We start from the raw sequence: 57,671 nt of genomic DNA on the forward strand, positions 1-57,671 counted from the left end.
GGTGTCACCGGAGAGCTGTATCTGGGCGGTGTGCAGTTGGCTGACGGCTACCTCGCCCGCCCCGGCCTGACCGCTGAGCGGTTCATCGCCGACGACCGTGGTGAACGGCTGTACCGCACTGGAGACTTGGTCGCCTGGAACAGCCGGGGACAGCTGGAGTTTCTTGGCCGGGCCGATGAGCAGGTGAAGATCCGTGGGTTCCGGATCGAGCTCGACGAGATTCGCAACGTCCTGGAAAACCACGAAGACGTCTCGGCCGCCGCCGTCGTCGCCCTCGACCACCCCGCCGGTGGAAAGTACCTCGCCGCTTATGTGATCACATCCGTGTCAGAAGAGGCGTTGCGCGCCCACGCCGAAGCGCGGCTGCCCGAGTACATGGTGCCCACCACCTTCACCCACCTCGACACGCTGCCGGTCACCGCCAACGGCAAACTCGACCGTAGAGCCCTGCCCACCCCGAACCTCGGGAACACAGCCGGACGGGCACCGCAGTCCCGGACCGAGCGGGTCCTGGCCGAGGTGTTCGGTGAGGTCCTCCAGGTGCCATCGGTGTCGGTGGACGACGACTTCTTCCGCCTCGGCGGGCACTCACTGCTGGCCACCCGCGCCATCACCCGCGCCAACGCACGCCTCAACGCCTCCTTCACCCTTCGCAACCTCTTCGACCACCCCACCATCGCCCGACTCGCCGCACTGCCGGAAGCGTCGTCAGCCATGGCCCTGCGCTTCACCGGGGTCACCCGGCCCGAGGTGCTCCCCGCCTCGTACGGGCAGCAGTCGTTGTGGTTGATCGAGCAGCTGGGCGGACCCGGTTCCCGCTACGTGGTTCCGCTGGTGCTGCGGTTGACCGGCACGCTGGACGAAGCCGCCCTGGGTACCGCTCTGCGGGACGTGGTGGCCCGGCATGAGGCCCTGCGAACGCTCATCACCGAGCAGGACGGACAACTGCGGCAGTTCGTCGTTCCCGCAGAGGACGCGATCTCCCGGCTCCCGCTGATCGTGGATACCTTCACCGACGCGCGGATCGCCGAAATCCTACGGGGCGGGTTCGAGTTGGGGGTGGATCTTCCGGTTCGTGCGGCGTTGCTCCGCGTTGCCGACGCCGAGTGGGTGTTCGTGCTGGCGATACATCACCACGCGGTGGACGAGTGGTCGTTTCCGCTGCTGCTGGGCGACCTGTCGACCGCTTACCAGGCCAGGACCCAGGGTAAGCGGCCCGTGTGGGAGCCGTTGCCGGTGCACTACGCCGACTACGCGATCTGGCAGCGTGAGGCGCTGGGCGATTCCACCGACCCGGACTCTGAGCTGGCCCGGCTTCTCGGCTATTGGCGTGAGGTGCTGGATGACGCACCGCCGGAGTCGACGATCGCGCTGGATCGGCCCCGGCCGACCGAGCCGACCCACCAGGGCATCGACGTCGAGCTGACCATCCCCGCCGACACCGTGGCGGGCCTGCGGGCGGTCGCCGATGAACTGGGCGTCACCATGTTCATGATCGTCCACGCGGCCACAGCGCTCACCGTGTCAGTGCTCGGCGGCGGCGACGATCTCGTGATCGGATCACCCGTCGCCGGTCGCACCGAGCACGAGTTGGAAGGTGTGGTCGGCTACTTCGTCAACACGCTGCCGGTGCGGCACCGGCTGAACCCCTCCGACACGATCACTGACCTCCTTCTGCGTACCCGGCAAACTGTGCTCGACGGGTTCGCTCACCAGGCCGCGCCCTTCGAGGAAGTAACGCGGGTAGCGGGAGTCGAACGGGCACAAAGCCGCAACCCCCTCTTCCAGGTCATGCTCACCCACCACGCCGACCCGCAAACCGACGACGTCGTGCTCGAAGGTCTCACCGTCGAAAACATCCCGGCCACCCTCGCCGCCGCCAAAACCGACCTCGAACTCGACCTGGTCGAAACCGGAACCGGACTCGACGGACACCTCACCTACGCCACCGACATCCTCGACCCCACCACCATCGACCGCTTCATCACAACGTTCAAACACGCCCTGACAGCGATCGCCACAACCCCGACCACGCGAGTGGCAGAGCTGGCGTTGCTGCCGGCCGGTGATGCGGTCGAGATGACAGGCACGCCCTTGGAGGTGTGGCCGCTCACTCTGGACGGGTTGATCCGGCAGCAGGTGGCCGCGACCCCGGGCGGAGTCGCGGTGATCGACGACAACGGCGTCCAGATGACCTACGCGCAGTTCGACACCCGGGTGAACGCGGCGGCGCGGATCCTGCTGGACCAGGGCGTACGGATCGGTGACCGGGTGGCGGTCGTGTTGCCCCGGTCGGTGGATCTCGTGGTGATGTTGGCCGCGGTGGTGCGGGTGGGTGCGGCGTTCGTGCCGATCGACACCTCGTATCCGGCGGGTCGGATCCAGACCATCCTGGAGGACGCCGCCCCGGCTCTGGTGGTGACCGACTCGGCCGGCGCGGCCGGGTTGGCGGAGGTTGCCGTGGGTCGGGTCCGGCTGGATGACCTCACGGTGGCGACGGCGCTCGATGCCAGCTCGGCCGAGCCGCCGGTGGTGTCGCGGTCGTTGTCGCCGCTGGACACCGCGTATGTGATCTTCACCTCCGGGACGACCGGTCGTCCCAAGGGGGTGGCCGTCTCCCATCAGGCGATCGTCAACCTGATCGCCTGGCGGCAGCACACCTTCCCGATCAAACAGAGCGAACGGGTCCTGCAGAAGACATCCGTCGGGTTCGATGTCGCGGTCCCCGAATTCTTCTGGCCGCTCACCGTCGGCGCCGCGGTCCGCCTGATCCGACCTGGTGGTGAACGCGACCCCGAATACCTGGCCGCCATCCTCACCGGCGAACCCATCGGGTTCGTCGAACTGGTCCCCACCATGCTCCAAGCCATGCTCGACACCGGATTCGACCCCGCCACCTCACCCCTGAGGCACCTGTCGATCGGCGGAGAGGCACTACCCGCCGCACTGGGCCACCGCCTCCAAGGCGTTCGCGGAGTGAATGTGTGGAACACCTACGGGCCCACCGAAGCAGCCGTCGACACCACCGGAATCAGTCTCGACGATGTGGATCTCACCGGTGTTCCCGTCGTCCCGATCGGCGGACCGGTCGCCAACGTGCGGGCCGTCGTGCTTGATGCCTGGCTGCGACCGACCGCACCTGGCGTCGCAGGAGAGTTGTACCTGGGTGGCGTGCAGCTCGCCGATGGGTATGTGGGACGTCCCGGCCTGACCGCTGAGCGATTCATCGCCGACGACTCCGGCGAACGGCTGTATCGCACCGGAGACCTCGTCACCTGGAACAGCCGAGGACAGCTAGAGTTCCTCGGCCGCACCGACGACCAGGTGAAGATCCGCGGGTTCCGGATCGAACTCGACGAGATCCGCAACGTCCTGGAAAACCACGAAGACGTCTCGGCCGCCGCCGTCGTCGCACTGGATCATCCCGCTGGCGGCAAATACCTCGCCGCCTACGTCATCACGTCAGTGCCAGAAGAGGCATTGCGCGCCCATGCCGAGGCACGGCTGCCGGAATACATGGTGCCCACCACCTTCACCCAGATGGACGCCCTGCCGGTCACCGCCAACGGCAAACTCGACCGACGAGCCCTGCCCACCCCGAACCTCGGGAACACCACCGGCCGGGCACCGCAAACCCGGACCGAGCGGGTCCTTGCCGAGGTGTTCCGGGAGGTCCTGCGGTTGCCGGCGGACGCCGCGCTGTCGGTGGACGACGACTTCTTCCGCCTCGGCGGGCACTCGCTGCTGGCCACCCGTGCCGTTTCTCGCGCCGGTACCCGGCTGACCACGAGCCTGACCCTGCGGGACGTCTTCGACCGCCCGACCATCGCTCGGCTGGCGGAACTCGTCGACGGCGCCGCCCTGGACACCACGCCGCCGCTCCCGCTGGTGGGTGAGGTTCCGCGGCCCGCGGAGCTGCCGGTCTCGTATGGGCAGCAGTCGTTGTGGTTGATCGAGCAGCTGGGCGGACCCGGTTCCCGCTACGTGGTCCCGCTGGTGCTGCGGTTGACCGGCACGCTGGACGAAGCCGCCCTGGGTACCGCTCTGCGGGACGTGGTGGCCCGGCATGAGGCCCTGCGAACGCTCATCACCGAGCAGGACGGACAACTGCGGCAGGTGGTCGTCCCTGCGGACGACGCGATCTCCCGGCTTCCGCTGGATGCGGAGGTGTTCAGCGACGCGCGGGTGGCCGAGGTCGTTCAGGGCGGGTTCGAGTTGGGGGTGGATCTTCCGGTTCGTGCGGCGTTGCTCCGCGTTGCCGACGCCGAGTGGGTGTTCGTGCTGGCGATACATCACCACGCGGTGGACGAGTGGTCGTTTCCGCTGCTGCTGGGCGATTTGTCGACCGCTTACCAGGCCAGGATCCAAGGTGAGCGGCCCGTGTGGGAGCCGTTGCCGGTGCAGTATGCCGACTACGCGATCTGGCAGCGTGAGGCGCTGGGCGATTCCACCGACCCGGACTCTGAGCTGGCCCGGCTTCTCGGCTATTGGCGTGAGGTGCTGGATGACGCACCGCCGGAGTCGACGATCGCACTGGATCGGCCCCGGCCGACCGAGCCGACCCACCAGGGCATCGACGTCGAGCTGACCATCCCCGCCGACACCGTGGCGGGCCTGCGGGCGGTCGCCGATGAGCTGGGCGTCACCATGTTCATGATCGTCCACGCGGCCACAGCGCTCACCGTGTCAGTGCTCGGCGGCGGCGACGACCTCGTGATCGGATCACCCGTCGCCGGTCGCACCGAGCACGAACTGGAAGGTGTCGTCGGCTACTTCGTCAACACACTGCCGGTGCGGCACCGGCTGAACCCCTCCGACACGATTACTGACCTCCTCCTGCGTACCCGGCAGACGGTGCTCGACGGGTTCGCTCACCAGGCCGCGCCCTTCGAAGAGGTGACGCGGGTAGCGGGAGTCGAACGGGCACAAAGCCGCAACCCCCTCTTCCAGGTCATGCTGACCCACCACGCCGACCCGCAAACCGACGACGTCGTGCTCGAAGGTCTCAGCGTCGAGAACATCCCGGCCACCCTCGCCGCCGCCAAAACCGACCTCGAACTCGACCTGGTGGAAACCGGAACCGGACTCGACGGACACCTCACCTACGCCACCGACATCCTCGCCCCCGCCACCATCGACCGCTTCATCACAACGTTCAAACACGCCCTGACAGCGATCGCCACAACCCCGACCACGCGAGTAGCGGAACTGACACTCCTGTCGGTCGGCAACGTCACCGCGGTGACCGGCGCGGCACTCGAGATCCCCGACTCGACCCTGGACGGGTTGATTCGGGAGCAGGTGGCCGCGACCCCGGACGGGGTCGCGGTGATCGACGACGACGGTACGGAGTTGACGTACGCGCAGTTCGACGCCCGGGTGAACGCGACAGCTCAGGCGTTGATCGACCGGGGTGTTCGGGTCGGTGACCGGGTGGCGGTGATCTTGCCTCGGTCGGTGGACCTGGTCGTGACCCTGGCCGCGATCGTCCGGGTAGGTGCGGCGTTCGTCCCGATCGACATCTCCTACCCCTCCGGCCGGATCCAGACCATCCTGGAAGACGCCAACCCCGCCCTGGTGATCGAAGAACCACTGCAAGGCCTCCCCGGAGAGCCGGTGGTGTCGCGGTCGTTGTCACCGCTCGACACCGCGTATGTGATCTTCACCTCCGGGACGACCGGCCGTCCCAAGGGGGTGGCCGTCTCCCACCAGGCGATCGTCAACCTCATCGCCTGGCGACAAGACACCTTCCCCATCACGCAGAGCGAGCGGGTCCTGCAGAAAACCTCTGTCGGGTTCGACGTCGCCGTCCCCGAGTTCTTCTGGCCGCTCACCGTCGGCGCCGCGGTCCGTCTGATCCGACCTGGCGGTGAACGCGACCCCGAGTACCTGGCCGCCATCCTCACCGCTGAGCCGATCGGGTTCGTCGAGTTGGTGCCCACCATGCTCCAAGCCATGCTCGACACCGGATTCGACCCCGCCACCTCACCCCTGAGACACCTGTCGATCGGCGGAGAAGCGCTACCCGCCGCACTGGGCCGCCGCCTGCAAGGCGTTGGTGGGGTGAATGTGTGGAACACCTACGGGCCCACCGAAGCAGCCGTGGACACCACCGGGATCAGTCTCGCTGATGTGGATCTCACCGGTGTCCCTGTCGTTCCGATCGGCGGGCCGGTCGCCAACGTGCGAGCGGTCGTCCTTGATGCCTGGCTGCGCCCCACCGCGCCCGGTGTCACCGGAGAGCTGTATCTGGGCGGTGTGCAGTTGGCTGACGGCTACCTCGCCCGCCCCGGCCTGACCGCTGAACGCTTCATCGCCGACGACTCCGGCGAACGGCTGTATCGCACCGGAGACCTCGTCACCTGGAACAATCGAGGACAGCTCGAATTCCTCGGCCGCACCGACGACCAGGTGAAGATCCGCGGGTTCCGGATCGAACTCGACGAGATCCGCAACGTCCTGGAAAACCACGAACACGTCTCAGCCGCCGCCGTCATCGCCCTCGACCACCCCGCCGGCGGCAAATACCTCGCCGCCTACGTCATCACATCCGTACCGGAAGAGGCGCTGCGCGCCCACGCCGAAGCGCGACTGCCCGAGTACATGGTGCCCACCACCTTCACCCACCTCGACACGCTGCCGGTCACCGCCAACGGCAAACTCGACCGACGAGCCCTGCCCACCCCGAACCTCGGGAACACAGCCGGACGGGCACCGCAGTCCCGGACCGAGCGAGTTCTGGCCGAGGTGTTCCAGGAAGTCCTCCAGATGCCATCGGTTTCAGTGGACGACGACTTCTTCCGCCTCGGCGGTGACAGCATCCTGTCGATCCAGGCGGTGTCGCGGGCCCGCCGGGCCGGAGTGACGGTGACGGCGGCGGAGATGTTCACCGCCCGTACGGTCAGTGCGCTGGCGCGGGCGGCCGAGCAGCACGACGCCGTGGCCGTGCGGGAGTTCACCGCCCTGGCCGAGCGGTCCGAGTCCGGTCTGTGGCCGATCGCCGCCGCCGAGGTCGATCTCCCCGGGTTCGGCGCGTTCACACAGTCGTTCACCTTCGTCACCCCGCCCGGCCTGACCGAGCCGGCCCTGCACCGGATCCTCGGGCGTGTGGTCGAGCACCATCCCGCGCTGCGCGGGCGGCTCGTACGAGGCGACGGGCAGAAACGGCGCTTCGAGATCCGGCCGTTCTCCGAGGAAGCGGCCGCCCGTCAAACCTCCACGGCGGTGTGGTCCTCACCCGAGTGGCCCCAGCAGGTCCGAACCGCCACGGCGGAGCTTTCCGAGTCGCTGGACCTGACGGCCGGAATCCTCTGGCGCGCCCGCTGGTTCACGGACGACGCCGAGTCCGGCGGCAGGCTGCTGTGGGTGATCCACCACCTGGTGGTGGACGGCGTGTCCTGGCGCATCCTCGGCGACGACCTGAAGCACGCGTGGGAGCTGGAGACCGGCCGGACCATCGAGCCCCTGTCGCCGACCGGGACGGGCGTGCCCACGTGGACGCACGCCCTCGCCGGGCGCTCAGCCGACGCCGACGTCACCGGCCAGCTCGCTTACTGGTCCAGTGTGGTCGCCGACGACGATCCACTGATCGGCTCGCGCCCGCTCGACCCGGTACGGGACACCGAGGGGACGGCCGGAACGGTCGAGGTGTCGCTGTCGGCGGAGGTCACCCGGGCGATCCTGACCGATGTGCCGCGCCTGCTGTCGGCGGAGGTCGACGACGTCCTCCTCGGGGCGCTCACGATCGCGATCGGCGCCTGGCGCGTCCGTCGCGGAGCGGACCACCGGCGCGCCGTCGTGGGGCTGGAGGGGCACGGCCGCCAGGAGTCCCTCGTCCCCGGCGCGGACCTGTCCCGAACGGTCGGGTGGTTCACCAGCTGGTACCCCGTCGCGCTGTCCAGCGACGACGTCGATCCGACACGGGCCCTGACCGACCCTCGGCTCGCCGCGGACGCGGTGCTGCGGGTCAAGGAGCAGCTCCGCCGGGTTCCCGATCGCGGTGCCGGTTACGGTCTGCTGCGCCACCTCAACCCCGCCACCGCCACGGCTCTCGCCTCGGGAGGTGTCCCGCAGTTCGGCTTCAACTATCTGGGGCAGTTCCGTGGCGACGAGTCGGAGCAGGCCGTCGCCTGGGGCGGGGCACCGGAGACCGGCGGCCTCGACGGGTATTCCCCCGGCGAGCTGCCGTTGCCGGCGGTGATCGACATCAACACCGCCGCCGTTCCCGGCGAGGGCGGCCTCGTCCTGGACGGAACGATCTCCTATGCCGCCGACGTCATCGGCGAGCAGGACGTCCGCGAACTCACCGAGTTCTGGACGGCCGCGCTGACCGCCCTGGGCCGCTACGCGGACGCGGCGGCTCATCGGCGTCGCTCGCCGTCGGACCTGACCGTCCCCGGTCTGGCCCAGGCGGACATCGACGCGTGGGAGGCGCGTTACGGGGAGCTGGCCGACGTGCAGCCGCTCACGGCCCTGCAACGGGGCATCACGTTCGAAACCCTCCTCGGCGCGGATGACGGGGCGGTGGACGTCTACGTCACCCAGACTGTCCTGCACCTCGACGGCGAGGTCGACCCCGACCGGCTGCGGGTCGCCCTGGACCGGGTGCTCGAACGGTTCCCGCACCTGAGGGCGGCGATCGCCTCCACCGGCGCCGGGGAGCTCGTCGCCGTCATTCCCTCGGCGGCGGTGACGCCGTTCGCCGCGATCGGCGCCGGAGTCCCGCTCGACGAGGTGCTCGACCGTGACCGGGCGGAGCCGTTCGACCTGCGGTCGGCGCCGCTCACCCGCGCGGTGCTGCTGACCGCCGAGCCCGGCCGGCACACCCTGGTCTGGACGACGCACCACGTCCTGGCCGACGGGTGGTCGAGCCCGAGGCTGGTCGAGGCGCTGCTGGACGCGTACCGGAATCCCGCCTCGCGGCCCGAGCCGGACCGCGTCTACCCGGCGTTCCTGTCGTGGTTGGCGGCTCGGGACGAGCGCGCCTCGCTGGCGCGGTGGGCCGAGGCGCTCGCAACGGTGGACGAGCCGACGCTCGTCGTCCCCGGGGCGCCGATCACGTCCGCGGTGTTCCCGGACGAGTTCGAGGTGGTCGTCGGCCCGGAGACCCACGCGGCGTTGCAGCGGGTCGCCCACTCCGTCGACGCCACGTTCAGCAGTTTGATGCAGGCGGCCTGGGGGGTCTTCCTCAACAGCGTCACCGGTCGGCAGACGGTCGTGTTCGGCACTGCGGTCTCCGGCCGTCCCGCGGAGATCGACGGCATCGAGGACGCGGTGGGGTTGTTCATCAACACCGTCCCGACCCCCGTCGCCGTGGCCGGGAACCCCACCCTCCGGGAGCTGGTCGCCCAGGTTCAGGAACGGAACACCGCCCTTCTCGACCACCACCACGTGCCGCTCGCGGAAGTTCAGCGAGCCACCGGGTTCACCCCGCTGTTCGACACACTCCTCGTCTACGAGAGCTACCCCGTCGACGAGGAACAGCTGGCCGAGGCACAGCAGAACGTCGGGATCGCGCTGCGGCAGGTCGATGGGCGGGATGCCACCACGCACCCGCTCGCGCTCTCGATCACGCCGGGTCCCGACTCGGCCGTCCTGGAGTTCTCGTACCGGCCGGACGTGCTGGATCGGGCCACGGTCGACCGGTTCGCCGCGATGTTCGAGCGGGTGCTGGCGGCGATGGCGACCACTCCGGATGTACGGGTGGCTGAGCTGGCGTTGCTGCCGGTCGGCGATGCGGTCGAGATGACAGGTACGCCCTTGGAGGTGCGGCCGCTCACTCTGGACGGGTTGATCCGGGAGCAGGTGGCCGCGACCCCGTCCGGGATCGCGGTGATCGACGACGACGGCGTCCAGGTGACCTACGCGCAGTTCGATGACCGGGTGAACGCGACAGCTCAGGCGTTGATCGACCGGGGTGTTCGGGTCGGTGACCGGGTGGCGGTGATCTTGCCTCGGTCGGTGGACCTGGTCGTGACCCTGGCCGCGATCGTCCGGGTAGGTGCGGCGTTCGTCCCGATCGACACCTCCTACCCCTCCGGCCGGATCCAGACCATCCTGGAAGACGCCGACCCCGCCCTGGTGGTCGAAGAACCACTGGAAAGCCTCCCGGGAGAGCCGGTGGTGTCGCGGCCGTTGTCGCCACTCGACACCGCGTATGTGATCTTCACCTCCGGGACGACCGGTCGTCCCAAGGGGGTGGCCGTCTCCCATCAGGCGATTGTCAACCTCATCGCCTGGCGGCAGGACACCTTCCCGATCACGGGAACCGAGCGGGTTCTGCAGAAAACCTCTGTCGGGTTCGATGTCGCGGTCCCGGAGTTCTTCTGGCCGCTCACCGTCGGCGCCGCGGTCCGTCTGATCCGACCTGGTGGTGAACGCGACCCCGAGTACCTGGCCGCCATCCTCACCGGTGAACCCATCGGGTTCGTCGAGTTGGTGCCCACCATGCTCCAAGCCATGCTCGACACCGGATTCGACCCCGCCACCTCACCCCTGAGACACCTGTCGATCGGCGGAGAAGCACTACCCGCCGCACTGGGCCACCGCCTCCAAGGCGTTCGCGGAGTGAACGTGTGGAACACCTACGGGCCCACCGAAGCAGCCGTCGACACCACCGGAGTCAACCTCACCGACATCGACCTCACCCACACTCCCGTCGTCCCCATCGGCGGGCCCGTCGCCAACGTACGGGCCGTCGTCCTCGACGCTTGGCTACGACCGACCGCACCCGGCGTCGCAGGAGAGCTGTACCTGGGCGGCGTACAACTCGCCGACGGGTACATCGGCCGTCCCGGCCTGACCGCTGAACGCTTCATCGCCGACGACTCCGGCCAACGCCTCTACCGAACCGGAGACCTCGTCACCTGGAACAATCGAGGACAGCTCGAATTCCTCGGCCGCGCCGACGACCAAATCAAGATCCGCGGGTTCCGGATCGAACTCGACGAGATCCGCAACGTCCTGGAAAACCACGAAGACGTCTCGGCCGCCGCCGTCGTCGCCCTCGACCACCCCGCCGGTGGAAAGTACCTCGCCGCCTACGTCATCACATTCGTACCGGAAGAGGCGTTGCGCGCCCACGCCGAGGCGCGGCTGCCCGAGTACATGGTGCCCACCACCTTCACCCACCTCGACACGCTGCCGGTCACCGCCAACGGCAAACTCGACCGTAGAGCCCTGCCCACCCCGAACCTCGGGAACACCACCGGACGGGCACCGCAGTCCCGGACCGAGCGGGTCCTGGCCGAGGTATTCCAGGAAGTCCTCCAGGTGCCATCGCTGACAGTGGACGACGACTTCTTCCGCCTCGGCGGGCACTCACTGCTGGCCACCCGCGCCATCACCCGCGCCAACGCACGCCTCAACGCCTCCTTCACCCTCCGCAACCTCTTCGACCACCCCACCATCGCCCGACTCACCGCACTGCCGCAGTCCTCGCCGACCGCGGCCTCCCCCACCCTGCGCTTCACCGAGGTCACCCGGCCCGAGGTGCTCCCCGCCTCGTACGGGCAGCAGGCGCTCTGGGTCACGGAGCAGGTCTCCGGGGAGAGCGTCTACCGCGCCGGTGACGCGTTCCAGTTCCGCGGCCGGGCCGACGCCGCCGCCCTGGAGCGGGCGATCGGCCGCCTGGTCGAACGCCACGAGGTGCTGCGCACGACGTTCGCGTTCGACGGCTCCGGCGCGCTGACCCAGGTCGTGCACCCGGCACCGGGCACCGGCCCGCTGAACGTGGAGCGGGTCCCGCCGACGGCGGTACGGGACCGGATGGCGGCCCTGCTCGACGAGCCCGTCGACATCACCTCCGCGTACGGGATGCGGTTCACGCTGCTGCGGACGGACGAGGCCGACATCCTCGCGGTGCACGGTCACCACATCGTCACCGACGAGCAGTCCAGCGCGCCGATGCTGCGGGACCTCGACGCGTTCTACACCGAGGAGACCGGCGGCGTCCGGGCCGAACTCGCTCCGCTCACCGGGCAGTACGCGGACTTCGCGGTGTGGCAGCGGCAGGTTCTCGGCGAGCGTGACGACCCGGGTTCCCTGTTCTCCGCCGAGCTGGCCCACTGGCGGGAGACGCTCGACGGCCTGCCGGCCGAGACACCGCTGCCCCTCGATCACGCGCGAGCCGACGGCGGGGCCAGGACGGTCCGCTCGGTGTCGGTCGAGCTCGCCGCCGAGGAGGTCGGTGACCTGCTCGACCTGCTGGCGGAGCGCGCGGCCACACCGTTGCACGCGCTCGTCGGGGCGCTCGCGCTCGCCCTCTGGGCCGAGGGGGCGGGACCGGCGATCCCGGTGGGCACTCCGGTGGACCTTCGCGACGATCCGGAGCTCGACGACCTGATCGGGTACTTCGTGAACACGGCCGTCGTCCGTGCGGACATCGCGGAGGACCGCGGTTTCGAACAGACCCTGCGCTCCGTCCGCGATCGCGCGATCGAGGCCGGCGAGCACAAGCTGGTGCCGTTCGAGAGCGTCGTGGAGGCGGTCAACCCGCCGCGCCTGCCGGGGGTGAGCCCGCTCTTCCAGGTGATGGCCGCCTTCTTCGACCTCACCGACGAGTCGAACGCCGTCGCGGGCCGGCATCTCGTGCCCTATACGCCCGGCGAGGCCGCGTACACCGAACTCGACGACGACAACGCCCCGCCCGCGCTGTTCGACCTGGTCTTCGCCCTCGCCCGGGAAGGCGGCGGCGGGTACCGCCTGCACCTCGACGCCGCCCGCGAGTTGATGTCCGCCGAGACGACGCGGCGCCTGCTGGCGACCGCGCGCCTCTTCCTGGTGCTCGGTGGCCGCCATCCGGCTCTGCCGGTGGTCCAGCTCGCGGAGTTGGTGCGGCTGGCCCGGGACGGTGCGGATGCCACGCCCGCCGAGGACCTCGCGCCGGCCTACCGCTACCCGATCCCGCGTTTCGACATCGCCGACGCGCCGCTGTGGCGGGCCGCCGCCGAGCACCTGACCCTGGCCGGTGTGGGGCAGGTGGCCATCGGCATCAACGACGACGGCCACGGCATGCTCACCACCTCGGGCCCGAACCCCGAGGTGCTGGACACGCTGGCCCCGCTGGCCGCCCGCCTGGTCGAGGCGTACCGGGCCGGTACCGTCCTCACCGTCGTCCCGACCACCGAGAGTCCATCTCTCGACGGCGCCGCCCTGCGCGAGGCGCTCGAAGATCCGTTCTGGGACGACCACGTCGACGCCCTCGCCGACGCCGAGCCCTGGCAGCCGTCCCCCGGGGAGCCCGGGGAGCAGGCGTCCCCCGGGGAGACGTCACGCACAACCGGGACCGCCGAGGTCACGGCGCCGGTGCGGTCCGGGACGCCTGCCGCCGTCCGCGCCCGCCTCGCGGCCGCGGTGGTGCGGGCGCTCGGTGTCACGGACGATCTCGTGATCGAGTTCGAGGAGCCGGGTCCGGCCGGATCGGTGCGACGCCTCCCGGCCGTCGTTCCGGGTGATCTCTGCGGGCGCGTCACGGCCGGTGACGAGGTGACACCGGACCTGGAGGCGGCGCTGTCGTGGGATCCTCGGCGCGCCGACGAGTACGCGGCCCTGCTGCGCGACGCCACCCTGAGCCGCTTCCTCGACGACGTCCCCGAGCCCGGTGTGCAGATCGGCCTGTTCCGTACGGACGCCGAAGGCGCGGGCCGGGGCGCACCCGTGTCCGTCACGGTGCTCGTCGGGACGGGCGGCCGGGTGTCGGTGCGCACGGAGGTGGCGCCCGGGATCGGAATCGACGCGCGGCGATTCGCCGAGACGGTCCTCGGCGACCTCGCGGCCCGGGGGGTGGTCGTCGGCGACGCCGGGCCTGACCGGCCCACGCTGCGCCGCGCCGACCGGCTGCCGCTGACGGCGGCCGAGGCCGATCGGGTACGCGCGCGTTACGGCGCCGACGCCGAGCTGATGCCGCTGTCGCCGTTGCAGAGCGGGCTGCTGTACCACATGGTCCGCTCCCGGGAGACCGACGACCACAACGCGTACGTCTCGCAGGTCACCCGGGATCTTTCCGGCGCTGTCGATCCGGACCGGATGGGCGCGGCGGTGTCCGCGGTGCTGCGGCGCCACCCCAACCTCCGCGCCGGTTTCGTCGTGCTGGGTGCGGGCGAGGTGCAGGTCGTGCCGGCCCACACGCCGCCGCCCTACCGGGTCGTCACGCGGGCCGAGTGGCAGCCGGAGGCAGACGATCCGGTGGCCTTCCTCGCCGCGGAGCGGGAGGCGCCGTTCGACCACGAGCGGCCGCCGCTGCTGCGGTTCGTGCTGCTGGAGCGTGCCCCGTCGGCGTGGACGCTCGCGATGACCTTCGAGCACATCCTGATGGACGGCTGGTCGCTGAACCTGGTCATGGCCGAGGTGCTCGCGGCCTACCACGACCCGGATCAGGCGGATCGCGTCGCGGCCGTGCCGTTCCGGGACTACCTGGACTGGCTGGCCGATCGCGACACGGAGGCCACCCACACGGCCTGGCGGGACTATCTCGCCGATCTGGCCGGCCCGTCGATCGTCTGGCCGGCCGGGGGCGACCTCGGTGACAGCCGCGTCGAGACCGCCGACCTGCACCGCGATCTCGGCCCGGCCGACGCGGCGCGCGTCTTCGCGGCCGCCCGGACCGCCGGCAGCACGGTCGGCACCCTGCTCCAGGCGGCCTGGGCCATCACGCTGGGCCGGCTCACCGGCAGCGGTGACGTGGTGTTCGGCAACACCGTCTCGGGACGCCCGCCCGAGCTCGCCGGCGCCGAGCGGATCGTGGGCCTGTTGTTCAACACGCTGCCGCTGCGGGTCGCGCTCGACCCGTTCGAGACGGTCGGCGACCTGCTGTCCCGGATGCGGACCGACCAGGCGACCGTGATCGACCACGCCTACGCCTCGCTCAGCCGGATCCAGGACGACGCGGGTCTGGGCACCCTCTTCGACACCCTGTTCGTGGTGCAGAACTTCCCGTACGAGGTGGGCGGCGACGCCGAGGCGGACACGAAGGTGACCGGTGGCGGGCTGAACGACGCGACCCACTACCCGCTGACGTTCGCGGTCAACCCGTGGGAGACCGGCGGTACGCCGGCCGTGCACGTGCGGCTCTCGTTCCGCCGCGACGCGTACGAGCAGGTGGCCGCCGAGGTGGTCCTGGACCGCTATCTGCTGGTGCTGCGGTTCCTCACCGAGCATCTCGCCGAGCCCGTCGGCCGTGTTCCCGCGCTGCTCCCCCACGAGCCGGGTTCGCCGGGCGGCGACGGCAGGGTGTGCCCCGTCGACGAGGTGACGGTCGGCGACCTGCTGGCGCGCCAGGTCTCGCTGTCGCCGGGCGAGACGGCGCTGGTCGCCGGGGACCGTCGCTACACCTTCGGCGAGTTCTCCGCGGAGGTGCACCGGTACGCCCGGATGCTGCTGGAACGGGGGGTGCGGCCCGAGCACCGGGTCGCCCTGCTGCTGCCCCGGGACGAGCGGATGGTGATCGCGATGTTCGCCGTGTTCGCCGTCGGCGCGGCGTACGTGCCGGTCGACGCCGAGCACCCCGACGACCGGATCGACTACATGCTGTCGGTCGCCCGGCCGACGGTCACCCTGGTCACCGACCGGGACGCCCACCGTCTCGGCGAATCGGCCGGCCTGATCGTCAACCTGGACACCCCCGGCGTACGGGAGCAGATCGCCCGGTTCGGCAGCGGCGCGATCACCGTGGCCGAGCGCGGCTGCCCTGTCTCGCTCGACAACCTCGCCTACATCATCTTCACCTCCGGCTCGACCGGACGCCCGAAGGGTGTGGCGGTCGGATATCGGGGGTTGACGAACATGTACGCCAACCACGTGGAGGAGATCTTCGACCGGGTCGTCGCGCACCAGGACGGCCGGCGGATGAAGATCGCGCACACCACGTCGTTCTCCTTCGACGCCTCCTGGGAGCAACTGTTCTGGCTGCTCAACGGGCACGAGGTGCACGTGATCGACGAGGAGTTGCGCCGCGAGCCGGCCCGTCTGCTGGCCTACTACGACGAGGCGCGGATCGACGGTTTCGACGTCACCCCGTCGTACGGTCAACTGCTCGTCGACGACGGCCTGCTGGAGCGGGACCGGCCGGCGGGCCGGTCGGTGTCGGCCGACGCGCCCGGTGTGGTGTTCGTGTCGCTGGGCGGGGAGGCGGTGCCGGAACGGCTGTGGCAGCAGCTGCGCGACGCGCCGGGCGTCGAGGCCTACAACCTGTACGGGCCCACCGAGTACACGATCAACGCGCTCGGCGCCGACCTGGCCGACAGCCCCACCTCAAGCGTGGGCAGGCCGATCTTCAACACCCGTGCCTACATCCTCGACGAGAACCTGCAGCCGACGTTGGAGGGCGTCGCCGGCGAGCTGTACCTGGCGGGTGACGGCATCGCCCGGGGCTACTGGGAGCAGGCGGCGCCGACCGCCGAGCGGTTCACCGCCTGTCCCTGGGAGCCCGGACAGCGGATGTACCGCACCGGCGACCTCGCACGCTGGACCCCGGAGGGCAACATCGACTTCCTGGGCCGGGCCGACGACCAGGTGAAGATCCGCGGCTACCGGATCGAGCCGGGCGAGGTGGCGGACGCGCTGGCGGCCGACCCGCGGGTGGCCCGCGCGGCCGTGATCGCCCGCAAGGACGCGGCCGGGACCGTGCAGCTGTACGGCTACCTGGTGCCCGCCGACGGCGATCCCGCGAGGGTCGATCTCGACGCCGTCCGCGCCCGCGTCCGCGGGCAGCTGCCCGACTACATGGTCCCGGCGGGGCTGGCCGCGGTCGCGGACATCCCGCTGACCGTGAACGGGAAGATCGACGCCCGTGCCCTGCCGGAGATCGAGACCGCGGGGGCGGAGTACGTCGCACCGCGTACCGGCACCGAGGCGCTGATCACGGACGCGCTCGCCGAACTCCTCGGCGTCGCGCGGGTCTCCACGTCGGCGAACTTCTTCGAGATCGGCGGCAACTCCCTGCTCGCCATGCGGCTCGTCGCGCGGGTGAACGCCGCGGGCGACCACACCCTGCTGGTCAAGGACGTCTTCGCCCACCAGACGGTCGCGGAGCTCGCCCGGAGCATGGACGCCCGGACGGCGTCGTCCGGTCCTACCCTGCACGACGCGGTGGTGCTGCCGCTGCGCGAGGGAACGGGGGGCCGGACGCTGTTCTGCTTCCACGAGTACACCGGGCTGGCCACGATGTACCGGCGGCTTCTCGGCCTGCTGCCGGACGACTGGGACGTGTACGGCATCCAGGACCCGGCGCACGGCATGATGCGGGTGGACTTCGCGAACCTCACGGACCTCTGCCGCGCCTACGCCGACGTGGTCGTCGAGACGCGGCCCACCGGGCCGTACGACCTGCTCGGCTGGTCCTGGGGCGGGCACCTGGCCTACGGCGTCGCCCGGGAGCTGATCGCCCGTGGTCACCGGGTGCGGGGCCTGGGGATCGTCGACGCCGTCCCGAGCGCCGACGGCCCGCTGCAGGAGAAGATCGACATCATCGGGGTGACGATGGCGGACCTGCTGGCCGACGTCGCCTTGCAGGACCGGATCGCCGACCAGCTGGCGGAGAACGAGGAGCCGGAGCTCAGCGAGCGCATCTTCGGGGGCCTCAGCACCACCCAGCGGCGGGCGATCGCGGTCGCCGCCGCGCGCACCGACCTGCTGCTGGCCGAGCCGACACAGGGCGTACTCGACGTGCCGGCGTTGCTGGTCGCGGCCACCGAGGGCGTCGAGCGCGCGGACTATCCGGAGCAGCTTGCCGCCATGTGGTCGGCGTTCCTGCCAAGACTGCGGACCGTGCCGGTGGCGGCCTCGCACCAGGAAGTCGTCATCGGGGACACACCCGCGCAGCAGTGGGTGCCGAAGCTCGTCGAACTGCTCAACCAAGGAGAAGAGAACGAATGAAGATCACCGACGAGCAGGCTCTCGCCGACATCGCCGATCTGCTCTACCTGGAGCCCGGCGATCTCGACCACGAGGCCGACCTGCGCGACCAGGGCATGGATTCCGTACGCGTCATGGAGCTCGTGGAGACGTGGCGGGGGGCCGGGGTGATGGGGATCGACTACATCATGCTCGCCGAGGACCAGCGCGTGACGCACTGGCTCACCGTGCTGCGCAGGCTCCAGGAGACCTGACCGGCACGCCGGCCGGCGGGGTCACCGCCGGCCGGCCTCCCAGGCCGCCCAGAGGCCGGCGTACCGGCCGCCCGCGGCGACCAGGTCGTCATGGGCGCCGCTCTCCACCAGGCGTCCGTCCTCCAGTACGAGGATCCGGTCCGCGGCGCGGGCCTGGGAGAGCCGGTGGGCGATGACGAGAGCGGCCCGGCCCTCCGTCACGGTGGCCGTCGCCCGGTCGAGCACGGCGGTGTCGGCCGTGTCCGCCTCCGCGGTGGCCTCGTCCAGGATGACCAGGAGCGGGTCGGCGAGCGCCAGTCGCGCCAGGGCGAGGTGTTGCGCCTGCGCGGCCGTGACGGCGTGTCCGCCGTCGCCCACCTCGGTGTCGAGGCCGTCGGGCAGCGACGCGACGATGTGGTCGGCGCCGACCCGCTTCAGCGCCGTGACCACCTCGTCGTCGGTGGCGTCGGGCGCGGCGAGGGTGAGATTGTCGCGTACGGTGCCGGAGAACACGTGCGTCTCCTGGGTGACGGTGACGATCCGCCGTGGATCGACCCGTCGGACGACGTCGCCCGCCGTGGGGTGGTGCACGCCGGCGACCAGGGCGGCCAGGGTGGATTTGCCGGATCCGGTGGGGCCGACCACGGCGAGCGTCGTGCCGTGTTCGATGCGGGTGTGGATTCCGGAGAGCACGGGACGGCCCGGCCGGTACGCGAAATGCACGCCGGCCAGCTCGACGGCCGGGCCGGTTCCCGTCCCGGCGCCGCTCTCCGCGTCGTCGGCGGCGTCCGCGCGGGCGGTGGTGACGCCGATGATGCGCCCGAGGGAGGCGAGGGCCGACTGGAGTTCGTCCATCAGGAACAGCAGTTCCGCGATGGGGGCCATGGTGCGCAGGTACAGCAGGGCCGCGGCGGTGACCTCACCGGTCGTCGTCGCGCCGGTGAGGGCGAGCCGGACACCGATGCCGAGCACGGCGAGCAACCCGAGGAGTTCGGCGACGTTGAGATGGCCGAACAGCCGGTTCTGGACGATCCGGGTGCGCATCGCCCACCTGACGGTCAGCCAGGTCGCCTCCTTGATCCGGGCCAGCTGACGGTGTTCGAGCCGATGCGCCGTCACCGTCGGCAGCTGGGTCAGGGTGCCGAGGACGTCGTGTCCCCGGGCGGACTCCGCGGCACGCTCGGCGACGTAGACGCCCGGTGCCGTGCGCAGGTACCACCGTACGGTGAGGGCGTACAGCGGGACGGTGAGGGCGAAGCCCACCAGGAACCAGGGGTCGAGCACGGCGAGGGTGCCCGCGACCAGGGTCATGGTCAGGATCGAGACGGTCAGCCGGGGCAGCACGTCGGGCAGCGTGCCGGAGATCTGCGCGATGTCGTCGGACGCGCGGGTGACCACGTCACCGGTGCCGGCGGCCTCGATCGTGGCCCGAGGCAGATCCAGCGCCGCCCCGACGTAGCGTTCCCGCAGCTCGGCGACGACCGTTTCGGCCAACCGGGCCAGCGCGCGGATCGCGACCCAGGCCACCGCCCCGGCGACCACCGAGGTCGCGGCGAGCAGCGCGAGCTGCCACCAGAACGACCCCGGCACGCCGGATCCGCCGGCGGTCTGCACGGTGTCGACCAGGTCGCCGATCACCAGAGGGAAGACGAGCGCGAGGCCCGCCTCGACCAGGAAGAGCGCCGCGAGCCCGCACAGCGCCAGGCGGCGACCGGCGAGCATCCGCCAGACGCGGATCGCGACCGTGCGGCCCGAGGCGACCGGCAGCATCCCGCGCGCGTCAGCGGTGACCGGCTCAGACATCGATCCTCGTTTCGCGTCCGACGGTGACGACCCGGTCGGCGACCGCCCGGAAGGCCGGCGCCGAGGTCAGCACGAGGGTGGTCCGCCCGGCCCGGCGGGCCCGGACGGCGGTGGCGATCGCGTGCTCGGTGACCGCGTCCACCGAGGTGGTGGGCTCGTCGAGCACCAGCAGTTCGGGGTCGGCGGCGACCGCGCGGGCCAGGGCGACGCGCTGGCGCTGCCCGCCGGACAGCTGCCATCCGCCGTAGCCCACCGCCGTGTCGTATCCGTCGGGCAGCTCCGTGGCGGCCAGCGCCGCCACCTCCAGGGCCGCCCGCGCGGCGTCGGCCGGGACCGGCTCGTCGCCGGTGGCGCGGACGTTGTCCAGCACCGTCCCGGGCAGGAGCGCCGGGGTGTGCGGGGCGATGAGCGCCCGCTCGCGCCAGCGGACCGAGGAGTGCTCCGCGGGCGGCAGGCCGGCGAAGGTGATCTCTCCGGCGGCGGGTGTGGCCCGCAGCGTCAGCAGGTCGCCGAGGCCCCTGCGGGCGGCATGGGGCAGGTCGAGGACGACGAACTCGCCCGGATCGACCCGCCCGTCCAGGGTCATGCCGTCGGGCAGGGCGAGGTGCCGGAACTCCAGGGCCGGCGCCTCGGCGCGGCCGGGCGCGGCGGTCTCCGGGACGGTCGTCCTCCGGGGGGAGGCGAGCAGGTCGAGCACGCGTTCCGCGGAGGCCTGCGACATGGCCCAGATCGATCCCTGTACGGAGATCAGCGCGTCGAGCGGGGCGATCAGGGTGATGGCGATCGACGACACCATGACCACCTGCCCCACGGTGATCTGCCCGCCGAAGGCCAGCAGCGCGGCCGCGACGGTGACCCCGGCGGCGAACAGGTTGCCGATCGCGGCGCTGGCGCCGTCGAACGCCGCCTCCACGGACCGGGCCGCCAGGCTCGCCCGCAGCGCGTCCCGGCTGACCTTCCGGTACCGGTCGGTGGCGGTGCGCTGGGCGTGCAGGCCCTGGACGACCCGGAAGCCGGCGACCAGGTCGGCGGCCTCGGCGGCGGCGTCGGCGAGACCGGCCCGCTCGTCCTTGCTGCGCCGGCGGAGCGGATAGGCGGCCAGGTGCATCAGTCCCAGGACGACGGGCAGCACCAGGACGACCCCGATGCCGAGGGCGGGATGCACCCAGAACAGCACACCCGCCGCGGCCAGCAGCCCGATCAGTTCGCCGGGCGGGTAGACCGTGACGTATATCGACTGACACGCCTGGAAGGTGTCGGACGTCGTCAGCGACAGCAGGCGGCCCGGCGGGTGCGCGGCCGCGCCCAGATCGCGCTCGTCGAGCACCCGTCTCAGGGTGTGCTGGGACAACTCGAACTGCGCGCGCTGCACCCCGTACCACCCCAGGCGTCCGCCGAAGCGGAAGCCGAGGTTCATCAGCGCGTACAGGCCGATGAGCGCGCCCGTCCAGCCGGCCAGCGGCCAGGCGATCTCCTGGGCGCTCGCGCCCCTGGTCGCCGGAGCCACGACGTCGTCGATCAGCTTGCCGACGGTGACGGGCAGCAGCACGCTCGTGACGTTGTACAGCGTCCGCAGGCAGGCACCCGCCAGGACGTATCTCCAGGCCGAGGCGATGATCGCCCGGGTCAGCCGGGCCGGTGACCAGGCCGGGTCGACGCGTAGCCGCGGTTCGTCGTCGGGAACGGCGGGGGCCTCGAACCGGCCCCACCTCCGACCCGCCGGCGCGTCAGTTGTCATCGATGTCGGCGTCGTGGTGGTCGAAGCCGCCCACGCCGCGTCTCCAGTACCCGTCGACGACGACCTGGTCCTTGGTCAGGCCGAGCTCGTTGCGCAGGTAGCGCCGGATCGGCTTGACGGACTCCGTCTCCCCCGCCGCGAACGCGAACAGGGCGCTCGGGTCGGCCGGGGGCCGCCACGCGCGGAGCGCGGTCTCCAGGGCGCTGAGGTGTCCCTCGCCCACCGGGGCGGAGTCGCGGTGGATCCAGCGCAGGTCGATCTTGGCCTCGCCCGTCAGCTCCTGCCGCTCTCCGGCGTCCGGGATTTCGATCAGGGCCGTGACGTGGGCTTCGGCGGGCGCCTCGGCGATGATCCGCGCGATGGCCGGCAGGGCGGTCTCGTCGCCCAGGGCCAGGTAGTGCGGGTAGTTCTCCGGGAGCAGCCAGTTCGAGCTCGGGCCGTTGACCACCAGCGGGTCTCCGGCCGTGGCCCGGCTCGCCCACTGGCTGGCGAAGCCGTGGCCGTGCAGGACGAAGTCGAGCGACAGCTCACGTGCCTCGGGGTCCCAGGCCCGTACGGTGTAGTCGCGGTGGATCGGGTCGCCGGTGCCGCCCTCGTTGGGCCAGCTGCCGTCGGGCTGCTCGCGCGGTGCCACCAGCTCGCCGGTCTCGGGGTGGGGGAAGAACACCCGGACGTGGTCGGGGGCGAAGCGCGCGATCGGGAACCCGTCGGCGAGGTCGTCGCCCACGAGCACGACGCGCCGGTAGCGCGGCGTGATGTCCTCGGCGCGCGCCACCCGCAGGTCACGGCGGACGAGCCGGTCCATGTAGTTGAACTGAAGTTCACCGGTCCGGTTTGGGCCGCTGAACCTCGGGAGGTTGTCGCGATTCATCGGGTGCTCTCCTGTCGGCGCGGTGATGATGGTTCGTGGTCGGTGCCGGGGTCGTGCGGCTCCACCGGGTGGACCGCCGCCGTGCGGGGGTCGAGGGGGATGACGCTGGGGGTGCCGGTGACCGGGTCGGGCGCCACGAGGGCCCGCAGTCCGAACACGGCCTCGACGAGCTCGGCGGTGATGACGTCGCGCGGCGCCCCGGCGGTGATGATCCGCCCGTCGCGCATGACGATCAGATGGTCGGCGTAGCGGGCGGCCTGGTTGAGGTCGTGCAGCACGCAGACGATGGTCTTGCCCTGGTCGTGGAAGGTGCGGAACAGTTCCATCAGCTCGTACTGATGGGCGATGTCCAGGAACGTGGTGGGCTCGTCGAGAAGCATGATCGGGGTGTCCTGGGCCAGCAGCATCGCCACCCACACCCGCTGTCGCTGCCCTCCCGACAGCTCGTCCACCAGCCGCCCCGACAGCTCGGTCAGGCGGGTCGCCGCCAGTGCCGCCACCACGGCGTCCTCGTCGGACGGGCGCCACTGGTGGATCAGGTTCTGGTACGGCGCCCGGCCCCGGGCCACGAGATCGGCCACCCGGATGCCCTCCGGGGCGAGCGACGTCTGGGGCAGCAGCCCGAGCCGGCGGGCGACCTCCTTGGATTTGTAGGCGCCGATCGCCTTGCCGTCGAGCAGCACCGTCCCGCTGCTGGGAGTGAGCACCCGGGCGAGCGCCCGCAGCAGGGTGGACTTGCCGCAGCCGTTGGGGCCGATGATCGCGGTGAACGACCCGTCCGGGATCGCCACGGACAGCCGGTCCGAGACGGTGCGTTTGTCGTAACCGATGGTGGCGTCATCGACGACGACACGGGGATGGCCGGCCGCGGGGTCCGCCGTTCCGGGTGAGTCCTTCATCTCGTCCTTCGCGGGTTGCGCGGGACTCACAGGGTGAGCCCGTATCGTTGGCGGGTTTCGCGGATCAGCAGCCAGATCAGGTAGCAGCCGCCCAGGCACACCGTGATCAGCCCGACCGGCACCGGCCGGTACGCCTGGGCGATGAGCAGGGAGAGCAGGTGGGCACCGGCCAGCAGGGTGGCTCCCATCCCGGCCGAGGCCGGCAGGCTCACCCCGGCCGAGCGGGTCAGCCTGCGGGCGAGCTGGGGTGCCGCCAGGGCGATGAAGCCGATCGGTCCGGCGACGGCGGTGACCACCGCCGCCGTCGCGACGCCCGTCACGATCAGCCCCAGCCGGACCGGTCCGGGACGGGTGCCCAGCGTGACGGCGGCGTCGTCGCCCAGCTCCAGACGCCGCATCGCGGGTGCGAGCAGGGCCGCCGAGACGACGATCGCCGCCGCGACCGCCAGGGCCGGGATCAGCGGGGCCCAGGTGACGCGGCCGATGGAGCCGGCGCCCCAGAACCCCACGGTCATCGCGTCCTCGATCTCGGCGCGGGAGATGAGGTAGGAGTTCAGCGAGCCGAGCATCGCCGAGACGCCGATACCGACGATGATCAGCCGGAAGCCCTGGACGCCGCGCCGGTAGGACAGGACGTAGACCACGAACGCGGTCGCCATCCCCCCGGTGATCGCCGCGAAGGCGATCGACCAGTGGCCGCCCGTCCCGATCACCAGGATGGTGACCACGACCGCGGTGTACGAGCCGGCGTCGAACCCGATCACGTCGGGGGAACCGAGGGGGTTGCGGGTCAACGATTGGAAGATCGCTCCGCCGATGCCGAGCAGCGCTCCGAAGACGACGGCGGCGATCACGATCGGCAGCCGCCACGTGAGGACGACGGTCCGCTCGAAACCCTGCTCGGCGCCGGTGAGCGCCGCGAACACCTGCTGGAGGGTGAGCGGGTAGTCGCCGTGGGTGAGAGCGACGGTGGCCAGGCCCAGAGAGGTCAGGAACAGGACAGCCGACACCACCAGCGACCGGATGCCCACGCGGCCGGAGAGCAGGCGTGATCGCAGGGTCTGGGTGCGGTACCCGAACGCGACGCGGCCCGCGCTCACAACCCGCTCGCGATCCGTCGCCGCACCAGCGCGATCAGCACCGGCGCCCCGATCACCGCGGTCACGATGCCCACCTCGATCTCTCCGGGGCGGGCGATCACCCGTCCGACGACGTCCGCCGCCAGCACCAGGACCGGGGCGGCCAGGGCCGAGTACAGGATGATCCACCGCTGGTCCGGGCCGGTGGACCAGCGGACGACGTGCGGCACCATCAGCCCGACGAATCCGATCCCGCCGGTCAGCGCGGTCGCGCCACCGGCCAGCAGGGTGACCGCGACGATCCCCAGGACCCGGGTGCGCCCGACCTTGGTGCCCAGCGAGGCCGCCAGGTCGTCACCGAGCGCGATGGAGTTCAGCGACCCGGCGAGCAGGATCGCGATCGTCAGGCCGAGCACGAGGAACGGCAGTACGGCGAGGATCTCGTCCGGGCCGGTGCGCGCGATCGAGCCGAGTCCCCAGCTGCGCATCGCCCGGAACGTCTCCTCGTTGATCAACGTCAGGAACGTGGAGAGCCCGCCGAGCACCGCGCCCAGCGCCACCCCCGCCAGCACGAGCGTCACCGGCGAGATCGACCCGCGCCCGGCCGAGCCGATCAGGAAGACCAGGACCGTCGCCGCCGCCGCGCCGAGGAAGGCGAACCAGACGTAGCCGTTGACGCTGGTCAGGCCGAAGAGCCCGACTCCGGCGGTGATGGCGAATCCGGCGCCGGCGTTGACGCCCAGGATGCCGGGGTCGGCCAGCGGGTTGCGGGTCAGCGCCTGGATGAGCGCGCCCGCCACCCCGAACGCCGCGCCGGTGAGAACGCCGAGCAGGGTGCGGGGCAGCCGGACGGTCCAGACGATGTGGGACGCCTCGGTCCCGTCCCGTTCCCACAGCACCCCCCACGCCTTCACGGGCGACAGCGGGTTGGCGCCGAACGCGACGCTGAACAGCCCGGCGATCCCGAGGGCCGCCAGGATGACCAGCAGCCCCACCACGCGGCGGCGATGCGACGACGGGTCGGGGGCGGCGTCCGGGAGGGTGGCCTTCGCGGGCGGCCGGTGCGTGGAGGTTGGCGGCACGGTCTTCCCTCGCGGGTAGCGGTCGGGTACGGGATCGGGACCGCCGCGGCCCTGATCCCGTACCCCTTGCGGTCTTTGGTCAGGACAGCTTGGCGCCGGCCAGCCACTGGTCGGCGATCACCTTGACGCCCCAGGGCAGGCTGGTCGCGCTGGCGCCCATCCGCAGCATCCAGGTCACGTTCTCCACCTGCTGTCCGGCGGCGTTCGTGAGCTTGGTCGGGTCGCCCTCCACCAGGGTGAGCGCGACGTAACGGCCCTCGGTCACCGGCTTGAGCGCCTTGAAGAGGGGCTTTGCCTCGCGGGCCTTCCGGATCGCCTCGCTGCTGTAGACGACCACCAGCAGGTCGGCGTCCAGCAGGCCCAGGTTCTCGTCGGGGACCACGTCCTCGTCGACGAACTTCTTCGCGTTGGGGTTCGCCGTGAACCCCAGGTTGGTCATGACACCTTCGGTGATGCTGCCGGCCACGGTGTAGTAGGACAGGCCGTACTGGGGGCCGTAGTCGTTGGCGATGGTGATGGTCTTGCCGGCGAACTGCGGGTGCGCGGTGGCGACCTCGGCGATCGTCTGCTCGGCCGAGGTGACCACCTTGTCGGCGGCGGCACCGAGGTCCAGGGTCTTACCGACCAGACGCTGCAGGTCCTGCCAGGGGATCTCGCCTTCCTTCTCGGTTTCGAGCACCGGCGCGATGTCGGCCAGTTTCTGGAAGTCGGGCTTCTCGACGATCGTGCCCACGGCGACGATCAGATCGGGGTTCGTCGCGGCGATGCCCTCGAAGTTGATCGCGTCCTTGCGGGTGGCGGTGTCCACCTTCTCGATCTTCTGCGCCCAGGCGTTGTCGCGCCACCCGACGACGGGGTCCTCGGTGAGGGCGTAGACCGGAGTCACATTGAGCGACTGGAGCGCGTCCATGTTGGGGGACATGCCGACGACGGCGATCCGCTCGGGGCGCTTCTGGAGGGTCGACTCCCCCGCCCAGGTCGTCAGCGTCAGCGGGTACGTCGTGGTGCCCTCGGCCGCCGGGAGCAGGCCCACCGGCTCGCTGCTCGGCTCGCTGCTCGCCGGGCCGGTCGTCGGCTCGTTCCTGGCGCCGGTGTCTGTCGAAGCGCAGCCGGTGAGGGCGAGGAGCGCCGCCAGCGCGATGGCGGGGGTCAGGCGCCACCGCCTGCCGCGGCGGAATATGGAGCTGGTCATGGGGGCCTCTCGATGATCTGGCTACGCCGTCCGGTGTGTACGCGGCATGCGCCCGGAATAAGGTTAGGCGAACCTAACTTATTGCTGTGCACTGTTTCCGACAGACGTCGCGCAGAATGCGACAGAACCGAACCCGAGGCTGGTGCAATGTCTCAGCGCACGTACGGTGACGCGGCCACGCCCTGGCGTATCTGGATGCCGGCGGTCACCGTCCCCGAGCAGCACGAGGAGCACCTGCACGTCCTGCTGTGGCAGGTCTGCGGGGACACCGACCTCATCGTCGGCGGCGGCGGCCGTACGCTGACGGACGGGCACGCGCTGTGGATCCCGGTCGGCGTACGGCACGAGTTCACGGTCCGGGCCAACTCGGTGACGATGCCGCTGTTCTTCGAGGCCGCCGACACCGCCACCACGCTGACCGAACCCACCCTGGTCACCGTCGACCGGGATCTGCAGACGCTCATGCTGGCGTATACGGTGTCGTGGAACACGATCATCAAGCCCGCGCCGAACCTGGCCCGGCAGATCCTCGCCCTGATCGAGGAGAGTCCGGTGCTGTCCGCGGTACTGCCGATGCCGGCCAGTGAACCGGCACGGGCCATCGCCGAGGCGCTGCGCTTCAACCCCGGCGACATCCGTGGCGTGGAGAAACTCGCGGAATCGGTGCACACCTCCGTGCGCACCGTCGAGCGGATGTTCCAGACCGAGACCGGCATGACGCTGCGGCAGTGGCGGATCCGCAACCGGATGGAGGCGGCCGCCATCCTGCTGCGCTCGAACGCGGCCCTCGACGCGGTCGCGCACCGGGTCGGCTACACGAACGCGAACGCCTTCCGCCGCGTGTTCAAGAGCCACTTCGGCATCTCGCCGACCGAGTATCTCGATCGCTACCGAGCTCAGCGGTGACCGCTCCCGGGCACGAGCGGCCCCGCGGCCCGTTTCGCCAGCTCGCCGACGAGCTGCCGCAGGGAGTCGGCGCCGAGTTTGGCGACCTCGCTCGCCGGCCGCTCCCGGTATCCGGGGTTGAAGATTTCCAGCGAGAGCGGTCCGCGGTAGCCGGACGCGACCGCCGACGCGACCGGGGTCAGCACATCGAACTCCCCCTCCCCCGGGAAGCACCGGTAGCCGCGGCTCCACAGGATGACGTCCATCGACAGCCACGGCGCGTCGGCCACCTGGAGGAAGCCCACGGAGTCACGCGGCAGCCCCGCCAGCACCGACGCGTCCTCCCCCGCGGCGTTCAGATGGAACGTGTCCACCACCAGGGCGACGTTCGGGTGATCCGCGTACCGGATGGTCTCCCAGGCGTCGGCGACCCGGCTGATGTGGGTGCCCCAGGCCAGGGCCTCGAACATCACCGTCATCCCGTGCTCCGCGGCCGTGTCCCCCAGGGCGGCCAGCTGGCTCGCCGACAGGTCACGGCTGCCGTCGGCGTCCGCGTCGGTGTTGGACACCACCAGGATCGAGTCGGCGCCGAGCCTGCGCATCACCTCGAGCTCCCCCCGGAAGCGGGCCAGGACCTCCCGGAACTCGTCCCCCGAAACCCCTTCCGCACGCCGGAACGGCTGGTAGAGGTCGATGGTGAGGCCCAGGTCGGCGCAGCGGCGAGCGCACTCCTCCGGCGTCATACCGGACTTTCGCAGGTCGTCGTCGAGCAGTTCCAGGCTGTCGAACCCCGCCGCCCCGATCGCGTCGATCTTCTCGGGGAGACTCCCGCCGATCGACACGGTCGCCATGCACAACTTCATCGTTTCTCAGCCTCACTTGTCACGAAAAGAGCGGTTCTGCGAGCGCACGTCGGCGAGGGGACGCGGCGCGTAGCCCACCGCGTCGACGACGAACGCGTGCTTACGCAGGTCTTCGGCAGACTCCGGCAGCCGCCTGGCCGGCCCCTCCCGGTCCTCGGTCGGGTGGCCCGCTCGAGGACCGGGGATGGTGTTCGGCGGGACGCGTCCGCCGGGCAGGTCGAGCGCGAAGGTACGAGCGTGCGGGTCACCGCACGCCTGACGGGCCAGAAATGTGTGTCCAGGCGCTCGGAACGCTCGGAAGAGGAACGACGAAGACGCCCGATGCTCCTCCAGAGGATCGGGAGCAGGACGGGACCGGGTGAGGATGCTCAAGGGCATTCCCATCGTCAGGCTGGACACAGCCTTTAGGCAAGGCTTCCCTTAATTAGGTAAGCCTTGCCTATCTTGGAATGTTCCCGTCCGCTCGTCAAGGCCTGACGTCCCCCGGTGTCACGCCCTCCGGCGCGCGGGCCGATTACGTGATCACCCACGCCGTCTCCTCGGCCGAGCCCGGCTCGGGCTCGACCGTCACCTGGACGGGCACCGTCACCAACCACGGCCCGGACACCGCGACCGGCGTACGGATGGACGTGAGCGTCCCCGGCGCCGCCGGACCGACGACATGCGAGACCTCGCACGGCATGCGCGTCGACCTGGGGATCACCGATCGGGTCGGAATCGGTTCGCTGCCCTCAGGGGCCCCACTCGGGTCCGTGTCACCGGCCGCCTAGAACTCGGCTCCTCCTTGGGCCGGATGGACTTCATCACGCCCACCTGGACTACGAGCGGCACTCAGGGCCGACACCCGGCACGTCGACCATTACGCCGCCCAAGCTCGACCTGCTCGGGCGGCGTGAAACTTGCCACAAACCTATAGAAATCCGCGACCGGAGATTGCTAGGCGTCGCGGCGCAGTGTGAACCAGAAGGTCGGCACCGAGTTGGTCCCCGGTGTGACGTCGAGTAGTTCCCATCCGGGGAACCTGGAGTGGAGCTCGTCGGCTGTGACGCCTGCCGCCCACGACGTGATCTCGGTGGTCGAGCTGCCGAGCGGCTCGGGGCCGTACCCGAACATCAGCAACCGCGCTCCAGGAGCGGCGCGGTGGGTGAGCCCGGCGGCGTAGGCGTCGCGGCGGTGCAGCGGGATCCCGCAGTAGCAGCTCAGGTCGAAGAACAGGTCGAAGGGGCCGGGCACTCCCAGCTCGTCGAGGCGGGTGGCGTCCCCGTGCAGGAGGCGTACCGCCACTCTCGCCGCCTCGGCCTTCTCCCTGGCCTGACCTACGGCGCTGTCGATCAGGTCGACGGCCGTCACCTCCCAGCCGTGCCGTGCGAGGTAGATGGCGTTGGTCCCCGTGCCGCAGCCGAGCTCGAGGGCGCGTCCGGGCGGCAGCGCGCCGTGCCCCTCTACCAGGGCGACCAGTTCGGGCGGCGTCACGCCGGTGTCCCACGGCGCCTTGCCGGCGCGGTAGTAGCCCTCCAGTGCGCGGTGCACGGACTCCTCTTCCTGGTCTTGCTGCGTTGTGATCAAGCCCAGGTCGGGCTTCTGGGTGGCGTTGGGCTGGTCCATCGTCTTCCCCAATAAATTAGAGTTGAACTCTAGTGACATAATCTAGAGATACACTTGCAAGATGGACAGAGTCAAGCGGCCGGACAAGCGAGCCGAGCGCTCACGCCGTACCCATGAAAAGATCGTCGAGGCGGCTCGCGAGCTGTTCGTCGCGCAGGGTTACGGGGCGACGAGCCTGCAGGAAGTGGCGGACCGGGCGGGCGTGGCCGTCCAGACGGTCTACTTCGTCTTCCACAACAAGCGCACGCTGTTCAAGGACGTCGTCGACACATCCATCGCCGGGGACACCGAGCCGGTCGCCACCATGGAACGTGAGTGGTTTCGCACCGCGTGCGCCGAGCCCACCGCGGCCGGTCAACTGCGCGCGCACGTCCACGGCACCCGCGAGATCCTGGGCCGGGTCGCTCCGATCATGCCGCTGATCGCGGCTGCCGCGGCCACCGACCCTGAGATCGCCGCACAGTGGCCGGACGGCCCCGATCCGCGTTACACCGTGCAGTACGCGGCGGCCGAAGCCTTGGCCCGCAAGCCCGACACCCGTCCTGGCCTCTCCGTCGAGATGGCGGCGGACCTGCTGTTCGGCCTGCTCAGCCCGCAGCTCTATTTGATCTTCGTCCGCGACCGCGGCTGGTCACCAGACACGTGGGAAGAGTGGGCCCGTACCGCCTTGACCTCTCAACTCTGCGCCGACCCCGGCCAAGCGGACGGACGTCATGATGGTCCTCCAGCCCGCAATGCCGGTGGCTAACCAGCTGGCCGACCTGCGGAGAATCAGGCCGCTCAGGCGTGGCCCACATCCATCCCGATCTGGTCGGGGCGTCACCGCGGATGACGGACCGCCTTGATCGTGGCTTTTCTCACCGCGGGCACGGCGGCGGGGTTAGTGCGGGAAAGAAGAGGGCATCAGGGGCTTACGACACGAATGTTCGATAAATCCGCTTAAGGTCGTATGTGGCAATACTGACGCCGAGTCAGGAGTGAGCCAGCCGCGCCACCTCACAGCAAGACGCCCACCCGGAAGATGATGAAGCCGCCGAATTCCTCCCCGAGCTTCTTCGCCGTCAGGGGAGATCGTGATGCTGCTGCCCACACCTCGGGGCCCCTTCACCGCCTCGCTCTTCGAACATCTGAGGCGTCCGCCCCACACCTTCGACGCACCCCCGGTACCGGACGTTGAGGACGAGGATCTCCAGCTCGCGCTCTTCGCCTGCTACGAACTGCACTACCGGGGCTTCGCGGACGTGGACGAGGAATGGGAGTGGGAGCCGTCGCTGCTGGCGGTCAGGAAGGCGCTGGAGCGGCGGTTCGAGGACGGCCTCGCGCGAGTCGTACCCCGCCCGTCCCCGCCCCCGGGGGTGCCGATGCGCCGCGCCCTGGCCGACCTGGTCGCCGCCGACGAGGGGCCCCGCCTGTCGGCCTTCTTGGCCAGGCAAGCCGACCTGGAGCAGTTCCGCGAGTTCGTCGCGCACCGGTCGATCTACCACCTCAAGGAGGCCGACCCGCACACCTGGGGAATTCCCCGCCTGAGCGGCGCCCCCAAGGCGGCGCTGGTGGAGATCCAGGCCGACGAGTACGGCGGCGGGCGCGCCGAGCGGATGCACTCGGAGCTGTTTCGGACCACCCTGCGCGAGCTGGGCATGGACGACTCCTACGGCGCCTACCTGGAGCGGGTCCCGGCGATCACGCTGGCGATCTCCAACACCATGTCGCTGTTCGGGTTGCACCGCCGCCACCTCGGGGCGCTGCTGGGCCACCTGGCGGCGTTCGAGATGACCTCCTCGGCCCCCAACCATCTCTACTCCCTGGGCCTGCGCAGGCTGGGCGGGGACGAGGCGGCGAGGCGCTTCTACGACGAGCACGTGCAGGCCGACGCCGTCCACGAGCAGATCGCCGCCCACGACATGTGCGGCGGCTTCGTCCGCCAGCACCCCTCGCGGGCCGGCGAGGTCCTGTACGGCGCGGCCTGCGCCCTGACCCTCGACAGGCTCTTCGCCGAGCACGTCCTGGATCGCTGGCAACGCGGTATCTCATCACTGCGCGAGACGGAACTGATGGCGGGGAGCCGATGACAGACCCATCCATGGCTCCACAGACCGACCTCGACATGGATTACGTGCTGCCGCTGCGCTGGAATGACGATGCCGGTCTGGAGGAGCTGACCGCCTACCTGCGCCGACTGTGCCCCATCGTCCGCGTCATCGTCGTCGACGGCTCCCCGGCCGCGTTGTTCGCCCGGCACGCGCGCCGCTGGGACGGCCTCGCGCTGCACGTACGCCCCGACGGTGATCTCGGCTTCGCCAACGGCAAGGTCAACGGGGTGATCACCGGGCTGCGCCGGGCCCGCGCCGAGCACGTGGTCATCGCCGACGACGACGTGCGCTACGGCGAGCGCGAACTGGCCCGCCTCGACGCCCTGCTGGAGAGAGCCGACCTGGTCCGCCCGCAGAACCACTTCGACCCGATGCCCTGGCACGCCCGCTGGGACAGCGCCCGTACCCTGCTCAACCGCGGCCTCGGCGCCGACTACCCGGGCACGTTCGGGGTGCGCCGCTCGACCTTCCTGGCGATGGGCGGCTACGACGGGAACGTGTTGTTCGAGAACCTCGAACTCATCCGCACCGTCCGCGCCCACGGCGGACGCGAGGAGCGTCCCCTCGATCTCTATGTCCGTCGTCTGCCGCCCGGCCCGCGCCACTTCTGGTCCCAGCGGGTGCGTCAGGCCTACGACGATCTCGCGCAACCGGCCCGCATGGCGTTCTTCCTGGCCATCGTGCCCGCCCTCGCCGTCGCGCTGTCGCGGCGGCGCCCGGGACCGGTCCTGGCCGGTGCCGGGCTGGCGGTGGGCCTGGCCGAGGTCGGACGCCGCCGTGCGGGCGGGCGGCAGGTCTTCCCCCTCACCACCGCTCTGTTCGCCCCGGTGTGGCTGCTGGAGCGGGCCGTCTGCAGCTGGCTGGCCCTGGGGACCCGGTTCCTACGCGGCGGAGTTCTCTACGCCGGGCGTCGGATAGCGGTCGCCGCCCACTCCACCCGCCACCTCAAGGCGCGCTCTCAGGCCGCCGCCCCTGGCTCGCGCGTGGCCCGGAAAGGCGTGTCGGGCTCGCTCGCCGTCCGGAAACCGGAGCGCTTGTGCGAGCCGTCGCACAACGGCTTGGACGCGGACAGACCGCAGCGGCACAGCGCCACCGTCGCCCGGCCGGGATCGATGACGGCCCCCTCCTGAGTCAGCAGGGTGAACGGCCCTCGGATGAGCAGCGGCCCATCCTCGCAGGCGGTCACCGTGACCGAATCATCCATTTTTGGGTGCATATCACTGCTGTGCCCGATGCACCCCCGGGAAACACCACTTGGGTTTCGTTCCGGGTGACCTGTGGCGAGCAGGGGTACCAGGGCCGAAGGGCCCCTATCACCTACACCGTAAAATCCCGGCCACAACCGCACAGGCTTCATCCAGCGTGCTCGGCAGGCCGTGAACACACCCTCGCCCATCCCCATACACGCCGTCGAGCGAAGACATCGGGGCGGAAGACTTTTGATGCGATCTCACCCCGTCGCTCAGAACAAGGCCCGGCCCAGGTCCCGGTCGCCCTTTGCGATGCCGGGACCTGGGCCGGGCGGGCAGCCGGTCAGGCGATGTCGGCCGCGGCGGGGAAGCGGTCCCAGACGCGGTGCTGTCCCAGCAGCCGGACAACCTCCTCCAGCACCGCCTCGCCGCCGTCGGCGACGAGTACGCCGGGTGCCGAGGTGTCGATGCCCGCGGCGGCCAGCGCCCGCTCGGCGTCTCCCCAGCCGCCGAGCGGCTTGGCGTGGCGGAAGGCCTCGCCGAGCATCAGCACCACCCGCGGATCAACGCCCGCCGCGGCGGACAGGTCCCCGCCCGCCTTGGCGTCCCGGGCGCCGTAGGCGTCCTTGCCCGGCGCGGGCGCACCGGCCAGCACCACGGCGTCGAACTCCACGGAGCGGGCGGTGGCGAAGGTGCGCTGTACGGTGACCGGATCGTCGCCGCCGGCGCCGAGCAGGCCACCGGACGGAGCGATGACCAGCGGCACCATGCCGCCGTCCAGGATCGTCCGGCGCACGGCGCGGACGGCGTCCAGGTCGCTGCCCTCGTCGGCGACGATGCCGATGACCCGGCCGGTGGCAGGCCAGGTCTGGCCGAGCTGGGACAGGGCGGGGCTGGGCTCGACCGGCGGCAGCGGGCCCGCCGGTGCCGGGGCGGGCAGGCCGAGGCCCTGGGCGACCTGGGCGCACAGGTACGGGTCGATCTCGGCGAGCGCCCGCAGGGTGCGCTCCTTGATCGGCTGCTCGTAGACCTTGCCGAGTTCGAAGGTGTAGGCGGCGATGACGTGCTCGCGCTCGATCGGGGTCAGGCTCAGCCAGAACCGGCGCGGCTGGCTGAAGTGGTCGGCGAACGACGCCGGGGCCTCGCGCACCTTGCTCGCCGCGGGGACCTGGACGGGTGTCTCCACGTACCCGCCCTCGGCCGCCCCGGCGAAGAACGGGCAGCCGCCGTCCAGGGAGTTGGGCTTGTACGGGGCGACACCGGAGTGCACCGCCGTCTGGTGGAGGCCGTCGCGCAGCATGTCGTTGACCGGGGCGTGGGTGCGGTTGATCGGGATCTGCCCGAAGTTCGGGCCGCCCAGCCGGGTGAGCTGGGTGTCCAGGTAGGAGAACAGCCGCCCCGCCAGCAGCGGGTCGTCGGTGACGTCGATGCCGGGCACCAGGTGACCGGGATGGAAGGCGACCTGCTCGGTCTCGGCGAAGTAGTTGGCCGGGTTGGCGTTCAGGGTGAGCAGGCCGACCGGCTGGACCGGCGCCAGCTCCTCGGGCACGATCTTCGTCGGATCCAGCAGGTCGATGCCCTCGAAGGTCTGCTCGGGGGTGTCGGGGAAGACCTGGATGCCCAGCTCCCACTGCGGGTAGGCGCCCGCCTCGATGGCGTCGGCCAGATCACGCCGGTGGAAGTCGGGGTCTGTGCCGTTGATCAGCTGCGCCTCCTCCCACAGCAGCGAGTGCACCCCGGCCTTGGGCTTCCAGTGGAACTTCACCAGCGACGTCGCCCCTTCGGCGTCGACCAGCCGGAAGGTGTGGATGCCGAAGCCCTCCATCGTCCGGTACGAGCGGGGAATGCCGCGATCCGACATGTTCCAGATGGTGTGGTGGGTGGCCTCGGTGTGCAGGGACACGAAGTCCCAGAACGTGTCGTGCGCGCTCTGGGCCTGGGGGATCTCCCGATCCGGGTGCGGCTTGGCCGCGTGGATGACGTCGGGAAACTTGATCGCGTCCTGGATGAAGAACACCGGGATGTTGTTGCCCACCAGGTCGAAGACGCCCTCGCCGGTGTAGAACTTGGTGGCGAAGCCCCGCGTGTCGCGTACCGTGTCGGCCGACCCGCGCGACCCCAGCACGGTCGAGAAGCGCACGAAGACAGGGGTCTCGACGACCTCGGCGAGGAACGCCGCCCTGGTGACGGTGGAGGCGTTGCCGTAGGCGCGGAAGACGCCGTGCGCGGCGGCGCCGCGGGCGTGCACGACGCGCTCGGGAATGCGCTCGTGGTCGAAGTGCATGATCTTCTCGCGCAGGTGGTGGTCCTGCAGCAGCACCGGACCCCGGGGACCGGCCTTGAGCGAGTGGTCGCTGTCAGGCAGCCGCGTCCCCTGGGCCGTCGTCAGGTACGCACCACCCTGTGCCCGCGCCGCTGGCGGCACGTCGACGGGCTGCCCGGTCGGGGAGAACGAATCCGGTCCGCTCTGGTCCGGGCTCGGCGCCGCGGGCGGCCGAGGCTCGGTCGGCTCATCCAGCGACGGCGTCTCGCTTCCCGGCTTGCCGGGCACCTCACCGGACGACTCGCCGGACACGGCGCCGGCCACCTTGTCGACGACCCTGCCGACCGCGTCCTTCACCGGGTGGGACTTCTCCATCGTTTCTCCCCTGAGTTGTGACGGCGGCAGAGCGCCACCGTCATCAAGAACCCAATGCGCCTATGGGTGATGCGCGCTGATGACGCAGGTCAGAGCCCCCGTGATCAGCAGCGCTACGACATACCCTCGTGCTGGGACCTGAACCCACAGGTCGACCGGTGCGCGGCACCAAAGGCGCGGCGGAGGTCTCGACACCGAGCCGGACGTGGGCGACAGGGAGTTCACGTGCCGCTTTGGCCCACGTCCCGGCTGCTCGTGGATCGTGCGACGTCCAGGGTGATCGCCATGAACACGTACACGCAGGTGCTCCCGGACATCCGGGGGGCATCCCCCAAGAGTTGAATCAGTCAATATCCTGAACTGTTAATGTTCATGGGGTTATATTGAAGCCATGACCGCATCCCAGCCCCCGACCACCGCCGAGGAGCTGCGAGGTGCCGGCCTACGGGTGACGGCGGCCCGTGTCGCACTGCTCGAAACCGTCCGAAACGGTGACCATCTCGATGTCGAGGCACTCACCTCGGGAGTGCGTGACCGTATCGGCCAGATCTCCCTCCAAGCCGTGTACGAGGGCCTTCACGCGCTCACCACCGCGGGGCTCGTCCGCCGTATAGAACCACCGGGCAGTCCCGCCCTGTTCGAGGGGCGGGTCGGCGACAATCACCACCACATCGTGTGCCGATCGTGCGGTGTCGTCGCCGACGTCGACTGCGCGGTCGGTGAGGCGCCCTGCCTGACCGCGTCCAACGATCACGGCTTCGCGATCGACGAGGCCGAGATCATTTACTGGGGCGTGTGCCTCAACTGTTCCACCGCCAGCTGATCCGAGAGGATGTCCATGACCGAGAACCACGACGCGATCGTCACCGGCGCCAAGAGCGGGGGTGAAGCAGGCGGCTGTCCGATCGCGCACGACTCCGTGACCGCGCAGGGCAGCGAGAGCGAGAACCCGGCCATCGACTCGCCGACCCCGAAGACCGGCGGTCGTCCGCACACGAACCGGGACTGGTGGCCCAACCAGCTCGACCTCTCGATACTGCGCGCGCACTCCTCCAAGGGCAACCCGCTGGCAGCGGACTTCAGCTACGCCAAGGAGCTCGAGCAGCTCGACGTCGAGGCTCTCAAGCAGGACATCATCGAGGTGCTCACCACCTCGCAGGACTGGTGGCCGGCCGACTTCGGCCACTACGGCGGCCTGATGATCCGGATGAGCTGGCACGCCGCGGGCACCTACCGCATCCACGACGGTCGCGGCGGGGCCGGCGACGGCTCTCAGCGTTTCGCCCCGCTCAACAGCTGGCCCGACAACGCCAACCTCGACAAGGCCCGCCGCCTGCTGTGGCCGGTCAAGCAGAAGTACGGCCAGAAGATCTCATGGGCCGACCTGCTCGTGCTCGCCGGCAACGTCGCCCTGGAGTCCATGGGGTTCAAGACCTTCGGCTTCGGTTTCGGCCGCGAGGACATCTGGGAGCCGGAGGAGATCTTCTGGGGTCCGGAGGACGCCTGGCTCGGCGACGCGCGCTACGTCACCGAAAAGGAGATGTCACCGGACGTCGGCGCGACCGAGATGGGCCTCATCTACGTCAACCCGGAGGGTCCCCGCGGCAACGCGGACCCGGCCGCGGCGGCGCACTTCATCCGCGAGACCTTCGGGCGGATGGCGATGAACGACGAGGAGACCGTCGCTCTCATCGCCGGTGGCCACACGTTCGGCAAGACCCACGGCGCCGGGATCGCGGACGGCCACGTGGGGCCGGAGCCCGAGGGCGCGCCGCTGGAGTCGCAGGGGCTGGGCTGGCTGAGCACCTACGGCACCGGCAAGGGCGGAGACGCGATCACCAGCGGTCTCGAGGTGACGTGGACCGACCGGCCGACGCAGTGGAGCAACCGTTTCTTCGAGATCCTCTTCGGCTACGAGTGGGAGCTCACCACGAGCCCCGGTGGCGCGAAGCAGTGGGTCGCGAAGGACGCTGAGGCGATCATCCCCGACGCCCACGACCCGTCGAGGAAGCACAAGCCGACGATGCTCACGACCGACCTGTCGCTGCGCGTCGACCCGGCGTACGAGAAGATCTCCCGCCGCTTCCTGGAGCACCCCGACGAGTTCGCGCTGGCCTTCGCCAAGGCGTGGTACAAGCTGCTGCACCGCGACATGGGTCCGATCAGCCGCTTCCTCGGGCCGTGGGTCGCCGAACCCCAGCTGTGGCAGGACCCGGTGCCGGCCGTCGAGCACGAACTGGTGGGTGACGACGACGTCGCCTCCCTGAAGGCCAAGGTCCTGGAGTCCGGCCTCACCACCGCCCAGCTGGTCTCCACCGCCTGGGCCTCGGCCGCGAGTTTCCGGTTCACCGACAAGCGCGGCGGCGCCAACGGTGCCAGGCTCCGTCTGGAGCCGCAGCGGAGCTGGGAGGTCAACCAGCCCGAGTCGCTCGCGACGGTCCTGGACACCCTCGAGGGCATCCGGCGTGAGTTCAACGAGGCCGGTGGCGCGAAGATCTCGCTTGCCGACCTGATCGTGCTGGCCGGGTCGGCCGCCGTCGAGAAGGCGGCACGCGAGGCGGGCGTGACGGTGACGGTACCGTTCCGTCCGGGCCGTACCGACGCCACTCAGGAGCAGACCGACGTCGAGTCCTTCCGGGTCCTCGAACCCCGCGCCGACGGTTTCCGCAACTACCTGTCCTCCGGCGAGAAGACCCCACCGGAGGTGCTGCTCGTCGACCGTGCCTACATGCTCAACCTGACCCCGCCCCAGATGACCGTCCTCGTCGGCGGCCTGCGCTCTCTCGGAGCCAACGTCGGCGGTACCCGGCACGGCGTCCTCACCGACCGGCCCGGCGTGCTCACCAACGACTTCTTCACCAACCTGCTCTCCCCGGGCACCCGGTGGAAGGCGTCGGAGTCCGAGGAGCACGTGTACGAGATCCGGGACGTGAACACCGATGAGGTGAAGTGGACCGCCACCGCGGTCGACCTCGTCTTCGGCTCCAACTCCCAGCTCCGGGCTCTCGCGGAGGTCTACGCCAGCCAGAACGCCTCCGACAGGTTCGTGACCGACTTCGTCGCGGCCTGGACCAAGGTCATGGAACTCGACCGGTTCGACCTCACCTGATCTATTTCCACCCGACGAGCCCGGTCACGTCACCACGATCGACCGGGCTCGTCCGCTGCCGGACCAGGCAAGGCCACCATCGCCGACCTTGGTGCGACCGTCGCGGGGCAGGGGCAGGTCGCGGCAGCGCGTTCTCACCGGGGGCGCTCCCCCTCACCAGCCGCCTGCACCTGGCCTTCCACGGCCAGGTCAGCCGGATGTCCGAGGCCTGCCAGAGTCTGCTCCTGGTGGCGACGGCCGACGAGACCGGCGAGCTCACCGTGATCCTGCGTGCCGCCGCCGCGCTGGGAGCGGCCGTCGAGGACCTGTCCCCCGCCGGGCGGGCAGGCCTGGTGCTCCGCGCCGACGCCGACGGCACCACGATCCGCTTCCGCACCCTCTCGGCGGTGCGGCGGCGGGGCCGTACCCCCGACCAGGTGTTGATGATCCTCTGTGGCGCGGCACTCGCGCTGGGCCAGGACGCCGACGCCTACGAGCTGGCGACCTCGCTCGCCGCCGGACACCGTGCCAGGGGCGGCGCCGGGCGGCTGCCGACGGTGCTGTTCGCGGTCGAGGGCGAGGTGTTCACCGGACGGCACCTGGACGCGCTCGCCACGGCCACCGAGGCGCTGGGTGAACACCCGAAATTCGCCGCCATCAGGCCGCCTCGTCCGTGGAATCGGGAGGGGAAACCAGTCGCACGCTGCCCGGCTGGGCCTTCTCGTCGGGGAAGACCCACTTCCGGAACGCCCAGAAGCGGAAGACCATGGCGATCAGCGTGCCGATGATCTGCGCGCTGATGAAGTCGGCGATCTCCTGGGTCACCAGGCTCACATCCGGGGTCTCCAGCAGGAACACGTACCGGGAGATCCATAGCGGCGCGGAGCTGAGCACCAGACCGACGCCGCTGACCAGGAAGAACAGCGCCGCCTCGTGACGGCGCTCGCGGCCGCCCCTGGTCCGGAACGACCATTCGCGGTTCAGCACGTAGGACACGATCGTCGCCACGAGCACCGCGATGATCTTCGCGGTCACCGGCTTCGGTTCCAGAATGGTGAGCTTCAGCCCGTAGAACACTGCGTTGTCCACCAAGAACGCTGTTCCACCCACCACCGCGAACTTCAGTAGTTCGTGGTGCTTCAGCACGAGTGCGTGCAGCGGTTCCGGCAATCTCGCGAGTACTGCGTTCGTTATTCGGGGCACCCCCGATCTTCTCACCGGTCGAACGCCCTGATAACACGATTCACGGACACGGTTTGTCCGGCTGGAACCGTACCCTACGACACATCCGCGTGATCATGAGCTTTGCCAACGCTCTGCGATGTTCGCGCAGCCGTACTCCTCGCCGGCCACCCACAGCGGCGTTAACACAGTGTGTTGGTGCAGAATGCTAACACGGCGTGTTAGTGGGAAGGATCGAATGGTGGCGCGGGACGAAGAACGCATCAGCTCGCGAGAAAAGGTCCTCGTCGCGGCGGCCATGATGCTCGCCGAGGACCCCGGCGCGCTCCTGAGCGTCCGGGCGGTGGCGGCACGGGCCGGAGTCAGCACCGGCTCGCTCAGATTCCATTTCCCCACCCAGCGCGAACTCCAGGAAGCCGTGCTCGCGAAGATCTACGGCCACTTCTTCCCGGACGACCCGATCCACGACCGGTCCCTGCCGGCGCGAGACCGGCTGGTGAACTGCCTCCGTCAGCTACTCGCCCCGATCGGCGTGGGACAGCAGGCGCGAGAGGCGTGGAGCCAGGTGTACCAGACCTATATCACCGCGGATCCCTCCGAGGACGCGCGCGCCGCGTACCTGGCGATAGCACGGGAAGAGGGGCGCCGTGTCGAGCACTGGCTGGCAGTGCTCGTCGACGACGGCGCACTACCCCGAGACGACCACGCACGACACGCGAGATTCCTGCTCACCGTGCTCGGCGGGCTCTCCATCGAGCGCGCGCTCCCCGCCGAGGAGTCGATCCTGAAATCTGAGACCGAGACCCTGTACATGGCGGTCGACTACGTCCTCGGCACCGCGCAGACCGTGTGAGCTGATTCGCCACGCGAAAGGGGGGACACGGGAGACCGGCTTCACCCGGCCGGACGCCGGGCGCTTCGGCGCCTGCCGTGACGCCTGCCCGGCCGCCGCCGTCCCGCCTGCCGTAGCGGGATCACCGATGGTCGGCCGGTGGCCTCGTGGATCCGCGCAGCTGAACACGAGGTCAATCGGACGACGTGACCGAGGACCACACGCCGGACCACTGCTCGGCGCCGTACGCCTCGAACCGCTCCACCTCGGTGAACCCCAGCTTCGCCGCGAGGCGCATCGCACGGTCGTTGGCGGTCTGGGTGCGGAGCAGCACCGGCTCGTCGGGAAGCACGTCGGCGAACCAGTCGAGTGCCGCCGCGCACGCCTCGGCGGCGTACCCGCGTCCCCACGCCTCCGGCAGGAACATGTAGCCGAGCTCGGCCTCACCGGCATCCGGACGGACGTGCCCCGGACGCTCCGCGTCGCGCCGATCAAGCGTGATCATGCCGATCATCGCCCCTTCGAGATCGACCACGAAAAGGCCGGGCCGCCGCCCCGGCACCTCGGGCACCGAGCGTTCGAGCTCGTCACGCGGCCGAGCGCCACCGATGTAGGCGCCCACCTCCGGCGAGGCGAACAGCTCGATGAAGGCCGTACGGTCCCGGGCCTCGGACTCGCGGAGCACGAGCCGCTCGGTCCTGATCGGGGCAGGTGGCCAGGCGACGGGTCCAAGCTCGGTCATGGCGGGCAACCTATCTCACGCCCGCCGATCGGGGCGATTGCGCGAACATCGAGCGGTGTTTACATTGAGGGCGCGTTTCCGTGTGACATGCCGTCGGGGGCATCCGGGCGAGACCGAGAGAGGACGCCGCCGTGCCCGTGCCAAGTCCGCCGGAAACGGAGGCGCCGAATCCGGAACGGATCGGGGCGCGGGAGGATTTCGCCCGCGAGCTGACGCTGCTGCGGCTGCGGGCCGGGCTCACGGTCCGCCAGGTCGCGACCAGATCCGACACCTTCCGCAACCACAGCACGATCGGTGACTGGTTCGCCGGGCGAGGACTGCCCTCCACCTCCTCGCGCGAACTGCTGGTACGGGTCCTGGCGGCCTGCGGGGTCGACGATCCGGCGCTGGTCACGCTGTGGTTGTCGGCCTGGCAGCGGGTCAGGCGCACACCGGGCCGCCGACCGCGGGGCCCGGAGCCGTACCGGGGGCTGGCCGGTTTCGAGCCCGAGCACGCGGAGTGGTTCTTCGGGCGCGAGGCGCTCACCCGTGAGCTGGTCGATCGCCTGGCCGCCGTGGACGAGGACGCCGCGGGCACCGCAGGCGTCCAGGTCGTCGTCGGGGTCTCCCGGATCGGGCAAGTCGTCGCTGCTGCGCGCCGGACTGGTCCACGCGGTGCGTCACGACGGGCTTCTCGGTCCCGGCTGGTCGATGACCCAGCTCGCCCACGCGCTCAATGTGACGCAGCGACGCGTCACCGCCCTCGTCGACGAACGCCTCGTAGGTGGCGCCCGTCCCGTCGGCGCGCGGCCGGGCCGGGCCGTCGCCGCCCAGGCGGGATGCCGTCGCGGGTGGCGGCACAGAAGGTCTCGGTGTCGGCGACCACGATGGTGGCCTTCTCATGCTGGGCCCAGGCAGTAGGCGATGTGGGCATTGGGCAAGGTGGTGGTCGGCGATGATGATCCGCGTCAAATCCAGGCCCAGGTGCCGCAGGCCGGTGTCGGCGAGCTGGGCAGGGGTGCGAAGGGGCTCGGTGAGCACCCGACAAAGGTGGCGCGGGAAATGTCGGGTGATCGGGACCGGTGTCGCCGCACGATGGGGGCATGGACGACACGACCTTGGTATCCCGCTTCCTCCGCGACGGCTTCGTGAAGCTGGAGGGCGCCGTCGCGCCGCGCGTGGCCGCGGACCGCGTGCGGCTGCTGTGGCGGGAGACGGGGTGTGACCCGGACGATCCGGCGACGTGGACGCAGCCCGTGCACTGGGTGGCCGGTATGGCGCAGGGGCCGTTCGCCGCCGCGCCCAACTCCCCGTTCCTGCAGCACGCGTACGACCTGCTCGTCGGCGCGGGACGCACCGGATTGAGCGCGGGATGGCGACGGGCGTGCGGCACGATGGCCGGCTCGGCCGGCTCCCCGGACGCCGCCAGCGCGGCGACCGTGGTGTTGTATGAGGCCTCCCGCCGGCGTCGCGGCCACACCGCATGACCTACCGTCACGCGATCGTCCGGACCAGCCATCAGGACCTGGCCAGCGGCGCGGTGCTGCATTCGGCCCCAGGGTTTCCCGCCTTCCCCGTCCGGCTGGCCAGCGAGATCTTCCAGCGCGCGCTGACTCTGCGCGGCGGCGACCAGCCTGCCGTGCTCTGGGACCCGTGCTGCGGCAGCGGTCACCTGCTGACCGTTGTGGCATTGCTGCACCGGCGCCAGATCGCCTCGGTGCTGGCCTCCGACCTCGACCCTGAGGCGCGGAACCTGGCCGAACGCAATCTCGCCCTGCTGAGCCCGGCCGGCCTGACGGCCCGCGCCGCCGATCTCAGGGCGCGCGCCGCCCGCTTTGACAAACCGGCGTACGACTCGGCCGCGCATGCCGCCCACCGGCTCGCCACCGAGCTCGACGCCGCCGGAGGAGACATACCGCACGCGGTGCGCCAAGCCGACGTGTTCGACCCCGACCAGCTCCAGCGGACATTCGGCCACCACGCACCCGACATCGTGATCACCGACATCCCCTATGGCGAACAGACCCACTGGGGCGGCCCCAGCGCGACGGCGGGAGTCACCGGCATGGTCGAGGCTCTCACGGCCGTGCTCCCGCACGACAGCGTGATCGCGGTGACGGTGCGGGGCCGCAAGGTTCCCACGGACCGCGGACCACGCCCTCGGACATCCTTCAAGGTCGGCACCCGAGCCGTCGCGCTGTTCCGAACCTCTGAGTGTCTTCGTCCGCGACGGTCATAGGACACCCACACGTTCGTGGCGAGGTCCTTGCCCGCCGGTGCGAGTGATCCCAGGCGGTCACGGGCGATGTGACACAGAAGGAGATCGCCGACGCGGCGAACGTGTCAGTGAAGACGCTGTTCGTCTACTTCCGCTCCAAGGAAGACCTCGTCTTCGCCGACCAGAGGTTCATCGAGGCCGTTCTGGCGGGTCTGGCCGGCCGCCCCTCGGGAACCGCCGCGCACACGCCTGCACGCCATCGCGCTCGTCGGGATCATCCGGCTGGCGACCTCCCCCGAGGCCCGAGCCGCGATCGCGGGGCTCACCCCCGCGGAGTCGGCCACGCGCGTCGCGACGATGCTCGGCGACGCCGCGGCCACCGTGACCAGGTCGTTCCCGGCGACCGCCTGAACAGAGTACGCGAAGAGCCACGGCCACCGTAGCGGCCGTGTGACCTCGTTCATGGGCTCGCCGTGAGGGCGCGGGGTTGCCCCTGTTCCGGGAACACGGTTTTTCCTGGTCGGCGTGCTCACCGTCCCGCTGTGCCGCCGATCGGGTTCGATCCGGCCGGCGTCGTACCGTACGGCGCCGACAACGCGACCACGCCGCTCGGCCGTCCACGTCGAGAGCGGCCGGGCGTACGGTTGTCCGCGAAGACGGACACCGGGCGGTTCTCAGCAGGGCGGCCAGTTGCGCAGGGCGGTGTCGGCCATGTCCTGGAGTTCGTCGCGGCCGACGCCGCTGGCGGCCTGCACGGCGATGCCGTAGGCCAAGGCGGTGACGTAGCGGGCGAGCAGGGCCGGGCTGGTCTCCGGCGGCAGGTCGCCGTCGTCGACGGCTCGCTGGAACCGTTCTCGGATGCGGGAGTAGCCGCTGTCGCGCCAGGTGACGAGGAGGTCGCGGGCTCCACGGCTGGAGTCGCCGGTGACCAGGGCGCCCTGGACGCCCAGGCACCCGTTGGGGCCGGTCGGACGGGTGGTGGTCCGGACGGTGCCGGCGAAGATCGCGGTGACGACGCCGAGGGCGGTCGGCTCGTCCAGGGCTCGGTCGAAGTAGGCGCTCGGGCCCTCGGTGTAGCGCTCCAGGGCCTTGCGGAAGAGCTCTTCCTTGTTGCCGAAGGTCGCGTACATGCTGGTGGTGGAGATGCCCATCGCGTCGGTCAGGGTGGCAAGGCTGGCTCCCTCGTAGCCCTGCTCCCAGAACACCAGCAGGGCGCGCTCGAGTGCCTCGTCGGCGTCGAATCCCCGCGGTCGGCCGGTTGGGCGGCGCTGGCTGGTCTTCACCTCCGCAGTCTAACCCTTCTGTAGCGATCGATGCGGAACATGCTACCCTCTATTTCTGCATCGATTGATGCGGAATAAGGGGAGGGCACTCCACGTGGGACTGCTTGAGGGCAAGACCGCTCTCGTCACCGGGGGTGGCACCGGGATCGGCCTGGCCAGTGCCGTCCGGCTGGCGGCCGAGGGCGCACACGTGTTCATCACCGGCCGGCGCGAGGCCGAACTCGACGCGGCCGTCGGCGTGATCGGTCCGGCGGCCACCGCGGTGGCCGGCGACATCTCGAACCTGGCCGACCTGGACCGGCTCTACGAGACGATCCGTGGCCGGGGGCGGGGCCTGGACGTACTGTTCGCGAACGCCTCGATCTCCTCGTTGGTGACGCTTGACCAGGTCACCGAGGAGCACTTCGACGCCCTCTTCGGCATCAACGTCCGGGGCACGCTGTTCACCGTTCAAAAAGCGCTGCCACTGCTCAACGACGGCGCCTCGATCATCTTGAACGGCTCCACCAACGTGGACGTCGGCGATGAGGCGCTCGGTGTGTACGCGGCGACCAAGGCCGCCATCCGATCGTTCTCCCGGACCTGGGCCAACGAACTCAAGGGACGCGGCATCCGGGTCAACACCATCACGCCCGGCCCGACCGACACCCCCGCCGTGTCGGCGCTGACCGCCGACCCGGCCGCCTTCACCCGGCGGCTGGCCACGCGTGTACCGCTGGGCAGGCTCGGACGCCCGGAGGAGATCGCCGCCGCCGTGACCTTCCTCGCCTCCGGGCAGAGCAGCTTCATCACCGGAACGAGCCTCTACGTCGACGGCGGCCTGAACCAGATCTGACCCGCGGCACCCCAACCCGGATTGAGGTAGCGAACCCATGACAGTGATCGGCATCATCGGCGCGGGTGAGGTCGGCGGCCAGATCGCGCGCGCGGCGATCGCGCACGGCTACCACGTCGTCATCGCCAACTCACGAGGACCCGAGACCCTGAAAGACCTCGTCGACGAACTCGGCCCGTCCGCGCGTGCCGCGACCGCAGCGGGCGCCGCGGCCGCCGGCGATTTCGCCGTCGTGGCCGTCCCCCTTAAAATGGTCAACGACATGCCCGCCGAGGAACTGGCAGGCAAGATCGTGCTCGACACGAACAACTACATGATCTGGCGCGACGGCCACTTCCCGATCATCGACTCGGGCGAGAAGACGGTCTACGAGCTACGCCAGGAACACCTCCGGCGATCCAAGGTCGTCCAGGCCTTCACCCACATCCAGGCCCCCCGCGTCACCACCGCGGGTACGGCGCCGGGCACCCTCGGCCGTCTGGCGCTGCCGGTCTCGAGTGACTTCCCCGAGGCCGTGGAGCTCGTGACGCGACTGTATGACCGGTTCGGGTTCGACGCGGTCGACAACAGCCCGCTGCGCGAAGCGTGGCGCAGCGCTCCCGGTCAACCTGCCTGGGACGCACTCCAGTACCAGACCCGCGACGAACTGATCACCAACCTCGCCAGAGCGCGACGGATTATCTTGAGGTGATGTCCAGCGGCCGGTGGTCGTGCGTCCACGACAACAAGAGGTTCGGCGTGAGTGCGCCCCCACGGGGCACGGTGTTCGGCTCATGAGCGCAACGACCGATTCGACCCCGGGAGGAACCTTCCCGATGGATGTACCAGGATCCGACGATCCCCGAGACGCGAGTCCCTTGACACAGGAGCGCTCCTGGCCGTTCGGCGCGCGTCTCCGCATGAGCTGGTGGAAGCCGCTCGTGGGCGTCATCGTGCCATCGCTCGTGGAGGAGGCGAGCACCCCGTGACCTGGAGCACGCGCGAACTCGCGCAGCTCGCCGGTACGACGGTGAACACCGTCCGGCACTATCACCGGCTCGGCCTGCTCGACGAGCCGGAACGCCGCTACAACGGCTACAAACAGTACGGCGTGCAAGACCTCGTACGCCTTCTGCGCATCCGGCGCCTCGCCGAGCTGGGGGTTCCGCTCTCCCGGATCGGCGAGGTCGGCGCGGACGGGGACATCGCCCCCGAGGCCCTGCGCCAGGTCGACGCCGCGCTCGCGGCCGACATCGCGCGTCTGCAGCGAGCCCGGTCCGACATCGCGACCATCCTGCGCGACAGCGCACCGGCCGACGCACCCGCGGGGTTCGAGTCCGTCGCCGCCCGCCTGTCCGGCTCCGACAGCTCGATGATCCACATCTACGGGCAGCTGTACGACGAGGACGCGATGGCGGACCTGCTGCGCATGGTGGAGGCCGACACCGACCCCCTCGGCGAGGACGTCGACGCCCTGCCGCCCGACGCGGACGAGGCGACCAGGCAACGCCTCGCCGAGAAACTCGCGCCGACCATCGCCCGGTACCTCATCGACTACCCCTGGCTGAGCGACCCGGCGGCGCATCTGTCGAAGAGCGAGCACGTCACGCGCCAGACCTTCATCGACGCGGTGATCGGGCTCTACAACACCGCCCAGATCGACGTGCTGCGCCGCGCCAGCATCCTCGCCCACGAGCAACTACGCATCACGGGCGAGGAGGACGACGACGACATTTGACTCTGTTCAGGCGAGTTCAGGTGAGAACTCTAATGGTGGCCATGAGGCCAGTGATGGTGGTGGCCGGGCCAGGAATGGTGATGGTGACCAGGCCAGGAGTGATGGTGGTGACCGCCAGGCCAGTGCTGGTGGCCGCCGGGCCAGGAATGGTGGTGATGACCAGGCCAGGAATGGTGGTGGGGACCGCCGGGCCAGGGGCGATGGTAGGTGCCGGGGGGAGGATCGTTCAGAGGCAGGGATACCGGAGCGGCTTCCCGGGTTACCGCGCTTGCCTCGGCGAACGGAGCCGACATCGTCATGGCGACAATGAAGCCGGAAGCCACCAATGCGCCAGCGGCGAAAACGTGCTTGAACATGAAAGACCACTCCGTGTTTGATGTTTGGGCCCGATATGCATTCTGGGCTTACAGGGCACCAATTCAGTTTCCAGAAATATGTCGGATCGACGCTACGTAAGACGCTAGTTCAGGGGCATCTGTACGTTCACCCCAAGTAAGACAAAGCCTTGGTCCAGGATCATCGCCGAGAAGAAAGCCACCTGACGGACCGCGTAACCCCGGCGGATTCCGCCGGCCCGCGCGTCGCGTCGCAGGCAGGTGAGGTCGGCGCGGTGAGCACACCCGATGAGGAGCCTCAGGTGTGCTCAACCTCCGGTCCTCGCCGCGCCGCGCCGGAAAAGCCGGGGTGACCACTCCGCGAGGCGTATTGGCCACACACTGGAATTTCATGGTTGGAGCGGGTCGGGGCCGCTGTTCGGTGAGCTTTGACCGACCGATACGGGGGGTTCGATGAGCGTGTCGAGGCGCGAGATGGTCGCGGGACTGGGCGCGGCGGCCATCTCCGCCGTTTCACCGTCGGTGGCTTCTCCAGCGCCGAGGCCGCGGTCGTCGGCAGCTGAGCCATTGACCGTTCCGGCCGGACGCACTCCTGACCAGCTCGCCCGAGATGAGGCATTCTGGACCACCGTGGCGCGGCAGTACCGGGTCAGCGCGGACTTCATCAATCTGGAGAACGGCTACTACGGGATCATGCCCGAGCCGGTGCGTCTGGCATATCACCGCAACGTGGACCAGCTGAACGAGCTGAACTCTCACCTGCTGCGCACCTCCTACGCCGATCGGGCCACCCAGGTCAGGAAACGCGTCGCGGCCCTTCTGGGCGCCTCCCATGAGGAGATCGCCCTGACCCGTGGTGGCACCGAGGCCCTGCAGAACCTGATCGGCGGCTACAACCGGCTGCGGCCGGGTGACGCGGTGATGTACACCGACCTCGACTACCACAGCGCGCGGTACGCGATGAACTGGCTGCGCACCCGGCGCGGGGTGGATGTCGAGCGGATCGCCATCCCCGAGCCGGCGACCCACCAGGCCGCCCTGGAGACCTACGCTCGGGCGTTCCGCGACCATCCGCGGGTCAAGCTGCTGTTGCTGAGTCACATGAACAACCGCACCGGACTCGTCCTGCCGGTGGCGGAGATCGTTGCGATGGCCCGCGCGAGAGGCGTCGACGTGATCGTCGACGCGGCCCACTCCTGGGGGCAACTCGACTTCACCATCGACGACCTCGCCGCGGATTTCGCCGTCTTCTCCCTGCACAAGTGGATGGGGGCGCCGCTGGGGTCGGGGTTTCTCTACATCCGCGAGAACCGTCTGGCCGACATCGACCCCGCTTTCGCCGACGAGACCTACCCCGGCCGTGACATCCGCTCGCGGGTCCACTCCGGCACCATGGACGTCGCCCCGATCCTCACGGTGGGCACCGCCCTGGACTTCCACGACGCCCTGGGCTCCGTGGTCAAGCAGGCGCGGCTGCGTTTCCTGCGCGACCGCTGGGTGCACCAGGTGATCGACCTCCCCAACGTGGAGATCCTCACCCCCGAAGAACCCGCGATGTACGGGGCCATGACCGCGTTCCGGATCACCGGCCGCACCTCGGAGGCCGACAACGTCGCGATCGCCAAGGAGCTGATGGACAGGCACCGGATCTTCACGGTGCGTCGCGGCGGGCCGGTGCGAGGCGACTGCGTCCGGGTGACACCGGCGCTGTTCACCTCCCGGGACCAGGTCGACCTGCTCGCCGTGGCGGTGCGTGAGCTGGCCTCGCGGACGCGCCGCTGAGAACACGCGGGCGGGCGTGGTAATCGGGCGCTTTCAGGTGCCGGGCGCGCACGGGCGGCCCGGCAGGGCCGGCGAGAGGGTCGGCTCGAAGGTGAGCGGAGTCAGCGTGGGGTGAGGACGCAGAACTCGTTGCCCTCCGGGTCGGCGAGGCACGTCCACGGGACGTCGCCCTGGCCGAGGTCGACGTCGGTGGCGCCCAGGGCCCGCAGCCGGGCCACCTCCGCCGCCTGATCGTCACCGGGGTACGGCCGGAGGTCGAAATGGACGCGGTTCTTCACGGTCTTGGCGCCGGGCGTGCGGAGGAACTCCAGGTACGGGCCGACGCCCTTGGCGGAGCGCAGCACCGCGTGATCGTCGCTCACCTTGTGCAGGGTCCAGTCCGTCGCCTCGCTCCAGAAGCGGGCCATGGCCCGCGGATCGACGCAGTCGGCCACCACCGAGGCCATCGGGCCGGTGTCCCGGTAGATCTCCCGGGGCTCCAGTACGCAGAACTCGTTGCCCTCCGGGTCGGCGAGGACCGTCCACGGGACGTCGCCCTGGCCCACGTCGGCGGGCGTCGCGCCGAGAGCCCGGAGGCGCGCGATCAGGTCCGCCTGATGGGCCGCGGAGGTGGTGGCGAGGTCGATGTGCACGCGGTTCTTCACCGTCTTGGGTTCCGGGACGACGATGATGTCCAGGCAGACGGCGACGGGGTCGGGGTAGGCGAAGTCCTCGGGTTCGAGGTTGGTCACGCCGGGTTCCTCGCTGGAGACGGCCCAGCCGAGCGCCTCGGCCCAGAACCGGCCGAGTGCGGAGTCATTCCGAGCATTCATCGCAATCTGAACAAGCCGCGTCGCCATGCCGCCGATCCTATGCCCCGCGTGAACGAGCGATCGCGAGCCTTCGGCTCAACCGGCGACACCGGGCAGGCCGGGAACTCCACCGATCGGCGGGCTCACCTCGCTGCTTCCGCGGATCCCCGCGCGGCCAGGGACATCGCGCGGATCCGTAGCAGCAGGGCCAGCATGATGGTGAAGGCGGTCCATGCCGCGTAGATCCCGGGCAGGCCGAATCCGAAGGTGAGCCCGAGGAGCCAGCTCAGTGGGATCAGCACCAGGTAGTCACCGGCGACGTTCGCGATCATCACCGACCGGGTGTCGCCGTGGGCGCGCAGGAAGCTGCCGTAAGCCATCGCCCACACCATCGGCGCCAGGCTGAGCAGCGCCAGGGGCACCACCTGCCAGGCCAGCGTGGCGACCTCGGCGGAGGCGGTGAACAACCCCAGCAGGGCCGTTCCGCCGAGGAGGACCAGTGCGGCCGGGGCCGCGTACACGATCAGCAGCAACCGGATTCCGATGCTTCGCCACCGTTCGGCGGCGGCCCGGTGCCCGGCGCCGGCCTCGTGCCCGGCGAGGATGGCGACGCCATCACGGTGAAGACGATGAGCAGCAGGTTGTCGGTGATGCGGTACGCGGCCAGCTCGGGGGTGCCCATCCGGGCCGCGAAGCCCGCGATCAGCGCCTCGTTGAGGTAGCCGACGCCCATCGCGCTCATCTCCGGCCAGCCGAGGGTCCACAGCGTGCGGGCCACGGGCCTGCCGTCGCCGGGGTCCCGAGGCAGCTTGGCGCGGGCGTACCCGAGCAGGACGGCGGTTCCGGCCGCCGTGGCGGCCAGGGTCGCGAAGGCGGCGCCTTCGATGCCGAGCCCGGCGTTGAAGATCAGCAGCAGGCCCAGCGGCAGGTTCACCGCGTTGACCACCAGGGCGTTGTACATGGCGGCGCGGGTCACCCCGACGCCCGAGCAGGCGCTTTGCAGGGTGAACGACGCGGCGGCGAACGGCACCGCGAAGGCCAGGATCCTCAGGTAGGCGCCGCCGGGACCGATCAGTTCGGCCGGTGCGCCCAGCAGGGCGAGCACCGGCTCGGCGACGGCGTACAGCGCGACGCCGATGGCGAGGCCGGTCAGGGCCGAGGTGGCCAGGCCCACCCGCACCGCCTGGATCACCGCGCCCGCGTCGCCCGCCCCGTGGGCCTGGGCGACCTTGATCTGTACGGCGGTCGCCCAGCCGCGCACGATGACCAGGGCGATCAGGTAGACGGGAGCGGCCAGCGCGAAGGCGCCCAGGGCCGTGGTGGAGTGGCGGGCCAGCATGATCGTGTCGACGATGTTGACGATGATCTGGGTGAGCCCGGCCACGAGCAGGGGCACGGTCAGCGCCCACATGCGTCTCACAGGACGGCCCGCGCGGCTTCCAGCAGGGCGGTGTCGCGGTCGAGCAGGATGACGGTGTCCACCCGGGAGGCGCGCCACACCGCCAGCCGTTCGGTCATCGCCTCGATGGGGCCGATCAGGGCCACCTCGTCCAGCAGCCGGTCGGGGACGGCTTTGACGGCGGCGGCCCGGTCGCCGTCGGTGAAGTGCTTGCGGATGTCGTGGGCGGGGCCCTCGTAGCCCATCTGGACGACCACGTCGGCATAGGTGTTGCGTACGCCCGGGGAGGAGGCGCCGATGAGGTGGGCGTACAGGGGCCGGAGCTTTTCGCGGCCCTCGGCGATCGTGGGGGCGTGGGCGACGTAGAGGATGGGGCAGATCCGCACGTCTTCCGGTTGCCGTCCGGCGCGCGCCAGACCTTCCTCCAGGGGGGCGAGGATGGCGCCTTCGTGTTCGGGGGCGTACATGCCCGACAGCCAGCCGTCGGCCAGTTCGCCGGTGAGCGCGAGGTTGCCGGGGCCGATGGCGGCCAGGTAGAGGGGGATACGGGGCCGCAGCGGGGTCATCTCCGAGCGGATCGCGCGGGCCCGGCCGGTCGAGCCGGGTCCGGTGTAGGGCAGTGTGTACAGCTCGCCCTCGTAGTGCACCCGGTCCTCGTGGGCGATGGCCCGGCGCACGATCTCGACGTACTCGCGGGTGCGGCGCAGCGGGCGCTCGTACGGCAGACCGTGCCAGCCCTCCACGATCCACGGCACCGACAATCCCAGCCCGAGCTGGAAACGGCCGTTGGACAGCACGTCGAGGGTCATCGCGGTCATCGCCGTGGCGGCGGGGGTGCGGGCCGGGATCTGCATGATCGCGGTGCCCAGTTCGATGCGGTCGGTCACCGCGGCCAGGTATCCGAGCACGCTGACGGCGTCGGGGCCGTACTCCTCGACGCTCCACACCGAGTCGACGCCGATGCTCTCGGCGCGTTTGATCACCGGGAGCACCTCGTGCATGGGTTCGCCGCCGTAGCCCATGGCCAGTCCGAGCCGCATGCGTTCTCCTTCGGGGTCAGGCGAGAGGTCAGGCGAACGGCAGGGGTTGCCGTACGAGGTCCGATGAGGCGGGCAGCCGGGTCCCGCCGAGGAACGGGAAGGCCGCCGGGGCGTCGCAGTACAGGCCGGGCACCAGTACCCGGGCCACGTGCAGCCCGGCGCCCTCGGCGCCCGGGGTGGTCAGGTCGGCGGCGTAGGCGCGAAAACCCCGCTCGGTGAGCGAGCGCAGCGGCCCGGTGGTCTCCGGCGGCAGCGGCAGGCCGCCGGGGAGACGCAGCCGGTCCAGCGCCTCGCCCTGGAGGCGTTCGTCGAGGTAGACCTGGACGTGCAGGCGGACGTCGTTGACGTCGCGCCAGCCGCGCGCCAGGGCGTCGAGGTAGCGCCGGTCGGCGCGCCGCCGCAGGTAGGGGCGCCGCCCGACGTCGCGGCGCAGCAGGACGCGGCCGGTCTCGTAGGTGCCGACGGCCTCGGTGAACGCCTTGGCCGCGGCCTCCTGCTCGTCCGCCCGGCAGGCGCTGCCGAAGCCCACGACGCGGCGCGCGTGGTCCTCGACGAACACCGCGGCCACGGTCGCGTCGAACGTCGAGGGCACCCGCAGCAGGGACACCGTCAACCCCGCCTCCTCGGCCTGTGCCAGCGCGGTGGCCAGCGGGCCGCCCGCGGGCCTGGGCAGTGGTGCGGCCTCGGTGGCGCCCGCCCACCACGTGGTCACGGCGTCGCGTTCGAGGACCTCGCGCAGCGCCGCCTGCCGGGCCCGCTCCGGGGTCGTGGCGGCGGCGGTCCCGGCGAGGACGGGGTAGTTGGTGGGCGGCTCGGCGCGGCGGGGGCCGGTGAAGTAGTTCACGTACACCAGCGAGGCGGGCACCAGGACCCGCTGCCCGGAGACCAGGTCCTCGGCGGGCGCCCAGGCGATCTCCAGATCGGGGGTCATCGCGACGAACGGAAAACCGCGCGCCCGGTACTGGCCCTCTGAGTAGAGGGCGAACGCGCGCGGGTCGGTGGCGGGTTCGGTCAGGTCGCGGTAGGCGGCGCGGCGCAGCCCGGCGGGCACCTGGTTGGCGCAGTGGCGCTCGATCGCCTCTCCGATCGCGGCCGCGCGCGCCGCCTCCTCGTCGCCGAGGGCCGCGCCGCCGGTCACCTCCGTTCCTTCGGCGGGAAAGGCGGAGTAGGAGACCAGGCTGGGCACGACGGGGTCGTCGGGCGCGTCGCGGCGGACCTGTGCGATCACGAACGCTCCTCTTGAGGAAGCCGGACAGGGGCCGGGGCCCGGTGAGGGGCCCCGGCTTGGGGCGATCTACTCGTCGTCGTCCTGGCGCCACTCGAACGGCGAGTCCACCGCCGGGGTGTGGGACTTCAGGCAGTCCTGCGGGCCCTCGGGCTCGGCGAATCCGTGGTGTGCCATGCGCTTCCTCCTTCTGCAGGTGATTTGCACGTGCCAACTACATGCAACACCATAGGCATACGGTCGCGGTGAATTCAATAATTCATTTTTCCGCCAATGAGCAGTCGTCGCATTTGGAACCGTCCGGCACCCGGTAATAAAGGCAGCACGTGGTGCGCCGGAAGGCCAGTTCAGGGGAGATGAGCGCTCCCTTTCCCGCCAGGTGGCCGCGGGTCAGCAGGTCGGCGACCAGGTCGGCGGCGGGCTCGGCCAGGTCCGGGCGGGTGGCCGCTATCGCGCGGCCGGCCTCGGCCAGGGCGGAGGCGGCGTTGCCGTACAGCAGGCCGGGGGCGACCTTCACCCGCAGGCCGGCCGCCAGCGGTTCCAGGTGACGACGAATCACCAGGTCATAGAGCTGATCCGGCGACTCGTAGTGCCATCCCGCGGGGGTGGGCAGGCGCAGGCGCGGGCCGTCGTCGGCGCGGTCCAGGCGGGTCAGGTCGGGCACCACCGCATGGGTGAGCACGGTGGCCAGGAGCGGCGACCAGAGCCGCGCGGCGTGGCCGAGCTGGGTGATCGAGGCGCCGATGCGCAGCTCACGGGTGCCGTACCTGGCGGCCGTCGCCTCCACCAGGTCGGCGAAACCGCGTTCGTAGTCGGATCTCACGTCGTGCCACCCGGCCGGATCACCGCCGATGTGCAAAGAAAAGAACGAGCCGAATCCGGCGACCGCTCCGAGGGCCGTCAGAACCGATCCGTTCGATGCCGATTCCATTACGCGGAAGCTCCATTCGTGAAAGGCGCACGGTGAATACGCCGGATGGCGGATCCGGCTTTTCATACAAAGAGAGATTCAGTTCGTGAGGCGGCTCCCTCCGGTTCGCAGACTCACCCGCGGCACCCCTGTCTCCGGGTGGATCGCCACCTCGGCGTCGACCCGGTAGACCTCGGCGAGCAGAGCGGGGGTGAGCACGTCGGCGGGGGTGCCCAGAGCGACGACGCGGCCGGCGTCCATGACGCAGAGGCGGTCGCAGAAGGCGGCGGCCATGTTGAGGTCGTGCAGGGCGACCACCGCGGTGACGCCGAGGCCGCGCACCAGGTTCAGCGCGTCGAGCTGGTGGCGCAGGTCCAGGTGGTTGGTCGGCTCGTCCAGCACCATCGTGGTCGGTCGCTGGGCCAGCGCCCGCGCGATCAGCACCCGCTGCTTCTCCCCGCCGGAGAGCCGGTCGAAGGGCGCGTGCGCCAGGTCGGCCACGTCGAGCCGCCCCAGCGCGTCGGCGATGATCGCCCTGTCGTCCGCGTTGTCGCCGTCGAAGGCCCGTTTGTGCGGGGTGCGGCCCATGGCGACGACGTCGTACACCGACAGCTCGAAATCGCCGCCGCTTTCCTGGAGGACCGCGGCCAGCCGGCGGGCCAGCCGCCCCGCCGGCATGCGCCACACGTCCTCGCCGTCGAGCAGCACCCGGCCGCCGGTCGGCCTGCGCGCCCGGTAGAGGGTACGCAGCAGCGTCGACTTGCCCGCGCCGTTGGGCCCGGCCAGGCCGAGCATCTCCCCCTCGGCGACCTCCAGCGAGACCTGGCGAACCAGGTCGCGGCCGCCGACGCGGACCGACACCTCCTCCACGGTCAGTGTCACGTGGAACGCCTCCGCATCAACCACAGGAAGAACGGCCCGCCGACCAGGGCGGTGATGATGCCCACCGGGATCTCCTCCGGCGCGATCAGGGTGCGGGCGGCCAGGTCGGCCACGATGAGGAAGGCCGCGCCCAGCAGCGCCGTCGCCGGGAGCGCCCGGCGGTGGTCGGCGCCGATCAGCAGCCGGACGACGTGTGGCATGATCAGCCCTACGAAGCCGATGGTCCCGCTGACCGCGACGATCGTGCCGATCATCATGGCGACCAGCACGAACAGTGCCGCCCGGAAGCGGTGCACGTCCAGCCCGAGCGAGGCGGCGGCCTCCTCCCCGGCCAGCAGCAGGTTCAGCGGCCGAGACACCCCGACCAGCGCGACGGTCCCGGCCAGGACGGCCACCGCCGGGATCCACACCATCGTCCAGGTGGTCCCGGCCAGGCCGCCCAGCATCCAGCGCACCGCCGCCTGCGTCTTGTGCGGGTCGTTGGAGGTCACCACCAGGAAGCCGGCCACGGCCGAGAGCACCTCGGCCGTCGCCACCCCGGCCAGCACCAGCCGCACCGTCGTCATGCGCCCGCCCGAGCGGGCCAGGAAGTAGACCGCCACCAACGCGGCCAGCGCGCCGAGGAAGGCCGCGATCGGCAGGCTGAACGCGCCGAACACGCTCAGGCCGAACACCACCACGGTGACCGCTCCGACGCTGGCGCCGGAGGAGACCCCCAGCAGCATCGGGTCGGCCAGCGGGTTGCGTACCAGCGCTTGCAGGGCCATGCCGCAGACCGACAGGCCCGCGCCGATCGCCCCCGCCAGGACGACCCTCGGCAGCCGTACGTCCAGCACGATGGTCTCCCGCACGGGTGTCCAGCTCGGTTCGGCCAGGGCGGGATGCAGGTGATGGAGCAGGATGCCCCACACCTGCCCGGCCGGCAGGGCCACCGACCCGGCCGCGACGGCCGCGGTGACCGCTCCGCCGACCAGGAGCACGAGCAGGCCGATCACGACCGGGTACGGCATCCCCGGGCGCCGCGCCAACGGCACGGCGCCCGCGACCGGTTCGCTCACTTGAACCGGTCGGCGTGCAGCTGCCGGGCCAGCGCCTCGACGGCCCCCGGCGCCCGCACGCCGAGCACCACCGACGACAATGGCAGCACCGCGAACCGCTTGTCCTTGATGGCCGGTACGTCCTTCAGCGCCGGGTTGGCCAGCAGGAACCTCTCCTTGTCGGCCACCGGCTGGTCGCCGTAGTCGTAGATGACGATCCAGTCGGGCGCGCGCTCGGCGACCTGCTCGAACGACACGTCGCCCCACACCTTGTCGACGTCGGCGAACACGTTCTGTGCCCCGGCCAGCTTGATGATCTCGTTGCCGACGCCCTTGCCTCCGGCGGTGAAGGCGGTCTTGTCGCCGCTGTCGTAGA

General features: G+C 70.5%; 42 protein-coding genes and 1 pseudogene (2 of these 43 cut by a window edge). 18 read left to right on the top strand and 25 right to left on the bottom strand.

The genetic code is table 11. The features are described from left to right. Positions 1 to 17,871, top strand: the 3' portion of a protein-coding gene (locus tag ABD817_RS36320; protein WP_344922962.1) for an amino acid adenylation domain-containing protein. It extends 2,307 nt beyond the left edge of the window; the window shows 17,871 of its 20,178 coding nt (coding positions 2,308–20,178); its start codon lies beyond the left edge, outside the window; its stop codon occupies positions 17,869 to 17,871. Continuing rightward, positions 17,868 to 18,104 (top strand): phosphopantetheine-binding protein, encoded by a 237-nt coding sequence (locus ABD817_RS36325; protein ID WP_344922963.1) that lies wholly within the window; start codon positions 17,868 to 17,870, stop codon positions 18,102 to 18,104. Before ABD817_RS36320 ends, ABD817_RS36325 begins: the two co-directional genes overlap by 4 nt. A gap of 21 nt (positions 18,105 to 18,125) precedes the next feature. Here ABD817_RS36325 and ABD817_RS36330 read toward each other — a convergent pair whose 3' ends face one another. From ABD817_RS36330 to ABD817_RS36360, 7 genes are all read right to left on the bottom strand, one after another. Continuing rightward, on the bottom strand, positions 18,126 to 19,886 hold the full coding sequence (locus tag ABD817_RS36330; protein ID WP_344922964.1) for an ABC transporter ATP-binding protein: 1,761 nt from the start codon (positions 19,884 to 19,886) through the stop codon (positions 18,126 to 18,128). After that, entirely contained in the window at positions 19,879 to 21,624 is a 1,746-nt protein-coding gene (locus ABD817_RS36335; protein WP_344922965.1) for an ABC transporter transmembrane domain-containing protein, read from the bottom strand. The genes ABD817_RS36330 and ABD817_RS36335 overlap by 8 nt, the downstream gene beginning before the upstream one ends. Further along, positions 21,614 to 22,495 carry a siderophore-interacting protein gene (locus ABD817_RS36340; protein ID WP_344922966.1) on the bottom strand — a complete coding sequence of 294 codons (882 nt, stop codon included), beginning with the start codon at positions 22,493 to 22,495 and terminating at the stop codon, positions 21,614 to 21,616. Before ABD817_RS36340 ends, ABD817_RS36335 begins: the two co-directional genes overlap by 11 nt. Further along, positions 22,492 to 23,394: an ABC transporter ATP-binding protein gene (locus tag ABD817_RS36345; RefSeq protein WP_344922967.1), complete on the bottom strand. Its 903-nt coding sequence runs from the start codon at positions 23,392 to 23,394 to the stop codon at positions 22,492 to 22,494. Before ABD817_RS36345 ends, ABD817_RS36340 begins: the two co-directional genes overlap by 4 nt. A gap of 26 nt (positions 23,395 to 23,420) precedes the next feature. Beyond that, entirely contained in the window at positions 23,421 to 24,494 is a 1,074-nt protein-coding gene (locus ABD817_RS36350) for a FecCD family ABC transporter permease (RefSeq protein ID WP_344922968.1), read from the bottom strand. Then, positions 24,491 to 25,555, bottom strand: a complete 1,065-nt coding sequence (locus ABD817_RS36355; protein ID WP_344922969.1) for a FecCD family ABC transporter permease — start codon at positions 25,553 to 25,555, stop codon at positions 24,491 to 24,493. Before ABD817_RS36355 ends, ABD817_RS36350 begins: the two co-directional genes overlap by 4 nt. Positions 25,556 to 25,634: 79 nt before the next feature. Next, positions 25,635 to 26,747 (bottom strand): ABC transporter substrate-binding protein, encoded by a 1,113-nt coding sequence (locus tag ABD817_RS36360; protein ID WP_344922970.1) that lies wholly within the window; start codon positions 26,745 to 26,747, stop codon positions 25,635 to 25,637. A 147-nt stretch (positions 26,748 to 26,894) separates the two neighbouring features. Between ABD817_RS36360 and ABD817_RS36365 the strand changes: the two genes are divergently transcribed. Next, positions 26,895 to 27,653 (top strand): AraC family transcriptional regulator, encoded by a 759-nt coding sequence (locus ABD817_RS36365; protein WP_344922971.1) that lies wholly within the window; start codon positions 26,895 to 26,897, stop codon positions 27,651 to 27,653. Here the strand turns inward: ABD817_RS36365 and ABD817_RS36370 are convergent. Continuing rightward, complete coding sequence (locus ABD817_RS36370) at positions 27,644 to 28,483, bottom strand: sugar phosphate isomerase/epimerase family protein (RefSeq protein ID WP_344922972.1); 840 nt, start codon at positions 28,481 to 28,483, stop codon at positions 27,644 to 27,646. The genes ABD817_RS36365 and ABD817_RS36370 overlap by 10 nt on opposite strands. 24 nt (positions 28,484 to 28,507) lie before the next feature. Then, positions 28,508 to 28,867 (bottom strand): hypothetical protein, encoded by a 360-nt coding sequence (locus ABD817_RS36375; RefSeq protein ID WP_344922973.1) that lies wholly within the window; start codon positions 28,865 to 28,867, stop codon positions 28,508 to 28,510. Positions 28,868 to 29,013: 146 nt separating this feature from the next. On the opposite strand from ABD817_RS36375, the gene ABD817_RS36380 reads away from it, so the two are divergent. Next, entirely contained in the window at positions 29,014 to 29,265 is a 252-nt protein-coding gene (locus ABD817_RS36380) for a hypothetical protein (RefSeq protein WP_344922974.1), read from the top strand. 166 nt (positions 29,266 to 29,431) lie between these two features. On the opposite strand, the gene ABD817_RS36385 is transcribed toward ABD817_RS36380, so the two are convergent. Next, positions 29,432 to 30,100, bottom strand: a complete 669-nt coding sequence (locus ABD817_RS36385) for a class I SAM-dependent methyltransferase (protein ID WP_344922975.1) — start codon at positions 30,098 to 30,100, stop codon at positions 29,432 to 29,434. A 61-nt stretch (positions 30,101 to 30,161) separates the two neighbouring features. Here ABD817_RS36385 and ABD817_RS36390 point away from each other — a divergent pair, with 61 nt between their 5' ends. From ABD817_RS36390 to ABD817_RS36400, 3 genes are all read left to right on the top strand, one after another. Then, the gene (locus tag ABD817_RS36390; RefSeq protein ID WP_344922976.1) at positions 30,162 to 30,848 is read left to right on the top strand and encodes a TetR/AcrR family transcriptional regulator; all 687 of its coding nucleotides are present in this window, start codon (positions 30,162 to 30,164) and stop codon (positions 30,846 to 30,848) included. 328 nt (positions 30,849 to 31,176) lie between these two features. Continuing rightward, positions 31,177 to 32,169: an iron-containing redox enzyme family protein gene (locus ABD817_RS36395; RefSeq protein WP_344922977.1), complete on the top strand. Its 993-nt coding sequence runs from the start codon at positions 31,177 to 31,179 to the stop codon at positions 32,167 to 32,169. A gap of 11 nt (positions 32,170 to 32,180) precedes the next feature. Continuing rightward, positions 32,181 to 33,320 (top strand): glycosyltransferase family 2 protein, encoded by a 1,140-nt coding sequence (locus tag ABD817_RS36400; RefSeq protein ID WP_344922978.1) that lies wholly within the window; start codon positions 32,181 to 32,183, stop codon positions 33,318 to 33,320. On the opposite strand, the pseudogene ABD817_RS36405 reads toward ABD817_RS36400, so the two are convergent. Together ABD817_RS36405 and ABD817_RS36410 are read right to left on the bottom strand one after the other, a co-directional pair. Further along, positions 33,284 to 33,592, bottom strand: a pseudogene (locus tag ABD817_RS36405) (hypothetical protein); the annotation flags it as partial. The gene ABD817_RS36400 and the pseudogene ABD817_RS36405 sit on opposite strands and share 37 nt — an antisense overlap. Before the next feature lie 131 nt (positions 33,593 to 33,723). Further along, positions 33,724 to 36,018 carry a catalase gene (locus ABD817_RS36410; RefSeq protein WP_344922979.1) on the bottom strand — a complete coding sequence of 765 codons (2,295 nt, stop codon included), beginning with the start codon at positions 36,016 to 36,018 and terminating at the stop codon, positions 33,724 to 33,726. A gap of 391 nt (positions 36,019 to 36,409) precedes the next feature. Here ABD817_RS36410 and ABD817_RS36415 point away from each other — a divergent pair, with 391 nt between their 5' ends. Together ABD817_RS36415 and katG are read left to right on the top strand one after the other, a co-directional pair. Next, entirely contained in the window at positions 36,410 to 36,841 is a 432-nt protein-coding gene (locus ABD817_RS36415; protein ID WP_344922980.1) for a Fur family transcriptional regulator, read from the top strand. Between the two features lie 15 nt (positions 36,842 to 36,856). After that, positions 36,857 to 39,127, top strand: coding sequence for a catalase/peroxidase HPI (katG, locus tag ABD817_RS36420; RefSeq protein ID WP_344922981.1), 2,271 nt, complete (start codon positions 36,857 to 36,859; stop codon positions 39,125 to 39,127). 134 nt (positions 39,128 to 39,261) lie between these two features. Here the strand turns inward: katG and ABD817_RS36425 are convergent, their stop codons facing one another. Together ABD817_RS36425 and ABD817_RS36430 are read right to left on the bottom strand one after the other, a co-directional pair. After that, positions 39,262 to 39,747, bottom strand: a complete 486-nt coding sequence (locus ABD817_RS36425) for a hypothetical protein (RefSeq protein ID WP_344922982.1) — start codon at positions 39,745 to 39,747, stop codon at positions 39,262 to 39,264. A 16-nt stretch (positions 39,748 to 39,763) separates the two neighbouring features. After that, a complete protein-coding gene (locus ABD817_RS36430; RefSeq protein ID WP_344922983.1) occupies positions 39,764 to 40,276 on the bottom strand; it encodes a GtrA family protein in 513 nt (170 codons plus the stop codon). 250 nt (positions 40,277 to 40,526) lie between these two features. Between ABD817_RS36430 and ABD817_RS36435 the strand changes: the two genes are divergently transcribed. Continuing rightward, complete coding sequence (locus ABD817_RS36435) at positions 40,527 to 41,141, top strand: TetR/AcrR family transcriptional regulator (protein WP_425583448.1); 615 nt, start codon at positions 40,527 to 40,529, stop codon at positions 41,139 to 41,141. Between the two features lie 172 nt (positions 41,142 to 41,313). Here ABD817_RS36435 and ABD817_RS36440 read toward each other — a convergent pair whose 3' ends face one another. Continuing rightward, a complete protein-coding gene (locus ABD817_RS36440; protein WP_344922985.1) occupies positions 41,314 to 41,862 on the bottom strand; it encodes a GNAT family N-acetyltransferase in 549 nt (182 codons plus the stop codon). A 131-nt stretch (positions 41,863 to 41,993) separates the two neighbouring features. Here ABD817_RS36440 and ABD817_RS36445 point away from each other — a divergent pair, with 131 nt between their 5' ends. The 4 genes from ABD817_RS36445 (at position 41,994) to ABD817_RS36460 (ending at position 44,502) form a co-directional block, all read left to right on the top strand. After that, a complete protein-coding gene (locus tag ABD817_RS36445) occupies positions 41,994 to 42,800 on the top strand; it encodes an nSTAND1 domain-containing NTPase (protein ID WP_344922986.1) in 807 nt (268 codons plus the stop codon). A gap of 144 nt (positions 42,801 to 42,944) precedes the next feature. Beyond that, positions 42,945 to 43,328, top strand: a complete 384-nt coding sequence (locus tag ABD817_RS36450) for an RNA methyltransferase (protein ID WP_344922987.1) — start codon at positions 42,945 to 42,947, stop codon at positions 43,326 to 43,328. Then, positions 43,325 to 44,080, top strand: a complete 756-nt coding sequence (locus ABD817_RS36455; RefSeq protein WP_344922988.1) for an rRNA methyltransferase — start codon at positions 43,325 to 43,327, stop codon at positions 44,078 to 44,080. Before ABD817_RS36450 ends, ABD817_RS36455 begins: the two co-directional genes overlap by 4 nt. Positions 44,081 to 44,187: 107 nt before the next feature. After that, complete coding sequence (locus tag ABD817_RS36460; RefSeq protein WP_344923052.1) at positions 44,188 to 44,502, top strand: hypothetical protein; 315 nt, start codon at positions 44,188 to 44,190, stop codon at positions 44,500 to 44,502. A gap of 231 nt (positions 44,503 to 44,733) precedes the next feature. Here ABD817_RS36460 and ABD817_RS36465 read toward each other — a convergent pair whose 3' ends face one another. After that, complete coding sequence (locus ABD817_RS36465; RefSeq protein WP_344922989.1) at positions 44,734 to 45,342, bottom strand: TetR/AcrR family transcriptional regulator; 609 nt, start codon at positions 45,340 to 45,342, stop codon at positions 44,734 to 44,736. Positions 45,343 to 45,436: 94 nt separating this feature from the next. Between ABD817_RS36465 and ABD817_RS36470 the strand changes: the two genes are divergently transcribed. The 4 genes from ABD817_RS36470 to ABD817_RS36485 all read left to right on the top strand — a co-directional run bounded on the left by ABD817_RS36470 (position 45,437) and on the right by ABD817_RS36485 (position 50,011). After that, on the top strand, positions 45,437 to 46,177 hold the full coding sequence (locus tag ABD817_RS36470; RefSeq protein ID WP_344922990.1) for an SDR family NAD(P)-dependent oxidoreductase: 741 nt from the start codon (positions 45,437 to 45,439) through the stop codon (positions 46,175 to 46,177). Positions 46,178 to 46,214: 37 nt separating this feature from the next. Continuing rightward, positions 46,215 to 46,868 carry an NADPH-dependent F420 reductase gene (locus ABD817_RS36475; protein WP_344922991.1) on the top strand — a complete coding sequence of 218 codons (654 nt, stop codon included), beginning with the start codon at positions 46,215 to 46,217 and terminating at the stop codon, positions 46,866 to 46,868. A 273-nt stretch (positions 46,869 to 47,141) separates the two neighbouring features. Beyond that, positions 47,142 to 47,894, top strand: coding sequence for a MerR family transcriptional regulator (locus ABD817_RS36480; protein ID WP_344922992.1), 753 nt, complete (start codon positions 47,142 to 47,144; stop codon positions 47,892 to 47,894). Positions 47,895 to 48,859: 965 nt separating this feature from the next. Further along, entirely contained in the window at positions 48,860 to 50,011 is a 1,152-nt protein-coding gene (locus ABD817_RS36485; RefSeq protein WP_344922993.1) for an aminotransferase class V-fold PLP-dependent enzyme, read from the top strand. Between the two features lie 101 nt (positions 50,012 to 50,112). Here ABD817_RS36485 and ABD817_RS36490 read toward each other — a convergent pair whose 3' ends face one another. From ABD817_RS36490 to ABD817_RS36530, 9 genes are all read right to left on the bottom strand, one after another. Further along, positions 50,113 to 50,823 (bottom strand): VOC family protein, encoded by a 711-nt coding sequence (locus ABD817_RS36490; protein ID WP_344922994.1) that lies wholly within the window; start codon positions 50,821 to 50,823, stop codon positions 50,113 to 50,115. Positions 50,824 to 50,945: 122 nt separating this feature from the next. Next, positions 50,946 to 51,407, bottom strand: coding sequence for an MATE family efflux transporter (locus ABD817_RS36495; RefSeq protein ID WP_344923053.1), 462 nt, complete (start codon positions 51,405 to 51,407; stop codon positions 50,946 to 50,948). Then, positions 51,326 to 52,213, bottom strand: a complete 888-nt coding sequence (locus tag ABD817_RS36500; protein ID WP_344922995.1) for an MATE family efflux transporter — start codon at positions 52,211 to 52,213, stop codon at positions 51,326 to 51,328. Before ABD817_RS36500 ends, ABD817_RS36495 begins: the two co-directional genes overlap by 82 nt. A 5-nt stretch (positions 52,214 to 52,218) precedes the next feature. Beyond that, entirely contained in the window at positions 52,219 to 53,241 is a 1,023-nt protein-coding gene (locus tag ABD817_RS36505) for an LLM class flavin-dependent oxidoreductase (protein WP_344922997.1), read from the bottom strand. Between the two features lie 28 nt (positions 53,242 to 53,269). Next, the gene (locus ABD817_RS36510; RefSeq protein WP_344922998.1) at positions 53,270 to 54,469 is read right to left on the bottom strand and encodes a YcaO-like family protein; all 1,200 of its coding nucleotides are present in this window, start codon (positions 54,467 to 54,469) and stop codon (positions 53,270 to 53,272) included. 256 nt (positions 54,470 to 54,725) lie between these two features. Beyond that, positions 54,726 to 55,289 carry a (2Fe-2S)-binding protein gene (locus ABD817_RS36515; RefSeq protein WP_344922999.1) on the bottom strand — a complete coding sequence of 188 codons (564 nt, stop codon included), beginning with the start codon at positions 55,287 to 55,289 and terminating at the stop codon, positions 54,726 to 54,728. Positions 55,290 to 55,475: 186 nt separating this feature from the next. Further along, positions 55,476 to 56,258: an ABC transporter ATP-binding protein gene (locus ABD817_RS36520; RefSeq protein ID WP_344923000.1), complete on the bottom strand. Its 783-nt coding sequence runs from the start codon at positions 56,256 to 56,258 to the stop codon at positions 55,476 to 55,478. Further along, the gene (locus tag ABD817_RS36525; protein ID WP_344923054.1) at positions 56,255 to 57,268 is read right to left on the bottom strand and encodes a FecCD family ABC transporter permease; all 1,014 of its coding nucleotides are present in this window, start codon (positions 57,266 to 57,268) and stop codon (positions 56,255 to 56,257) included. Before ABD817_RS36525 ends, ABD817_RS36520 begins: the two co-directional genes overlap by 4 nt. 44 nt (positions 57,269 to 57,312) lie before the next feature. Next, positions 57,313 to 57,671, bottom strand: partial view of an ABC transporter substrate-binding protein gene (locus ABD817_RS36530; protein ID WP_344923001.1) — the final stretch only. Its footprint extends 637 nt past the window's final position; the window shows 359 of its 996 coding nt (coding positions 638–996); its start codon lies beyond the right edge, outside the window — the gene reads right to left on this strand; its stop codon occupies positions 57,313 to 57,315.

Origin of the sequence: Streptosporangium oxazolinicum (assembly GCF_039537505.1) — a bacterium.
Classification (GTDB): Bacteria; Actinomycetota; Actinomycetes; order Streptosporangiales; family Streptosporangiaceae; genus Streptosporangium; species Streptosporangium oxazolinicum.

Excerpts from the sequence above, each read along its gene's own strand:
- ABD817_RS36325 (WP_344922963.1), top strand. The coding sequence starts at position 17,868 with ATGAAGATCACCGACGAGCAGGCTCTCGCCGACATCGCCGATCTGCTC.
- ABD817_RS36330 (WP_344922964.1), bottom strand. The coding sequence starts at position 19,886 with ATGTCTGAGCCGGTCACCGCTGACGCGCGCGGGATGCTGCCGGTCGCC.
- ABD817_RS36335 (WP_344922965.1), bottom strand. The coding sequence starts at position 21,624 with ATGACAACTGACGCGCCGGCGGGTCGGAGGTGGGGCCGGTTCGAGGCC.
- ABD817_RS36340 (WP_344922966.1), bottom strand. The coding sequence starts at position 22,495 with ATGAATCGCGACAACCTCCCGAGGTTCAGCGGCCCAAACCGGACCGGT.
- ABD817_RS36345 (WP_344922967.1), bottom strand. The coding sequence starts at position 23,394 with ATGAAGGACTCACCCGGAACGGCGGACCCCGCGGCCGGCCATCCCCGT.
- ABD817_RS36360 (WP_344922970.1), bottom strand. The coding sequence starts at position 26,747 with ATGACCAGCTCCATATTCCGCCGCGGCAGGCGGTGGCGCCTGACCCCC.
- ABD817_RS36365 (WP_344922971.1), top strand. The coding sequence starts at position 26,895 with ATGTCTCAGCGCACGTACGGTGACGCGGCCACGCCCTGGCGTATCTGG.
- ABD817_RS36370 (WP_344922972.1), bottom strand. The coding sequence starts at position 28,483 with ATGGCGACCGTGTCGATCGGCGGGAGTCTCCCCGAGAAGATCGACGCG.
- ABD817_RS36385 (WP_344922975.1), bottom strand. The coding sequence starts at position 30,100 with ATGGACCAGCCCAACGCCACCCAGAAGCCCGACCTGGGCTTGATCACA.
- ABD817_RS36390 (WP_344922976.1), top strand. The coding sequence starts at position 30,162 with ATGGACAGAGTCAAGCGGCCGGACAAGCGAGCCGAGCGCTCACGCCGT.
- ABD817_RS36395 (WP_344922977.1), top strand. The coding sequence starts at position 31,177 with ATGCTGCTGCCCACACCTCGGGGCCCCTTCACCGCCTCGCTCTTCGAA.
- ABD817_RS36400 (WP_344922978.1), top strand. The coding sequence starts at position 32,181 with ATGGCTCCACAGACCGACCTCGACATGGATTACGTGCTGCCGCTGCGC.
- ABD817_RS36410 (WP_344922979.1), bottom strand. The coding sequence starts at position 36,018 with ATGGAGAAGTCCCACCCGGTGAAGGACGCGGTCGGCAGGGTCGTCGAC.
- ABD817_RS36415 (WP_344922980.1), top strand. The coding sequence starts at position 36,410 with ATGACCGCATCCCAGCCCCCGACCACCGCCGAGGAGCTGCGAGGTGCC.
- katG (WP_344922981.1), top strand. The coding sequence starts at position 36,857 with ATGACCGAGAACCACGACGCGATCGTCACCGGCGCCAAGAGCGGGGGT.
- ABD817_RS36435 (WP_425583448.1), top strand. The coding sequence starts at position 40,527 with ATGGTGGCGCGGGACGAAGAACGCATCAGCTCGCGAGAAAAGGTCCTC.
- ABD817_RS36440 (WP_344922985.1), bottom strand. The coding sequence starts at position 41,862 with ATGACCGAGCTTGGACCCGTCGCCTGGCCACCTGCCCCGATCAGGACC.
- ABD817_RS36450 (WP_344922987.1), top strand. The coding sequence starts at position 42,945 with ATGGACGACACGACCTTGGTATCCCGCTTCCTCCGCGACGGCTTCGTG.
- ABD817_RS36455 (WP_344922988.1), top strand. The coding sequence starts at position 43,325 with ATGACCTACCGTCACGCGATCGTCCGGACCAGCCATCAGGACCTGGCC.
- ABD817_RS36475 (WP_344922991.1), top strand. The coding sequence starts at position 46,215 with ATGACAGTGATCGGCATCATCGGCGCGGGTGAGGTCGGCGGCCAGATC.
- ABD817_RS36490 (WP_344922994.1), bottom strand. The coding sequence starts at position 50,823 with ATGAATGCTCGGAATGACTCCGCACTCGGCCGGTTCTGGGCCGAGGCG.
- ABD817_RS36500 (WP_344922995.1), bottom strand. The coding sequence starts at position 52,213 with ATGTGGGCGCTGACCGTGCCCCTGCTCGTGGCCGGGCTCACCCAGATC.
- ABD817_RS36505 (WP_344922997.1), bottom strand. The coding sequence starts at position 53,241 with ATGCGGCTCGGACTGGCCATGGGCTACGGCGGCGAACCCATGCACGAG.
- ABD817_RS36525 (WP_344923054.1), bottom strand. The coding sequence starts at position 57,268 with ATGCCGTACCCGGTCGTGATCGGCCTGCTCGTGCTCCTGGTCGGCGGA.